Origin of the sequence: Enterobacter sp. GER_MD16_1505_Eko_090, assembly GCF_003331015.1 — a bacterium.
GTDB classification, from domain to species: Bacteria; Pseudomonadota; Gammaproteobacteria; order Enterobacterales; family Enterobacteriaceae; genus Enterobacter; species Enterobacter roggenkampii.
In genome coordinates, this window is the sequence record NZ_PUQF01000006.1 from 112,629 (window position 1) to 170,299 (window position 57,671).

The following is a 57,671-nucleotide window of genomic DNA, read 5'->3' on the forward strand; positions in this document are numbered from 1 at the left end:
GAAGCTGCGCTTCACGCGCGTCATCGCCCGCACGCACGTCGGCGCCGAAGCGGAAGACAGATTCCGTAATGCGGAATTTGCTGCTGTCGTGCCCCATAAACCAGACCATCCCCAGACGACGCAGACGGTTCAGGGAAGAGCGGACTTTTTCCTGTAATTTCTGACGATCGAGATCCGACCCCGTGGAGCGGTTGTTCACCAGCTTGAGCAGCTTGCTCTCATCTGCCAGCGTCAACAGCTCGTCGTAAAGTTCCTGCTGGGTGAAGATCCCTTCATTCGCCAGACGTTCCGGGCTGAGGTAGAGGTAGCAGAGAATTTTGCCGACCATCATATCCAGCTCGGAGAGCACGGAACGCGGAATCAGCGTCGTGGAGCGCGGGCGCAGGTAGAAAAACCCTTCCGGCGCGCGGATAAGCTCCACGTTGTAGCGGGCGTAAAACTCTTCCAGGTACTCCTGGAAGTCCATCAAAAAGGCGTGATTATCCAGCTCGTCTAAGCCAATGTGACGACCGGCACGCAGCTGGCTGTCCAGCGCCGGAAATAACGGATTCGCCAGCGCCTGTGCCAGCTTAACCGGCATCACTTGTTCAATATTTGTCAATGACATGCGCCTGTACCTTGGCTCCGTAATCGTTAATTGGCTGCCACTTCGGCGGCAGTCCGGTGAAATCGGCTTGCGCGATACCCAGGCGAACCGCCTGGTCTACCACAATGCGGGCAACGTCGAAGTGGCGCGCGCGAGGATATTGCGCCAGATAGTCGCGCACCACGAGCCCCAGATCCAGCGGAGCTTGTCTGGTTTTGTAGACCGCGAGCTGTTCTTCGATCATCGCCGCAAGCTGCTCGCGAATTTCGTTAAATTCTTCGTATTCCAGATCCGGCGGCAGTTCACCGGTTACCTCTTCATCACGCAATGCCATCTCTTCGTCGCGCATATCCAGCAGACGATCGGCATTGGCGTAGGTCAGCGCCCACGGCGCATCGAAATAGGTCTGCACCGACTGGCGCAGACGCTGGGCAAAGACGCGGTTTTTATCCATATCGATCGCGGTACGGATAAATTTATGCACGTGTCGGTCGTAGCCGATCCACAGGTCGATCGACTGCTGGCCCCAGCTGATGATGCGGTCCAGTTTACTCTGCAGGTCGAACACCAGACGGTCGATAAAGTGCAGATCGTCGTGTGCCAGCGTCGCGTCCTGGATGCGCAGCAGGTTCGCCTGCAGCTTATCCCCTGCGGCTTCCAGCGTATCCTGCAGCTCACGCAGCGTACCGGAGGTTTCTGACAGCAGAAGTTCACAGCTTGAGATGGCTGCACGCCAGTCTTTATTCAGCAGCTGTGCGATATCGTCTTTGACCTGCTGCTGCTGTTCGTCCATCAGGCGCTGGGTCAGATCGATACTGTCGAAGATTTCCGCCACCGAGTATTTCAGCGGTGCATAGACGTTTCGGTGCCAGTGGAATTCGTCACCGTCTTCATCTGCCGCATCGGCGGCGCGCTTAAGCTCACCGGCCACGATCGACAGCTGCATGGACAGACGCAGCGTGGAAAATTCGCGCTGGCGAATGTAGTAATCGGTGATGCCGATGCCCAGTGGCGTCAGGCGATAGATGGCGTTTCCTTCCGCCTGCTCGCTGGTAAAGCGGTTCAGCAGACGTTGACGCACCATATCGTTAATTGCGTTATTGGCACGCACGCTAATGGTTTCGCTGGTTTGCTCAAACGCATCACTGACATGGCGGAACGCGTCCACCAGTTCACCCTCGCTCATTTCCCCATCCAGCCGCTCGCCGTTCAGCGTGGCAACCGCCAGCAGGAAAGAGAGTCTGTCTACCGGCAGCGAGATGGAGAAATCGTTTTTCCTGGCCCAGGCAACCAGTTCGGGGACTGTCTGGGAAAATTCACTCATAGGTTATCCTTGCATCTGCGGCTTGTGCGCGGTGACGTGAATATAGCGGCCAAGGCTGACAAAAGGCTCCTGGCGGCAATACCGCGTTTCCAATTCTGTTAAGGTGTCAAAACAGTCACGCTGTTTGTGTTTTTCACGCAGATAATCATGAAACACCCTGACGCCCGTCTTCCCGACAATCTGCCAGCCAATCGCTTCCAGCCAGCCATAGACCTGCTGTGGATCGCGCGGATAGTCCGGGGAAAGCGTGCGTTTTTTCTTTTTGGGCATCCCGACCTGAACATAGTCGAAGTTTCCCGCAACCATATTGTGCATCAGGAAGCCGTTAGCATTGTAGAACATCAACGACAGCGTGCCGCCCGGGCGCAACATCGACCACAGGGTTTGTAACACGCTTAGCGGATCGGCAACCCACTCCAGCACCGCATGAAACAATATCAGATCAACCTGGGTTTCCAAATGCTGTGCGATGTCCTGAGCGGCGCATTGTATAAAATGCATGTTATCGCTCACACCTTTCTCTTCTGCCGCACGCGTCGCGCGGGCGACCATTTCAGCAGAAAGATCGCAAAGCGTGACGTGATGACCGCGTTCCGCCATTTTTATGGCCGTCTGCCCTTCACCGCCTCCGGCATCCAGTACGCGCAACGTTTGACCACCAAAGGTAGCCAGAATGGTGTCCAGATCCTGCCAGAGGATCGTCTGACGGAGCTGCCCTTTCGTGGTGCCATAAATGTTGCGCGAAAACTTTTCCGCGATGTCATCAAAATTGCGATCCCGCATTGGGAGAGTTCCACTCGCTAACTGCAAAACCGCTATTTTGTCACACCCGCGCGGAGAATGAACCTCTCTGGTGTAATATCACCGTCAATCACCTGCTATATGGTCAAAAAAGGAACCAAAAAGGATGCTTTTTACCCTTAAGAAATACATTGGAGGGATGATGCTTCCCCTTCCGCTGCTGCTCATCATCATCGCGCTGGGGCTGGCGCTGGTGTGGTTCAGTCGCTTTCAGAAGAGTGGCAAAACGCTGATCACGTTCGGCTGGTTGGTCCTGCTGCTGCTGAGCCTGCAGCCGGTCGCGGATGGTCTGTTACGCCCCATCGAAAACAGGTACCCGACATGGCAGGGAAATCAGAAAGTGGCGTACATTGTTGTGCTGGGCGGTGGATATACCTGGGATCCTGACTGGGCCCCCAGCTCAAACCTGATCAACAACAGCCTGCCGCGGCTAAACGAAGGCATTCGCCTCTGGCTGGCGAATCCGGGATCAAAAATGATCTTTACCGGCGCGGCGGCCAAAACGAACCCGGTGAGTACGGCGGAAGCGGGCGCCCGGGTCGCGGAATCACTCGGCGTACCGCGCTCCTCAATCATCACATTGGACAGCCCAAAAGATACTGAAGAAGAAGCTGCCGCAGTGAAGCAGGCGATTGGTGAAGCCCCGTTCTTACTGGTGACCTCCGCCTCGCACCTGCCACGCGCAATGATTTTCTTTGAAAAACAGGGCCTGCACCCGCTTCCCGCACCGGCGAACCAGATGGCCATCGACGCGCCGCTTAATCCGTGGGAGCGGGTAATCCCCTCCCCTATGTGGCTGATGCATAGCGATCGCGTCGGTTATGAGACGCTCGGACGCCTCTGGCAGTGGCTGAAAGGTTCCTCAGGCGAGCCAGGGCAAGAGTGATTTAGTCGCCAGATCGAAGTTTGCGCGATTAAAGCGTCCGGTGTTAACCAGCTGCGCAACTTCGTCCCAGAGCAGGTAGAGCCAGCGCCGCCAGAGAAACGCTTCCGCAACGGGGGCGCGTTGAAGGTAATGCCACAGTAAACCTTCCGCCGCCCCGCTGTCGCTGAGCCTGAACAGCTCATATTCGCGCGGAGCCCAGAGCATGATCCCCGGCCCCACCATCGCCAGAAGCTGATCGCTGCGGGGGTCTTTCAGCATACTGCGCAGGGTGAAGTTACCGTGGATCAGCACGCAGTTATCGTTAAAACCTTCGAACAGCGCCGGTAAACACTCCCGGGTGCGAAAGAGAATACGTTTGTCCTGCATGGTTAAACCGGTATTGTTGAACTGGTTAAGCGTTCCCCACAGCACTTCAACCCGCTGGCGATACCACAGCGGCCAGAGATTTTCCTGAGTGCTGTCGACCGGCCCGACAAGTCCGCGGCTATCCTGACGGTGCCACGCCAGCAGCGCCTCGACAATCTGGTCTTTTAGCTGTTCCCAGCGTTCCGGCGTTCGCGCGGGCGCTTCAACGGGTACACCACGTAAACGTTCAATCAGCAGTACGTCCGGGCCGGGGTGTTCCTCATGGGTCATCACGCCGTACACCGTTGGCATACGCACGGTTCCCTCCCGCGCCAGCATCGACATTTTCCATGCAAGCTGCCTGGCAACGCCGGGTGACGTGAAACTCCGTGCCATCAGCGGCATTGGGTTACCCTCACTGTCGTACAACGACCAGAGCGCGGTATCGGCTTTTTCACTCACGCATTCGACCCGGCTTAACTTTTCACCCAGCAGATGGCTAAGTTCGGCACGCAGCTGTTCCATATGAGATTACCCCCATTAAGACTACTGCTTTTATAATGAGCGTCCTTAATGAAGATGTCACCCGGAAGAGATCAATCAGGAAAAAGAAAGTGAAAAATAAACCGGAGAGTGCATCTCTCCCAACGGAGAGATGCCGGTAAGATTAACGCAATTCAGCGCGAACGCGCTCAAGATCTTCAGGGGTGTCTACGCCCGTGCCGGGGACTTCCTCAGCAACGGCAACGTGAATTTTCTCGCCGTACCAGAGCACGCGGAGCTGCTCCAGCATTTCGATATGCTCCAGCGGACTCGGGGCCCAGGCCACATAGCGGCGAATAAAGCCGGCGCGATAGCCGTAGATCCCAATATGACGCAGGAAGGTATCACCGATGGTCTCTTTAGAAAGCGCAAAGCGATCGCGATCCCACGGGATCGTGGCGCGGGAGAAATAGAGCGCATAGCCTTCCGCATCCATGACGACCTTCACCGCATTCGGGTTGAAAGCTTCTTCTGCATGATGAATGGGTACCGCCAGCGTGGCCATTCCGACCTGACGCTGCGCCAGGTTTTCGGCCACCTGACGGATAATGACAGCGGGGATCATCGGCTCGTCACCCTGCACGTTTACGATAACCGTATCATCACTGAAACCGCATTTCTCAACCACTTCCGCCAGACGCTCGGTGCCGGACTGGTGATCTGCGCGGGTCATGCATACCTCACCGCCTGCCGCCTCAACCGCACGAGCGACATCCGGATGATCGGTGGCAACAATCACGCGGTCAGCACCGGATTCACGCGCACGCTCAAGGACATGCACAATCATCGGCTTGCCATTGATATCCACCAGCGGCTTACCCGGCAGACGGGTTGAAGCGTAACGCGCAGGAATAATGACAACAAAACTCATGGTTTGCTCTCTTCTGCCACCAGGGAACGGGCTTCGTTTTCCAGCAATACCGGAATACCGTCGCGCAGCGGGAAAGCCAGGCTGTCCAGCTTGCAAATGAGCTCTTGTTTGTCCTGGCTGTAGTAGAGTTTGCCGTTGCATACCGGGCAGGCAATAATTTCAAGTAAACGGTGATCCATAGTTCCTCCGTATGGGTAATCGCTAAAGCTTAACACATTCCTTTTTCAGGGCGTGCCTGTTTCCCAGCCACTTCGACAGGATGTAAACAATCCATCAGGTACCCGGCCCAGCGTCACGTCGTCGGCCCCCTGCCAGCGCGCGAATTCGCTAATGGCGGACGTTAACCCTTTTTCCAGGCTCGCCGTCACCCTGACGCCCTCTTGCAAATAAAGCGCAATGATTTCAAGCGTGCCGGTCTTGCGGTGCATTTTGGCATCCATGCGCCCGACCAGCTGCCCCTTATGCAGGAGCGGTAAAACAAAGTAGCCATACTGGCGCTTTGGGGCCGGGGTATAACATTCCAGCCGGTAGCTGAAATCAAAGAGCTGTTCGGCGCGTTTTCTGTCCCAGACGACCGGGTCGAAAGGCGACAATACCGCGCTGTGGGTCGCCTGCAGTTTCCCCTCCAGGGCCTGAGGCAATAGCGGGAGGAGATCCGCATGTAGCCACATTTCGCCCAGCGTTTCCACGGTAACGGGAATGACGCGCTGTTCGCGTTGCCACATGTCCAGCAGCGGTTTCAGCGCGGGCTGGCGCAGGCGATAGTAATCTGCCAGCCATTGCGTGCGAAAAATCCCCAGACTACGGGCGCTGTTTTCTAACATAATGGCCTCGGCCGCCTCCTGGGTAAGCAGGTCGCGCTCGTCGTCCCAGTGGGGCATCACGCGATGCGTGAGGTCGTAGACACGCTGAAAATTACGCCGCTCAATCACCATGACTTTGCCTGAGGTAAACAGGCCTTCGAGATGACGCTTGTGCGGCTTCCACTCCCACCAGCCGCTTGTACCTTTGCGCGGGTGTTCAAAATCGGCGGAGCGTACAGGACCGTTTTCCTGAATATGCGCGATGAGCTGCTCTATTTCAGCCGCATGTTCCTGCATCAACGCCTGCCGGTATTTCCAGCCCATCTTTTCCGGCGCAAGCATACGGTGACGCACAAGGGCAAAATCGCTGCGGGGAAGGAAGCAGGCTTCGTGCGCCCAGTACTCCATCAAGTCCCCCTTGCTGAGCGCCTCATCCAGCCACTGAGAAGGATAGCTCCCCAGGCGGCTGAACAGCACCAGGTAAGGGCTACGTGCCACAATATTAATGGTGTCGATCTGGAGTAGCGACATGCGCTGTACGGTAGAGAGAATATCGGCAGGCTGCGCGCGGCGGCGGGGCTTTTTGAGCAGCCCCTGCGCGGCAAGGTGGAGATTACGTGCGGCTGAGAGCGAGAGTTGCGGTAAAGACATGCGTTTTCCTGTCAGTCAAAGCGCCACCAGAACCGCGTAAGCCTTTAGTGCACCAACGCAATCAGTTCCTTGAGCAAATGTTCCGGCTGCTCACCGCTGAGTTCGGCGTCAACCGGCAGATACCACCAGTTATCTTTCGCAAAGGCGCGGCATTTCACCGCATCTTTTTCGGTCATGATCAGCGACTGCCCGGGTACGGTCAGGGCAGCGACCTGCCCTTCCACCAGCGCCTGGTGGTCGGCCAGCGGAACGCGTTTTTCCAGCCGGGCACCACACTGTTCCAGCGTCGCGAAGAAGCGCGGCGGATGACCAATGCCCGCCATCGCTACCAGTGAAGGCAACTCTGAAACCGACCGGCGTTCACCCGTCACCAGGTTGATTGCCAGACCCGGCTGCAGGTGCATCGGGATTTCACCCGTTTTCGCCTCACCACCGTTCACGATCACCGCATCCACGGACGTCAGACGCGAAGCGCGTTCGCGCATGGGTCCGGCAGGTAACCACCAGCCGTTCCCAAAACGGCGAACCCCGTCGATGACCACAATCTCTTTATCTCGCGCCAGGGCATAATGCTGCAGACCATCGTCAGTGATAATGATCTGTACCGCATGTTCGGCAAGCAGGGCCCGGACGGCATCGCTGCGCACCGGGGAGACCGCAACAGGGGCGCCAGTACGCTGGAAAATCAATACCGGTTCATCACCCGCTTCAGCCGTCGTGGTTTCCGCCGTCAGCAACAGCGGGTAATGCGCCGCTTTACCACCATATCCCCGCGATACCACGCCCGGGCATATACCGCGCTTTTGCAACTGCTCCACCAGCCAGATCACCACCGGCGTTTTGCCGTTGCCGCCCGCAGTAAGATTACCGACAACCACAACGGGCACCGGCGCGCGCCAGGCCCGCTTCACCCCAAGACGATAAAGCAGGCGGATAATGCCGCTCACCAGGCCGTAGAGCCAGGAGAGCGGCAAAAGCAGCAGCCACAGCGGGGATTCACCGGACCAGATGCGTGCAATCATTCGCCGAACTGCATCTTATGAAGCTGAGCGTAAACGCCGCGGTGTTCCAGCAGATCAGCATGGCTTCCGCGTTCAACAATGACCCCATCCTCAACCACGACGATTTCATCAGCCTGCTCGATAGTCGACAGACGGTGCGCAATCACCAGCGAGGTGCGGTTCTTTTGCAGCTCATCCAGCGCCGACTGAATCGCGCGTTCAGATTCCGTATCCAGCGCAGAGGTCGCTTCGTCCAGGATCAGTATCGGGCTATCGCGCAGCAGCGCTCGGGCAATGGCGATACGCTGACGCTGCCCACCGGAGAGCAGTACACCGTTCTCGCCGATGATGGTATCCAGACCGTTATCCATCTTGTTGATAAAGTCCATCGCGTAGGCCATACGTGCGGCGTTCTCAATCTGCTCGCGGCTGTACTCTTCAGTGCGTGCATAAGCAATATTGTTTGCCACGGTATCGTTGAACAGGTGCACGTTCTGGGAGACCAGCGCCACCTGGTTACGGAGCGACTGCAGGGTATACTCCCGCAGATCGTGACCGTCTAACAGAATTTCACCTTCGTCAATGTCGTAGAAACGGGTGATCAGGCTGGCAATGGTCGATTTACCCGAGCCGGAACGGCCTACCAGCGCAACGGTTTTCCCCGCCGGAATGGTCAGGTTGATATTGCGCAGAGCCGGTGTTTCACGACCAGGATAGGTAAAGGTCACATTGCGGAACTCAACGTCACCGTTCGCGCGCTCAATGACGCGTTTGCCTTCATCTTTTTCCTGCTCGGAATCCAGAATGCTGAACAGGGTCTGACAGGCCGCCATCCCACGCTGGAACTGGGCGTTGACGTTTGTCAGTGATTTCAGAGGACGCATCAGGGCGATCATTGAGGAGAAGACCACGGTGATGGTACCCGCCGTCAGCGTCTCCATGACGCTCGGGAAGCTTGCCGCATACAGAACGAACGCCAGCGCCAGTGAGGCAATCAGCTGAATAATCGGGTCGGAGATAGAAGAGGCCGAGACCATTTTCATCCCCTGCAGACGCATTTTGTTGCTCACTTTATCAAAGCGTTTGGTTTCAACGTCCTGACCACCAAAAATCAGCACTTCTTTATGCCCTTTCAGCATCTGCTCTGCACTGGTAGTCACCTGCCCCATCGTATTCTGCATATTCTTGCTGATATTACGGAAGCGTTTTGAGACGACGCGGATAGCAATAGAAACCACCGGTGCCAGAACGATAAGGATGAGCGACAGCTGCCAGCTGTAGTAGAACATCATCACGAACAGGCCGATAATCGAGGCGCCCTCGCGCACAACGGTAATCAGCGCGCTGGAAGAGGAAGAGGCAACCTGCTCGGAGTCGTAGGTGATCCGCGACAGCAGCGTCCCGGTTGACTGCTTGTCAAAGAACGCAACCGGCATGCCCATCATGTGACTGAACAGCCGACGGCGCATGGTCATCACTACTTTCCCGGATACCCAGGAAATGCAGTAGCTGGAGATATAGCTGGTGATACCGCGTAAGATCATCAGTCCGATAACCACCAGAGGCATCCATAGCAGCACTGAGCGATCCGTTTTACCAAAACCGTCGTCCAGTAACGGTTTGAGAAGCGATAGCATAAAGGTATCGCTGGCTGCGTTGAGGATTAACGCTACACCCGCCACGATCAAGCCTGCTTTAAAAGGGGCAATCATCGGCCAGAGTCGGCGGAACGTTTGCCACGTGGAGAGATCTTTGTCGTTATGCATTCAAAAAACCAGCATTGTTGAAATAGCCGCATATTCTACCCGTTATCGACGGGCGCGCCAAACCACTGATGATACCAACGTGGTAAAATTTGCTCTCGCAAGCGCCGGATTTGCCAGTGATGTTGCGAGAATGTCACCGATATTTGTCCTGAATGAGGGGTATCGTGCCAGATATACCCCTCTTTTCGATAACGTCGAACGACTTTTGCCGACGGGAAGTGCCATGCGTTATAACGGGCCGCAGAATCCAGGGCGATTTGTCCTTCCACCCGCTGTACCAGCGGCAATGAAGACGAGGTATTGCTGCCATGATGGGGGACCTGTATGAGCGTGGCCCTCAGATGACGCCAGTAATGGCTAAGCATAGCCTGTTCCGCCTGCACTTCAATGTCCCCTGTTAGCAGAACGCTTTGCTCCCCGTCGTCCACCTTTACCACACAGGAATGGTTATTCCCCTGGGCCGGGTAATTTTCAGGAGGCCAGTGGACGGTAAAGGTTAATTCCTGCCATTCCCATTTCTGCCCACGAAAACAAGGGCGGTGCCCCGTCCTGCGTAACGGGCTTCTTATCCATATGTCCGGCCATGCTTTTTGCAACGACGCGAGGCCTCCTGCATGGTCGAGGTGTTCATGACTGAGAATCACTCCTTCTGGTCGTAGGTGATGCCAGCGAAGCCAGGGAATAATTAACCGCTGCGCGCTGTCTCCGTCCGGCCAGGCGAGCCCGGTATCAAAGAGAATGGCTTTTCCCTGCCTTTCAATGACCATGGACAGCCCCTGCCCCACGTCCAGCATATGCAGCGTCCAGCTCTCGCTTTTTGCCGCTCGCCAGAGGGGAAATGTCAGCAGGACACTGCCTGCAAGACAAACGGCAGGAACGGTTTTCCAGGCACGAAAACGCCAGGCAATAATACTCAACCACGGCAGTAATGCCAGGGCTTGCCAGCGCTGGTCGACATTCTGCCAGCCATCTGGCAGGCGCATCAGTAGCCAGAAGAGTCCCGCAAGCGACTTATCGGCGGCAAACCAGATGGCACTTTCTACCGCAGCCAGCGGTAGCAAATGGAGCAGCATACCGAGCAGGATCAGCGGGACGGAGACAAACGTTACCAGGGGAACGGCAAAGAGATTCGCGACAAGGGAGGAGAAGCTGAAGCCATGGAAAATCAGAACCTGTAACGGCATGAGCAGCAGCAACATCCCGACCTGCAGATAAATCAGGTTCAGTAGCGGCCGCATCCGTCGTGTCCAATTCCAGTCGGGAAGAGGCAGCCACTGAAACCAGAAAATCAGCGCGGCGACGGCAAAGGCTGACAGAACCAGACTCTGCGAAAGTACGGCCAGGGGATCGTTAATCAGTATCGCCGCGATGCAGCAGCTCCAAACCTGCCAGGGAGACCATTGACGGCCAGTAATCCGCAACAGAACAAGCACCGCAAGGGCGATGATCGTCCTCAGCGCAGGCGGTTGCAGACCGGTAAGCCAGGCGTAGAAAGCAGCAAAGAACAACCCGGCAAGGAGAGGCATTTGCCAGTGGACGCGGTGGCTGGGTAATAAGAACTGGAGTCCACGTGCAAGTAACCAGACGAGAGAGGCTGCCAGCGCGATATGCAGACCCGAAATCGCCATCAGATGCAGCGTGCCGGTTTCCCGCATGAGATCTTTTATTTCCCGGGGCACATCCAGACGTTCACCCATTCCCAGTCCCAGGATAACCGCCCCCCAGCGGTAAGCCGACAGTCGGTTTTGCAGCGACATCAGATATTGCGCTCGCAGGCTGCAGCGCCCGTCGACGAGTTCCGCACGGGTGAAGCGCCCGCTCAGCGTTTGATGTCGGGCAAAAGCGCTGCGCTGCGAATCATAACCGCCGTCGTTGAGTTCGCCGTGTGCAGGCCTGAGCCTGAGCGTCACGCTCCAGCGCTGCCCTGCACACGCCTTTTGCGGCAGATAATTGCCATACAGCGTTACGCCGGTAGAGGCCCACCAGCGCTTGCCATTGACGCTTAGAATGCTTCCCTGATGTTGAGTGGCGCCGTCGGTCGCGGTGAGCTCTATCTCAGCCTGCACGGCCCCCGTTGTTAAATGCTGCATCGGCCAGACGCTCTCCTGCGCGGCCAAAATGCCCCAGGCAAAAAATAACAGCGTCATACCCGCATACTTCAGTCGACTGTTTTGCCATGCAGCAAGCGCTAGCCCGCCAGCCATCATTACCCAAACGGTGTTGGGGGAAGGCAGTTCAGGTAACCAGAGTAACGGAACTATCGCCAGAATGGCGCAGATGCTAAGCGCGGGAATTCCCATTGCTACCTCCCTGTTTCAGGGTGGCAGTATGCGAGCAGGCTGAGCGGTCGTCAGGTGTGAAGAATACGATTTACGGCAAGCGCAGCAAGGTATTTAACGGGTTGCAGAAAACGAAACGGAAAATGCGGGGCACCTTCAGAAAGAAAGCGACGGGTACAAAAAAAGCACCCGCAGGTGCTTTCTTTCGAACCCAGTTTAACCGGCTGGCTAAACTCAGTTGCCGTAAATATTGGCGCGATCGCGCAGTTCTTTACCCGGCTTAAAGTGTGGAACGTACTTACCTTCCAGTTCGACTTTATCGCCAGTTTTCGGGTTACGCCCGGTACGTGGAGCACGATAGTGCAGAGAAAAACTACCGAAACCGCGGATTTCAATGCGCTCGCCCTGGGCAAGAGTGGAGGCCATATGCTCCAGCATCTCTTTTACGGCATCTTCCACTGCCTTGGCAGGGATATGCGGTTGCTGACTGGCAAGTCTTTCAATCAATTCTGACTTGGTCATGATTCCTCCGGTTCCTTTCAAACCAATTAGCTGAACAGCTCATTAAACAAGGGCGGCCGTAGCCGCCCTTTGTTATTGATTACAGGACGAATCCTGTAATCTGTCAAGTTTGCTCCTCATCCTGCGCGCTGTAAATGCGTTACAGCACAAATGATGCTGAGAACCTGATATTACTCGCCTTTAGCTGCTTTGAAAGCTTCAGCCATTGCGTTGTTAGAGAAGTTTGCATCTTCCTGTTTGTTAACAGTTGCGATCGCATCTTTCTCATCAGCTTCGTCTTTAGCACGAACAGACAGGCTGATTGCACGGTTCTTACGGTCAACACCGGTGAACTTAGCTTCAACGTCGTCGCCTACGTTCAGAACCAGAGTGGCATCTTCAACGCGGTCACGGGAAGCTTCAGAAGCGCGCAGGTAACCTTCAACGCCGTCAGCCAGTTCTACGGTTGCGCCTTTCGCGTCAACTGCAGTGACTTTACCGTTTACGATTGCGCCTTTCTTGTTCAGTGCAACCCAGTTGTTGAACGGATCTTCTGCGAGCTGTTTAACGCCCAGGGAGATACGCTCACGCTCTGCGTCAACCTGCAGAACAACTGCAGCGATTTCGTCGCCTTTTTTGTATTCACGAACTGCTTCTTCGCCTGCAACGTTCCAGGAGATGTCAGACAGGTGAACCAGGCCATCGATGCCGCCGTCCAGGCCAATGAAGATACCGAAGTCAGTGATAGACTTGATTTTACCTTCAACACGGTCGCCCTTGTTGTGGGTTTCCGCGAACTGCTGCCATGGGTTGTTTTTGCACTGCTTCAGGCCCAGGGAGATACGACGACGTTCTTCGTCGATATCCAGAACCATCACTTCCACTACATCACCAACGTTAACAACTTTGGATGGGTGGATGTTTTTGTTGGTCCAGTCCATTTCGGAAACGTGCACCAGACCTTCAACGCCTTCTTCGATTTCAACGAAGCAGCCGTAGTCAGTCAGGTTGGTTACGCGACCAGTCAGTTTAGTCCCTTCTGGGTAACGCTTAGCGATAGCTACCCATGGATCTTCGCCCAGCTGTTTCAGGCCGAGGGATACACGAGTACGCTCGCGGTCGAACTTCAGCACTTTAACAGTGATTTCGTCGCCCACGTTCACGATTTCGCTTGGGTGCTTAACGCGTTTCCACGCCATGTCGGTGATGTGCAGCAGGCCATCAACGCCGCCCAGGTCAACGAATGCGCCGTAGTCAGTGAGGTTCTTAACGATACCTTTGACTTCCATGCCTTCCTGCAGGTTTTCCAGCAGCTGATCGCGTTCTGCGCTGTTTTCGGATTCGATAACGGCACGACGGGAAACAACAACGTTGTTACGCTTCTGGTCCAGCTTGATTACTTTGAACTCAAGCTCTTTGCCTTCCAGGTGCAGGGTGTCACGAACTGGACGAACGTCTACCAGAGAACCTGGCAGGAACGCACGAATACCATTCAGCTCAACAGTGAAGCCACCTTTAACTTTGCCGTTGATAACACCGACCACAGTTTCAGCTTCTTCGTAAGCTTTTTCCAGCGTGATCCATGCTTCGTGACGTTTCGCTTTCTCACGAGAAAGCAGGGTTTCACCGAAGCCGTCTTCTACTGCGTCCAGAGCAACGTCAACTTCGTCGCCAACCTGGATTTCCAGCTCGCCCTGGGCGTTTTTGAACTGCTCTGCCGGAATGGCGGACTCAGATTTCAGACCGGCGTCAACCAGTACTACGTCTTTGTCGATAGCAACAACAACACCGCGAACGATGGAACCCGGGCGGGTTTCGATTTCTTTTAAGGATTCTTCAAACAGTTGAGCAAAAGATTCAGTCATGTTTAATCTTCAGGTTAATATTAACGTCCACCTGGCTCCATGCCGGATGGGGTTGTTTCACATACCCGCCGTCAATCCATTGCAGCGGGGGTACTGCTAAATCGGTCGCGATTACGCGAGTGCCAGTTTTTGGCGCGCATATTGTAGCGCTTTTTCAATCACTTGCTCAATAGTTAAACTGGTTGAATCCAGAACTAATGCATCTTCTGCTGGAACAAGTGGGGCGACGGCGCGGTTACGATCGCGGTCATCGCGCTCTTTTATCTCGGATAAAAGGCGATCAAAGTTAACACTAAACCCCTTTTCCTGCAACTGAAGCATGCGGCGTTGAGCGCGTTCTTCCGAAGAGGCGTCAAGGAAAATTTTCACAGGTGCATCAGGGAATACCACGGTTCCCATATCGCGTCCGTCCGCGATCAAACCCGGTGCTTCACGGAACGCGCGCTGACGACGTAACAGCGCCTCACGAACGCGCGGGAAGGCCGCTACCTGAGAGGCCGCATTTGCCACTTCCTGAGTACGGATTTCCCCGCTCACGTCTTCCCCTTCAAGGATGACTTCCAGGTTGCCATTGGTCGACACGAAACGCACATCAAGATGCGCAGCCAGCGGAACCAGCGCTTCTTCTGACGCCACGTCCACATGATGATGCAGCGCAGCCAAGGCCAGCACGCGATAGATTGCTCCCGAATCTAAAAGATGCCATTGCAATGCTTCCGCCATCGCTTTGCACAGAGTCCCTTTCCCTGCGCCACTCGGCCCGTCAATGGTGATTACCGGGGCAATTGCCGTCATCTTTTTCTCCTTAAATAAGGCATACCGTTTACATGAACGCCGCGCATTATACGCGTCAACGTGCGCAACTGTTACCTTTGCGTGCAAATTACGGATTGATTGAAGCAGAGTGTAGAAGAAATGAACGGAAGTGTTCGTCAGGAAGCGTAAGGAAATGCCGCATCAGGTGATGCGGCAAGCGTCATCAGGCCAGCGTGCTAATGCGTGCCAGCTGTTCAAAGTAGTCCGGGAACGTTTTCGCCGTACATTTCGGATCGAGAATGGTCACAGGCGTGTCGGACAGTGCCACCAGCGAGAAGCACATCGCCATACGGTGATCGTTGTAGGTGCCGATCTCGGCAACCTGCAGTTTTGCAGGAGGCGTGACGCGAATGTAGTCTTCGCCCTCTTCCACCTCAGCACCGACCTTACGCAGTTCGGTCGCCATCGCAAACAGACGGTCAGTCTCTTTTACGCGCCAGTTGTAGATGTTACGCAGCGTGGTGGTGCCTTTTGCAAACAGCGCCGCCGTGGCAATGGTCATCGCCGCATCCGGAATATGGTTCATGTCCATGTCGATGGCCTTCAGCTCGCCGTGAGTACAGGAAATGAAGTCATCACCCCAGGTCACAACCGCGCCCATTTTTTCCAGCACGTCCGCAAAACGAATGTCACCCTGCACGCTGTTGCGACCAATACCGGTCACCTTCACGGTACCGCCTTTGATCGCGCCTGCAGCCAGGAAGTAAGATGCCGACGAGGCGTCGCCTTCAACAAGATAGCTGCCCGGAGACTGGTACTGCTGCGCCCCACGCACGACAAAACGCTGATAAGACTGGTTTTCCACCTCAACGCCGAAGGTTTTCATCAGGTGCAGCGTGATATCAATATACGGTTTGGAGACCAGCTCGCCTTTAATCGTGATAACCGTATCCTGCGGCGCCAGCGGCGCGGTCATCAGCAGCGCGGTCAGGAACTGGCTGGAAACGCTGCCGTCCACCTCGACGTGACCGCCGGTAAAGCCCCCGCGCAGACGCAGTGGCGGATAATTTTCCTGCTCCAGATACTCGATCTGCGCGCCGCCCTGACGCAGGGCATCCACAAGATGGCCAATCGGACGCTCTTTCATGCGCGGCTCGCCGGTCAGCACAATGTTGTTGCTCCCCAGACACAGGGCCGCCGCCAGCGGACGCATCGCGGTACCCGCGTTGCCCAGAAACAGCTCAAGCTCTTCACCCGTCTGCAGCGCGCCGCCGTTGCCGGTCACTTCGCAGCGGGTACGATCGTCGGAGAGAGTGTAATGAACGCCCAACGCTTTCAGCGCATTGAGCATATGGCGCACGTCATCGCTGTCCAGCAGGTTTGTAAGGACGGTGATGCCGTTTGCCAGTGCTGCCAGCAGCAGAGCGCGGTTCGAGACACTTTTTGAACCAGGCAGATTAATGGTGCCATCTACCCGCGCGATAGGTTGTAACGTCAGGGATTCCATGAAAACTTAACTCTCAACTCAACATAATAAAAACCCCGCAGCAGGGCTACGGGGGTGAAAACAGCGCGATTAACCGTGGCGACGTTCGAAGTCGATCATGAAATCGGTCAGCGCTTTAACGCCTTCCAGCGGCATCGCGTTATAGATGGAGGCACGCATGCCGCCCACGACACGGTGACCTTTCAGCGCGTGCAGGCCGGCCGCGAAGGACGCTTCCAGGAACATTTTATCCAGGTTGCTGTCCGCCAGCTGGAACGGCACGTTCATGCGGGAACGGTTAGCTTTCGCCACGTCGTTGCGGTAGAAATCGCTCTTGTCGATCACGCCATACAGCAGTTCGGCTTTCTGCTGATTCACTTTGTCCATCTGCGCCACGCCGCCGTTTTGCTTCAGCCATTTGAAGACCAGGCCGGAGAGGTACCAGGCAAACGTCGGTGGGGTGTTGAACATAGAATCGTTGTCGTTCAGCACGGTGTAATCAAGAATGGACGGGCACGATGTATGCGCTTTACCCAGCAGATCTTCACGCACGATAACAATCGTCAGGCCTGCAGGGCCGATATTTTTCTGCGCGCCCGCGTAGATCACGCCATAACGGCTGACGTCAATTGGTGCAGACAGAATGGTGGAGGAGAAGTCAGCGGCAACCACGATGTCTTTACCGAAGTTCGGCGTCTCGTCGATGGCAATCCCGTCAATGGTTTCGTTCGGGCAGTAGTGCAAATACGCTGCGTTATCAGAAAGCTGCCATTCGCTCATTGGCTTCACGGCGCGCAGGCCGTCAACGGTCACTTTGGCGTCAATCACATTCGGCGTGCAGTATTTGTGCGCTTCTTTCACCGCACTGGCCGCCCAGTAGCCTGCGTCAACGTAGTCTGCCGTCGTTTTATCGCCCAGGATGTTTAGCGGTACGCCTGCAAACTGGCCGCGCCCGCCGCCGTGACAGAACAATACTTTGTAGTTCGAGGGAATATTCAGCAGATCGCGAAAATCCTTTTCTGCCTCTTCCGCCACCTGAATAAACTCTTTACCCCGGTGGCTGATTTCCATCACCGACGTTCCCAGACCGTTCCAGTCACAAAGTTCCTGTTGAGCCTGTTTAAGCACGTCTGCCGGTAACATTGCCGGACCTGAACTGAAATTAAAGACTTGAGCCATTTCCCCTCACCACGCTAAAAGCCATAAGTTATAACTGTGGATATCGGTTTTATCATTCAGTGACACGCGCCGCAATGTCTAAAACTTATGACCCGTGAAATGTGCCCCGCGTCACACAAAACAATCTGCCGCCTCGCCAGGACAAAACCGACAAAATGGCTGTCAGGTGATGCGTTTAGCCCGGCTAACCTTCGTCCATTCCGGATTTGCACAGCGGGGGCATAATTGACGATCCCCCGGCTGCATCGCGACGACATGGCTACATCTCACGCAGGCATACTCGCCTGACTCAGGTACGGTTCTGAAACGCTCGACCAGCATATCCGGCAGGATGCACAGTCCCGGCCTCACCTCATCGTCAGAATAGTAATAGACGCTGATCTGCCCGTTGGTCTCCATGATCGCCAGACGCACCTGCCCGAGCTGTTCCACGCTGTTGAGGCGTAGCTCCATAAAGAACTCAAACTCGGTCATATTGGCGCTCTGAACGTTTTCCCAGGCTAGCTGACCGTCCTCGACGATAACGACCGGCTTCCCTTCAAGCAGATCTTCCAGCTTTTCACTTTTCGACATCAGCCACATGACAAGGCGGTAAAGCAGCGCCAGTGTGACAAAAACGATAAATACCGGCACCATCGGCACATCATCATAGAAGGCGACATCCCCCGCCGCGGAACCCAGCGTCAGGATGATCAACACTTCAAAAAGCGACATCTGCCGCACGCCGCGACGACCGGTGATTTTAAGAAACAGGAAGACCAGAACGAAGGTATACAGACTACGCAGCGCCACTTCGCCTAAAAATTCAGGAGGGACTTTATCAAACGCCATCCGCTGGAGATCGAATGCTTTCATTTTTCTATGCCTTAACAGTGAGTTACTGACAATAAGAATAGCCCAGTCTTTTATTTTCGCCGGAGATAGCACCCGTCACACAAAACCCGTATCATTGCGCGCTTTACGTACGATAAAAGTGAACGCCATGACTCAAACGTTTATCCCCGGCAAAGACGCCGCTCTGGAAGATTCCATCGCTCGCTTCCAGCAGAAACTGACCGACCTGGGTTTTAACATCGAAGAAGCCTCCTGGCTCAATCCGGTGCCTCATGTCTGGTCTGTGCATATTCGCGATAAAGACTGTGCCCTGTGCTTTACCAACGGTAAAGGCGCGACAAAAAAAGCGGCACTGGCCTCCGCGCTGGGTGAGTATTTTGAGCGTCTGTCCACCAACTATTTCTTTGCTGACTTCTGGCTGGGCGAAACCATCGCCAACGGCCCGTTCGTTCACTATCCGAACGAAAAATGGTTCCCGCTGACCGAAGACGATGAACTGCCGGAAGGAATTCTCGACGCGCGCCTGCGTGCCTTCTACGATCCGGAAAACGAACTGACCGCCAGCATGCTGATCGAGCTGCAGTCTGGCAACGACGATCGCGGTATTTGCGCCCTGCCGTTTACCCGTCAGTCTGACGAGCAGACCGTCTATATCCCGATGAACATCGTCGGCAACCTGTATGTGTCTAACGGCATGTCCGCCGGTAACACCCGCAATGAAGCGCGCGTGCAGGGGCTGTCTGAAGTCTTCGAGCGTCATATCAAAAACCGCATTATTGCCGAATCCATCAGCCTGCCTGAAATTCCGGCAGAGGTGCTGGCGCGCTACCCGGGCGTGGTGGAATCCATCGCCAAGCTGGAAGCAGAAGGTTTCCCAATCTTTGCGTATGACGGCTCGCTGGGCGGCAAGTATCCAGTGATCTGCGTCGTGCTGTTTAACCCGACCAACGGCACCTGCTTCGCCTCCTTCGGTGCGCACCCGGACTTCGGCGTAGCGCTGGAGCGTACCGTCACCGAGCTGCTGCAGGGCCGTAGCCTGAAAGATCTCGACGTGTTTACGCCGCCAACGTTTGACGATGAAGAAGTGGCCGAGCATACCAACCTCGAAACCCACTTCATCGATTCCAGCGGCTTAATTTCCTGGGATATGTTCAAGCAGGACGCGGACTATCCGTTCGTGGACTGGAGCTTTGCCGGTACCACGGAAGAAGAGTTCGCGACGCTGATGGCGATCTTTAACGCGGAAGACCAGGAAGTGTACATTGCCGACTACGAGCATCTTGGCGTTTACGCGTGCCGCATCATCGTGCCTGGCATGTCTGATATCTATCCGGCGGAGGACCTGTGGCTGGCAAACAACAGCATGGGCGCGCATCTGCGCGAAACGCTGCTGGCTCTGCCGGGCAGCGAATGGGAGAAAGAAGATTATCTGAACCTGATCGCCCAGTTGGACGAAGAAGGCCACGATGATTTCACCCGCGTACGCGAACTCCTGGGCCTGGCGACCGGTAAAGACAACGGCTGGTACACCCTGCGCATCGGTGAGTTGAAAGCGATGCTGGCCCTGGCGGGCGGCGATCTGGATCAGGCCCTGGCCTGGACCGAGTGGACCATGGAGTTCAACCAGTCGGTCTTCTCTGCCGAGCGCACCAACTATTACCGCTGCCTGCAAACCCTGCTGCTGCTTGCACAGGAAGAGGATCGCGAACCGCTGCAATATCTGAATGCTTTCGTGCGTATGTACGGCGCTGAGGCCGTTGAAGCAGCCAGCGCAGCCCTGAGCGGCGAAGCGCCGTTCTATGGCCTGCAGGCTGTTGATAGCGATCTGAAAGCCTTCCCGGCGCATCAGTCACTGCTGAAGGCCTACGAAAAGCTGCAGAAAGCAAAAGCCGCTTACTGGTCAAAATAAGCGCACATAACATTACCAGCAGTAGGCGTATTCAATCGTCTGGGCTATATTACGGGGCAATTTCATTGCCCCTTTTTTTATTTCCTTCGGCAATGATTGTTGATTGTAATAATAAAGTTAAACACGGGTAAATATAATAATATTGATCTGGGCTTTACTGTTACTTTTTATGGTTAATACTCCATATTAATTAACTGATAAAGAGGTGGCTGAACGAAAAAATTCAACTCTTTTCATAACTTTTAAAATTTATTTTTATACGGATAATCAAATACTTACTCCGCATTTGCTGTAAATCCATACACACTGCGGGCCTATAAGCCAGGCGAGATATGATCTATATCAATTTCTCTTCTATAATGCTTTGTTAGTATCTCGTCGCCGACTTAATAAAGAGAGAGTTAGTGTGAAAGCTGACAACCCTTTTGATCTTTTACTCCCTGCTGCGATGGCCAAAGTTGCCGAAGAAGCAGGTGTCTATAAAGCAACGAAACACCCGATGAAGACGTTCTATCTGGCGATCACGGCTGGTGTGTTCATCTCTATCGCTTTCGTCTTCTACATCACCGCCACTACCGGTACTGCCGGAATGCCTTTCGGCATGGCCAAACTGATTGGCGGCATTTGTTTCTCACTGGGTCTGATTCTTTGCGTTATTTGCGGCGCCGACCTCTTCACCTCAACGGTGCTGATTGTCGTGGCAAAGGCGAGCGGAAGAATTACCTGGGGTCAGCTGGCACGTAACTGGCTTAATGTTTACGTGGGTAACCTGGTTGGCTGTCTGCTCTTTGTTTTGTTGATGTGGCTTTCTGGCGAGTACATGACCGCCAACGGTGGCTGGGGCCTTAACGTCCTGCAAACTGCCGACCACAAAATGCACCACACATTTATCGAAGCCGTTGCTCTCGGCATCCTCGCGAACCTGATGGTCTGCCTGGCTGTATGGATGAGCTACTCGGGTCGTAGCCTGATGGACAAAGCCTTAATTATGGTTCTGCCGGTTGCGATGTTCGTTGCCAGCGGCTTTGAGCACAGTATCGCGAATATGTTCATGATCCCAATGGGCATTGTTATCCGCGACTTTGCGAGCCCGGAGTTCTGGACCGCAGTTGGTTCATCCCCGGAAAGTTTCTCTCACCTGACTATTATGAATTTCATTACTGATAACCTGATCCCTGTCACTATCGGGAACATTATCGGTGGGGGTTTGTTAGTTGGGTTGACATACTGGGTCATTTACCTGCGTGGCGACGATCATCATTGATGGTTTTCTCAGGCAGTAAATAAAAAATCCACTTAAGAAGGTAGGTGTTACATGTCCGAGCTTAATGAAAAGTTAGCCACAGCCTGGGAAGGTTTTGCGAAAGGTGACTGGCAGAATGAAGTAAACGTACGTGACTTCATTCAGAAAAACTATACCCCGTATGAAGGTGACGAATCCTTCCTGGCTGGCGCAACTGACGCGACCACCAAGCTGTGGGACAGCGTAATGGAAGGCGTTAAACTGGAAAACCGCACTCACGCGCCAGTTGATTTTGACACCTCCGTTGCTTCCACCATCACTTCTCACGATGCTGGCTATATCAACAAAGCCCTTGAGAAAATCGTTGGTCTGCAGACTGAAGCACCACTGAAACGCGCAATCATCCCGTTCGGTGGTATTAAAATGGTTGAAGGTTCCTGCAAAGCGTATAACCGCGAGCTGGACCCAATGCTGAAAAAAATCTTCACCGAATACCGCAAAACCCACAACCAGGGCGTATTCGATGTTTACACCAAAGACATTCTGAACTGCCGTAAATCTGGCGTTCTGACGGGTCTGCCAGATGCATATGGCCGTGGCCGTATCATCGGTGACTACCGTCGCGTTGCGCTGTACGGTATCGACTTCCTGATGAAAGACAAGTACGCGCAGTTTGTTTCCCTGCAGTCCGATCTGGAAAACGGCGTAAACCTGGAAGCGACTATCCGTCTGCGTGAAGAAATCGCTGAACAGCACCGCGCGCTGGGTCAGATCAAAGAGATGGCTGCTAAATACGGCTGCGATATCTCTGGTCCTGCTACCAACGCTCAGGAAGCTATCCAGTGGACCTACTTCGGCTACCTGGCCGCAGTTAAATCTCAGAACGGCGCAGCAATGTCCTTCGGTCGTGTATCCACCTTCCTGGATGCCTATATCGAACGTGACCTGAAAGCAGGCAAAATCACCGAGCAAGACGCTCAGGAAATGATTGACCACCTGGTCATGAAACTGCGTATGGTTCGCTTCCTGCGTACCCCTGAATACGATGAGCTGTTCTCCGGTGACCCAATCTGGGCAACTGAATCCATCGGCGGTATGGGCGTTGACGGCCGTACTCTGGTGACCAAAAACAGCTTCCGCTTCCTGAACACCCTGTACACCATGGGTCCTTCTCCGGAGCCGAACATCACCGTTCTGTGGTCTGAAAAACTGCCTCTGAACTTCAAGAAATTCGCCGCTAAAGTGTCCATCGACACCTCTTCTCTGCAGTACGAGAACGATGACCTGATGCGTCCGGACTTCAACAACGACGATTACGCTATCGCTTGCTGCGTAAGCCCAATGGTTGTTGGTAAGCAAATGCAGTTCTTCGGTGCGCGTGCAAACCTGGCGAAAACCATGCTGTACGCAATCAACGGCGGCGTTGATGAAAAACTGAAAATGCAGGTTGGTCCTAAGTCTGAGCCGATCAAAGGCGATGTGCTGAACTATGACGAAGTCATGGAGCGCATGGATCACTTCATGGACTGGCTGGCGAAACAGTACGTCACTGCGCTGAACGTTATCCACTACATGCACGACAAGTACAGCTACGAAGCTTCTCTGATGGCGCTGCACGACCGTGACGTTATCCGCACCATGGCGTGTGGTATCGCAGGTCTGTCCGTTGCTGCTGACTCCCTGTCTGCAATCAAATATGCGAAAGTTAAACCAATTCGTGACGAAGACGGTCTGGCTATCGACTTCGAAATCGAAGGCGAATATCCGCAGTTTGGTAACAACGATTCTCGCGTTGATGACATGGCGGTTGACCTGGTAGAACGTTTCATGAAGAAAATTCAGAAACTGACTACCTACCGTAACGCTATCCCGACTCAGTCTGTTCTGACCATCACCTCTAACGTTGTGTATGGTAAGAAAACCGGTAACACCCCAGACGGTCGTCGTGCTGGCGCGCCATTCGGCCCAGGTGCAAACCCAATGCACGGTCGTGACCAGAAAGGTGCGGTTGCCTCTCTGACTTCTGTCGCTAAACTGCCGTTTGCTTACGCGAAAGATGGTATCTCTTACACCTTCTCTATCGTGCCAAATGCGCTGGGTAAAGACGACGAAGTGCGTAAAACTAACCTCGCGGGTCTGATGGATGGTTACTTCCACCACGAAGCGTCCATCGAAGGTGGTCAGCACCTGAACGTGAACGTCATGAACCGTGAAATGCTGCTCGACGCGATGGAACATCCTGAGAAATATCCTCAGCTGACCATCCGCGTATCTGGCTACGCAGTACGTTTTAACTCCCTGACGAAAGAACAGCAGCAGGACGTTATCACCCGTACTTTCACTCAGTCCATGTAAGTGGAATTGACTGAAATCACGCGTTAACAAGCGTACAATAAAGGCTCCACGTCAGTGGGGCCTTTTTAGCACCCTCTCCACCTCAGTCTCTTTTGTCCGCTATCTATACTGAATGGATAACAGCCAAAACAGACTTAACACAGCCGGCTTTGAGCTGTGCATACACAGGCCCCGGACGGGCCGATGATGGAGATATCACCGCAATGTCAACTATTGGTCGTATTCACTCCTTTGAATCCTGTGGCACCGTCGATGGCCCGGGTATCCGCTTTATCACCTTTTTCCAGGGCTGCCTGATGCGCTGCCTGTACTGCCATAACCGCGACACCTGGGATACGCACGGCGGTAAAGAAGTCACCGTCGACGATCTGATGAAAGAGGTGGTGACCTATCGCCACTTTATGAACGCCTCCGGCGGCGGTGTGACCGCGTCCGGCGGTGAAGCCATTCTTCAGGCTGAGTTTGTCCGCGACTGGTTCCGCGCCTGCCATAAAGAAGGCATTCATACCTGCCTCGACACCAACGGCTTTGTACGTCGCTACGATCCGGTGATTGATGAACTGCTCGACGTGACCGATCTGGTGATGCTCGATCTCAAACAGATGAATGATGAGATCCACCAGAATCTGGTGGGCGTCTCCAACCACCGCACGCTGGAGTTTGCCAAATATATTGCCGACAAGGGCATCAAAACCTGGATCCGCTACGTGGTTGTTCCTGGCTGGTCAGATGACGACGACTCCGCGCACCGCCTGGGAGAATTTACCCGCGACATGGGCAACGTCGAGAAAATCGAGCTTCTGCCCTATCACGAGCTGGGTAAACATAAATGGGTGGCCATGGGTGAAGAGTACAAGCTTGATGGCGTGAAGCCGCCGAAAAAAGAGACGATGGAACGCGTCAAAGGTATTCTTGAACAGTACGGTCACAAAGTGATGTATTAAAGAAAAGGCCCGGTGAGAACCGGGCCTTTTTTATTCTATTTAAAGACGCCGTTAATAACGGAAGTCACAATCGCAGTACTCAGCGCAATTAAGACCAGGTCGTCACCCACTACGCGCCATTCATAGCCGGGATAGGAAGGAAGCTGGTCCAGCATTGAGGCCGGAACGGCCTTCTTCGCAATACCCGGAGGCAGTGGTTTGCCGCGCGCCAGGTTTTTTGCGATCCCCGGGGGCAGAGACTTATAGCCCGTTAAGCCGTAATTCACGGCCAGATGACGGACATGATCGAAGCTCACGCGAGCATCAACGTCATTACCGACATCTTTGCTGTTTTTGAAGTTCTTATCCGATTTTCCAGGGTTATCCTGTCCGCTATTTTGCTTATTACCATGGTTACCGGAGTTACCAGAATTCCCGTTACCATGATTGCCGCCATTACCTTGTCCGCCACCGTTTCCGTGACCACCGCCGTTCCCGTTGCCAGGATTAGCCATGACCGGAGCCGTTGCAAACGTTAAAGACAACACTACGGCAAGTGCGGTAGTGGAAAAACGACGTATAGACATGATTGTTGCCTTTTAGTGGTAGAACTCATTTGAATTATCGCCAGGGGGGAAAAACAAACAATACGTAAAAGTCTTATATGTGACAGGGACAAAAAAGCCTGTCGATGACAGGCTTTTATTTAATCAGGCGTGTGCCACAGGCGTTGGATGTTCGCCCGCTTTACGCAGAAGCATTAAGAGATAAATAAACGACACGCTGGCGATCATGATAAACAGTAAATTGTCGGAATAATTTTGCATCAGCATCGCGGTAAACGTCGGCCCTAATAAGCTGCCGATGGTATAGCTCAGTAACAGCGCCTGGTTCATTGCCACGAGCTGGTGATGCTCAACTTTCTCACAGGCCCACGCCATCGCGACCGGATAAAGCGTAAAACCTGCCGCTCCAAGAATAAACAGCGCGGGTGCCATCGCGGCATTGCTGAGCATGGCGAGGCATCCCATGATCACCACGAAGACCTGAACGCGCAGCACCAGCAAACGGCCAAAGCGATCAGCCAGACGGCCAATTGGCCATTGTCCAACAATACCCGCACTCACCATCACCGCCATCCAGAAGCCAATTCCGGAGTCGCTGACGCCCTGATGGTTCAGATAAAGCGGCATCAGGCCATAGAGCGAGCCCAGTACAATCCCCGAGATAATGCAGCCGTTAACGCCCAGACGCGCCTGACGGAGCCTCAGCATGGGCCAGACGTGGGTTGCTTCCTGGTGTTCACTGTTCTGGTTCACAATGCGCGTGAAGAGCAGCGGCAGGATTGCGGCCAGCACCATGCCCGTTACCCACGGCAGAACGCTCATCAGGTCGGTTGGCAGCTTGCTCACCATCAGTTGTCCCAGCACGGTGCCGACATAGTAAACCATCATGTAGGCAGCCAGCAGGCGTCCGCGGTTGCGGGAGGTGCCGCTGCACATCAGCGCACTTTCAACGACCACCCAAATCATCGCGCAGCCAACACCGGCGATAAAGCGCCATGCCATCCAGCTCCAGAAGCCGACCATCAGGCCCAGCCCCGCACATCCGACGGCGAAAATCAGCGAGGCCAGATAATAGCTGCGGTTAAAGCCAAAGCGCTTGATCAGGCTCCCGGTCACCAGCGTACCCAGCAGGTTCCCGGTAAAAAAGGATGAGCTGACCATACCCACCTGCCAGGTCGGTAAGTTTTCATGGGCGAGCCACAGCGGGACGAGCGTATTTAACACTGCGATCGCCAGGGTCAACAAAAGCAGGCCACAGAGCAACAGCAGCACTGGCCGGGTATAGGTGGTCATGGATTAAAAACCGCGAGGAAGTTCAGATTTCGTGCGCATCATGCCACTGGCAAAAACAAAGTCAATCCACTGATTTAGCCGCCTCGCACAATATGTTCCCTGTCGATTTAAAAAACTTATCCTGCTAATGCCACGCCTGCTATAGATATTAATTATGTCTCTGTTTTCATTTATTAATGGGGAAAATTAAAACAAAACGACAGTCGAAAAATTTCATGATCGAAAAAAGAAAAAGCCGGGCACTCTGGCCCGGCTTGATATAACCAAATGAAACGTTAACTGGCGACAGCCATACCAACGGTCATATGCAACCCGTAGAACACGCCGCGACCAATCAGTTCACCCGCCAGTACCAGCACAAAAGCCAGTGACAGCAGCGGCAGTGCCGGCTGATAACCTTTGAGCTGAGGGGCAATCCAGAATACCAGCGCGGCGACCAGCAGAACGATACGCCAGGCCATCAGCGCACCGTAGTCCGGCACCAGGGCAGAGGCCTGCTGAATAGAGCTGTGAATGGTTGCCAGTTCAGAACCCTGCATCAGGGCGACTATCGCACTCACTACCAGCGCCAGCAGCGAAACAGCGGGCAGCAGACGCATTGCCCATCCGTCGACACCCGCCACGCGCAGCAGCAGGTAGCCCAGCAGCGGCCCGCCGATAAACATCGTCAGGAAGAAGCTCATTGGCGTCCAGACGCTGTACCAGGTGGGGACGGTATCGATGGTGTTATAGACACGTATCATCATCCACACGAACACCACGCCCAGCACCATGGTCACAATCAGCCACAGGCTGCGCAGACCCGCAGGCAACTTCTTCATAGCGGCCAGCAGCCAGCCCAGCCCACCGACGGCAAAGAAAATAGCGCCACTGGCAATCTCGTTACTCAGTGATGAGGCCCCCACGCGGTTCAGAGAGTTAAACGCGCGCATCGGCGAGCCCAGGTGCAGCATTGAGGCGATAAAGCCGATCCCCATTAGCACCCACAGGCCAAACATGCTCAACACTAAACGCTGCTGCTGTTCAGCATTGAGCTGACCTTTCAATAACGCCAGCGCGAGCACAATGAAGCCGCCCGCTACGCACTGACCAAAGACCGTGAAGATCATCAGCGGCCATTCATGCCATCCACTTCCCATCTCACACCTCCTTCGGATTTGCCAGGTAGCCGGTGGTGTCACCTGTAGGACGGCTGTTGGCGTTAGGTTTAATCACAATACTCGGCTTCGTGAAGTGCGCAGACGGCAGCGGTGCCACGGCGGCAAGCTGACCGTGTTTTTGACGCAGCTCTTCAATCGGGCCGAAGTCCAGCGCGCGCAGCGGACAGGACTCGACGCAAATCGGCTTTTTGCCATCCGCTACGCGGGTGTGGCAGCCGTCGCATTTGGTCATGTGTCCTTTAGCGGCGTTGTACTGCGGCGCGCCGTACGGACAGGCCATATGGCAGTAACGACAGCCAATGCAGACATCTTCATCCACCACCACAAAACCGTCTTCGCGCTTGTGCATCGCCCCGCTCGGGCAGACTTTTGTACAAGCGGGATCTTCACAGTGGTTACAGGCAATTGACAGGTAATACGCAAAGACGTTCTGATGCCAGACGCCGTTATCTTCCTGCCAGTCGCCCCCAGCGTATTCGTAGATGCGACGGAAGCTCACGTCCGGCGTCAGGTCTTTGTAATCTTTGCAGGCCAGCTCGCAGGTTTTGCACCCGGTACAACGGCTGGAATCAATAAAAAATCCATACTGAGTTGTCATCGGTTACTCCTTAAACCTTTTCAACCTGGACAAGGTTAGTGTGGGATGGGTTACCCTTCGCCAGCGGCGACGGACGCTGTGTGGTCAGTACGTTAATACTGCCTGCCTGGTCGATGCGGTTGGCATCCGGGCTGTACCAGGCCCCTTCCCTTAACGCCACCACGCCGGGCATCATGCGCGGGGTGACTTTGGCTTCAATATGCACCTCGCCGCGACCGTTGAAGATGCGCACGCGATCGCCATTGCTGATGCCGCGCGCTTTCGCGTCCATCGGGTTGATCCACATCTCCTGGCGGCAGGCGGCTTTCAGCACGTCGACGTTACCGTAGGTGGAGTGAACACGCGCTTTGTAGTGGAAACCGGTCAATTGCAGCGGGAATTTCGCCGTCAGCGGATCGTTATAGTTTTCAAAGCCCGGCGTGTAGATCGGCAGCGGATCGATAACATCCCCTTCCGGCAGCTCCCAGGTTGACGCAATGTTTGCCAGCGCTTCGGAGTAGATTTCGATTTTGCCCGACGGCGTGGTCAGCGGGTTCGCCTGCGGATCTTCACGGAACGCTTTGTACGCCACGTGGTGTCCTTCCGGATCGCGCTGTTTGTACATCCCCTGCTTGCGGAAGGTATCAAAGTCAGGGAGGTCAGGAATCGCCTTACGGGAGAGTTCATGCAGATGGCGCATCCACCCTTCCTGAGTACGCCCCTCGGTGAACTGCTGCTCAACGCCTAGACGTTTCGCCAGTTCAGAGGTCATCTCATAAATGGTTTTGCACTCGAAGCGCGGTTTAATCGCCTGGTCGGTAAAGATCACGTAGGACATGTTGCCGCAGGAGGCGTCCAGCGCGAAATCCATCTGCTCAGAGGCGGTGCAGTCCGGCAGCAGGATATCGGCATATTTTGCCGAGGAGGTCATGTGGCAGTCGATCACCACAATCATCTCGCACTTCTTGTCGTCCTGCAGGATTTCATGGGTGCGGTTGATTTCAGAGTGCTGGTTGATGAGACAGTTACCGGCATAGTTCCAGATCATCTTGATCGGCACGTCCAGCTTGTCCTTGCCGCGCACGCCGTCGCGCAGGGCGGTCATTTCGGGGCCGCGTTCAATCGCATCGGTCCACATAAACATGGAGATGCTGGTCTGAACCGGGTTATCCAGCGTTGGCATACGTTCAAACGGCACTTCATATGAGCCTTCACGCGCGCCGGTGTTACCGCCGTGAATACCGACGTTGCCGGTCAGAATGGAGAGCATGGAAATGGCACGGGTCGCAATTTCACCGTTCGCATGACGCTGCGGACCCCAGCCCTGGCTAATGTAGGCTGGTTTGGCTGAGCCAATCTCACGCGCCAGCTGGATGATACGCTCTGCCGGGATGCCGGTGATGGTGGAGGCCCACTCCGGCGTTTTCGCCACGCCGTCGCTGCCCTGTCCTAGAATATACGCCTTGTAATGACCGTTAGCAGGTGCGCTGGCGGGCAGGGTTTTCTCGTCATAGCCGACGCAGTATTTATCCAGGAAAGGCTGATCGACGAGGTTCTCGGTGATCATCACCCACGCCAGCGCTGAGACCAGGGCCGCATCGGTACCCGGACGTATTGGGATCCACTCGTCTTCACGTCCGGCACCGGTGTCGGTATAGCGCGGATCGATGATGATCATGCGGGCATTGGATTTGGCGCGCGCCTGTTCGAGGTAGTAGGTTACCCCGCCACCGCTCATGCGGGTTTCCCCCGGGTTGTTACCAAACAGCACGACCAGCTTGCTGTTTTCGATATCGGACGGACTGTTGCCGTCCGCCCAACCGCCATAGGTGTAGTTCAGGCCAGCCGCGATCTGCGCTGAGGAGTAGTCACCATAGTGATTGAGATAACCGCCGCAGCAGTTCATCAGGCGCGCCACCAGCGTTTTTCCCGGCGGCCAGGAACGGGTCAGCGTGCCGCCGAGCGTCCCGGTACCGTAGTTCAGGTAGATGGATTCGTTGCCGTACTCTTTAATAAGGCGCTGCATATTGGTGGCGATGATATCGTAGGCTTCATCCCAGCTAATCCGCTCGAACTTCCCTTCCCCACGCTTACCGACACGCTTCATCGGATATTTCAGGCGGTCCGGATTATAGACGCGGCGACGCATGGAGCGACCACGCAGGCAGGCACGCACCTGATGTAACCCTTCGTAGTTATCGTCCCCGGTATTGTCGGTTTCGACATATTTAATTTCGCCATCCACCACATGCATACGCAGCGGACAACGGCTACCGCAGTTAACGGTACAGGCACTCCACACCACTTTTTCCGGCGAAGTGGCCGGAGACAGAGCATCTGCCGCCGACGCCAGTCGGGTAAAAGGGAGCGTGAAGGCACTACTGGCTACAGCCAGGCCGCCTATTGCCGTGGTTTTCATCAACCCACGGCGAGTGACCTCGGCAGCCATTAATGCTTCAGGCGCGTTGATTTTCATAGAGACTCACTTTGGTTGCTCACAAAGAAAAGAGAGGCGGCGCAAACCGCTATGTAGTTTTATATATAACGAATATTATCGTTATCAGCTTTTTATGCTGGCTTTCATTCGAAGGAGTATTACTACTTTAGAGGGAGAGGTTATTGCGTCGTATCAAACCAAAGGCATAAAAAAAGCGCCCTGAGGCGCTTTTTTGTTTTAAGACAAATTATTAGCCGATGTACTGCTGGCCTTTCATGTATGGACGCAGCACTTCAGGGATCTCGATACGACCGTCTGCCTGCTGATAGTTTTCCAGCACGGCAACCAGGGTACGGCCCACAGCCAGGCCAGAACCGTTCAGGGTATGCACCAGACGGGTTTTCTTATCAGATTTGCTGCGGCAACGTGCCTGCATGCGGCGCGCCTGGAAATCCCAGACGTTAGAGCAGGAGGAGATTTCACGGTAAGTATTCTGCGCAGGTACCCACACTTCCAGATCGAAGGTTTTGCAAGCACCAAAGCCCATATCACCGGTGCACAGCGCCATACGACGGTATGGCAGACCCAGCAGCTCCAGCACTTTCTCCGCGTGGCCGGTCATCTCTTCCAGCGCGTCCATGGATTCTTCAGGACGGACGATCTGCACCATCTCAACTTTGTCGAACTGGTGCATACGGATCAGACCGCGCGTGTCGCGACCGTAAGATCCTGCTTCAGAACGGAAGCACGGAGAGTGCGCCGTCAGTTTGATTGGCAGGTCGTCTTCGTCGATGATCTCATCACGCACGAGGTTAGTCAGCGGCACTTCCGCGGTTGGGATCAGCGCATAGTTGCTGCTGTCTGCTTCCTCGTCCAGCGGACGGGTATGGAACAGGTCGCCGGCAAATTTCGGCAGCTGGCCCGTACCGTACAGCGTATCGTGGTTGACCAGATACGGCACATAGGTTTCGCTGTAGCCATGCTGCTCGGTGTGCAGATCCAGCATGAACTGCGCCAGCGCGCGGTGCAGATGGGCAATCTGGCCTTTCATCACCACGAAGCGAGAGCCGGTCAGCTTAACCGCTGCCGCAAAATCCAGGCCCGCGTGCATTTCGCCCAGCGTCACGTGGTCGCGCACCTCGAAGTCAAACTCACGAGGCGTACCCCAGCGTTTCACTTCAACGTTGTCGTTTTCATCTTTGCCCACAGGCACGCTGTCGTCAGGAATATTCGGGATAGCCAGGGCAATATCACGAATTTCGGCCTGAAGAACATCCAGTTCAGCTTTCGCCTGATCCAGTTCTTCACCCAGCTTGTTCACTTCCAGGCGTAATGGCTCAATATCTTCCCCGCGCGCTTTCGCCTGGCCGATGGATTTCGATCGAGAGTTACGCTCTGCCTGCAGATTTTCAGTTTGTACCTGCAGTACTTTACGACGCTCTTCAAGAGCGCGCAGCTTATCTACATCCAGCTTAAAGCCCCGGCGTGCCAGTTTTTCAGCGACTGCGTCTGGCTCATTACGCAGCAGATTGGGATCGAGCATGCTTATCCTGTGCTTATCGAATTAAAATAGGAAATGTGACCACAGCCTGCGGTCACAAGGATACAATTGCCAACATTACCGCAACGATTGAACTAACGGTAGCGTTTTATAGGGCTATTTTGATCCTGTCCGGCGAGCCAGGTGAGCTTTTCACCAATCTTGCCTTCAAGACCTCTGTTTGTGGGGTGATAATAGCGCGTTTGTGCCATCTCCTGCGGGAAATATTCCTCCCCGGCAGCGTAGGCATTGGGTTCATCATGAGCGTAGCGGTATTCCTGCCCATACCCCATCTCTTTCATCAGTTTGGTCGGCGCATTACGCAGATGAACCGGCACATCGTAGTCCGGGCGTTCGCGTGCGTCAGACATCGCTGCCTTGAAGGCGGTATAAACCGCATTGCTTTTCGGCGCACAGGCCAGATAGACAATCGCCTGCGCAATGGCGCGCTCACCTTCTGCGGGTCCAACCCGGGTGAAACAGTCCCAGGCCGACAGTGCGACCTGCATGGCGCGAGGATCGGCATTGCCGACATCTTCTGAGGCAATCGCCAGACAGCGGCGCGCGACGTATAGCGGATCGCCACCCGCAGTAATAATACGCGCATACCAGTACAGCGCCGCATCCGGCGCGCTGCCGCGCACGGACTTATGCAGCGCCGAAATTAAATCGTAAAAACGGTCACCTTTATTATCGAAACGCGCGCTACGTTCCCCGGCAATTTCGGTGAGCAGTTCCGGCTTCAGCACCCGCTTCCCGGCGTCGTCGACCTCGGCCATGTCGGCCATCATCTCCAGCGTGTTCAGCGCCCGACGCGCATCGCCGTTGACCAGCTCTGCAATCGCACGACGCGTCTCGTCAGGCAGAACGATATCCTGTCCTCCGTAGCCGCGCGATTTGTCGTCCATCGCCTGAGTGAGAACCTTTTCGATATCCTCGGTCGTCAGCGATTTGAGCAGATAAACGCGCGCACGGGAAAGCAGCGCCGAGTTCAGCTCAAACGACGGGTTTTCGGTGGTCGCCCCAATGAAGAAGATCGTGCCGTCTTCAATATGCGGCAGGAAGGCATCCTGCTGGCTCTTGTTGAAGCGATGGACTTCGTCGACAAAAAGTATGGTGCGGCGTCCGGCGTTGCGGTTCTGACGCGCACGCTCGATAGCCTCACGGATCTCCTTCACGCCGGACGTCACCGCTGAGATACGCTCAACGTCCGCGTTGGCATATCGGGCAATCACTTCTGCAAGCGTAGTCTTGCCGGTGCCTGGGGGGCCCCAGAGGATCATGGAGTGCAAATGCCCCGCCTCAATGGCGCGCGGCAAGGGCTTCCCGGCAGCCAGCAGGTGCTGCTGACCGATGTACTGCGCTAAATTTTCTGGCCGCATACGGGCGGCCAGAGGTTGAAACGCGTTATCTGAAAAATCGAGCGACAGATTGCCCACTCACGCCTCTTACTTATTGCGTTGGTCGTCCACCGTTACGCCCTTCGGCGGGGTAAAGGTGAACTTCGATGCATCAACGGCGCCGTTCTGCTGAGATTTGAGCTGATAGCTGCTGCGCTGATCGTCCTGCTCAACCGCGCCGAACTGATTAATGGTACCGTTGGTGCTGACATTGATGGTGAACTGCTTCAGGTTGCCGTTGCTGCCTTTCGGCGTCAGGACAAACTCGTCACCCGTCTGTTTAATATTGTACTGCTGCCAGTCGCTGGCCTGGTTACGGGCAATCAGCATAAATGGCGTATTGCTGGTGGCATCTTTCAGCCAGGTCGCAGTAGCCTGCTCAACAAACGGGTTGTAGAACCATAAAGTTTTACCGTCAGACACCAGGATGCTTTCATCCGGCTGGGTCATGTGCCAGTTAAACAGATTTGGCCGTTTTACCCACAAGTCCCCCTGACCTTCCTGCACCGCGTTGCCGCTGCCGTCCGTCACTTTCTGCGTAAAGCTGGCGTGGAAGCTGCTTACTTTATCCAGTCGGCTTTTAAGGTCGCTGGCTGCATCAGCCCAGACGCTGCTGGCGAAAAAACTGGTGAGTAATGCACAGGCGATGGCGATTTTTTTCATTGTTATTCCTTAAAATACGTCTTCCCGATATGGGGTTTCCGACTTCTATTCTGGACCTGCCCGGAGGCAGGCGACAGAAGAAAATGCTTAATTTTGGCTGATTTACCCTTCTTTGCAATCGCAGAAGGTTAATCAAACGGTGGCGGAGCCAGCACCTCGCGGTTACCGTTATGCCCCTGCTCGCTCACAATGCCCTGCGCTTCCATCTGCTCGATGATGCGCGCAGCGCGGTTATAGCCGATGCGGAACTGACGCTGTACGCCAGAGATAGACGCTTTACGTTTTTCGGTAACGAAATTCACCGCCTGATCGAATAACGGATCCAGCTCTTCACCGCCGTCAAAGCCACCGCCGCCGCCTTCGCTTTCCGTATCGCTGGTGATGCCATCAACGTATTGCGGACGACCGCGCGCTTTCCAGTCCTGCACGACCGCGTGCACTTCCTGGTCGCGCACGAACGCGCCGTGAACACGCACCGGAGAGGTGGAGTTCGGCCCGGAATAGAGCATGTCACCCATTCCCAGCAGCGACTCTGCACCGCCCTGGTCAAGAATGGTACGGGAGTCAATTTTACTGGATACGGTAAAGGCGATACGCGTCGGAATGTTCGCTTTAATCAGACCGGTAATAACGTCCACGGAAGGACGCTGGGTCGCCAGCACAAGGTGAATACCGGCCGCACGCGCTTTCTGCGCCAGACGGGCAATCAGCTCTTCCACTTTCTTACCGACGGTCATCATCAGGTCAGCGAATTCGTCGACCAGCACCACGATATAAGGCAGTTTTTCCAGCACCGGATGCTGGGCATCCATGCTGTCACCCGGCTTCCAGTACGGATCCGGAATCGGACGGCCCATGCGCGCCGCTTCGGCGATTTTCTCGTTATAGCCGGCCAGGTTACGCACGCCCAGCGCAGACATCAGCTTGTAGCGGCGTTCCATCTCATTCACGCTCCAGCGCAGGGCGTTGGCGGCGTCTTTCATGTCGGTGACCACTTCAGTCAGCAGATGTGGAATACCTTCATAGACCGACAGTTCGAGCATTTTCGGGTCGATCATGATGAAACGCACATCTTCCGGCTGCGCTTTATAGAGCATGCTGAGGATCATGGCGTTCACACCGACGGACTTACCGGAACCGGTGGTACCCGCGACCAGCAGGTGAGGCATTTTTGCGAGGTCTGCCACCACCGGATCGCCAGCGATATCTTTACCCAGCACCACGGTCAGTGGAGATGGGTTATCACGGAACTTGGTGTTATCCAGCACTTCACGCAGGTAGACGGTCTGACGTTTCTTGTTCGGCAGCTCAAGACCAACGTACGGTTTGCCCGGTATCACTTCCACCACGCGCACCGCCACGGTCGACAGCGAACGCGCCAGGTCGCGGGACAGGTTGGAAATACGCGCGGCTTTTACGCCCGGCGCCAGGTTCAGTTCAAAACGGGTGATCACAGGACCCGGCGAGTAGTTCACCACGTCCGCCTTGATACGGAAGTCAGCCAGACGGGCTTCAACCAGACGCGCCATCTGCTCCAGCGCAAACGTATCAACCGGCTCGACTTCTGCTGGCGGCGGCGTCAGCAGGTCCAGCGACGGCAGCGGCGTGCTTGGACGCTGCAGCGGACGGCTGTCACCGTTACGCATCAGCAGCGGGTGAATCAGGCTCTCCTGCGGCTGTGGCGCAGGCTGCTGGAACTGCTGTTGCTGCGGCTGCTGTGGTTGCACATACGGCTGTTGAACAGGTTGCTGTGCGTAGGTCGATGGTGTCTGCTGGCGCACAGGCTCAGCTTCCGGCATCACGCTCGGGGTAAATAAAGGCTCGCTTGGGCCATCATCCACCAGATCTTTCATCGGCGAGAATTCAAAGTCCGACAGCGAGAACGGATTTGCCCCTGCTGGCTGTTCACCGGAGTAACGCTGCTGCTGCGTTGCCGCAAACTGGCGCGCTAATTCGGCTTCTGCCGCATCATCTTCGTCTTCCAGCGCAGGTTCGTCGTGCTGATAGTCTTGACCGTAGCGCTGATTCTGCTGCGCAGCGAACTGGCGGGCCAGCTCGTCCTGCTGCATTTCATCAGCATCATCGTCGTACTCAGACTCGCGCGCTTTTTCTTCAGCCATGCGCTGGGAAGGCAGCTTGATGCCATAAGAAGCAAGCTCACGGCGGGTTGGCACGCGGACGCGGTTAGGACGAGGCAGTTGCGGACCAATCCCCTCTTTCACCTGAGGACGCGGTGCGCCCCCTGTTGCCAGGCTAAAGACCGGTGCCGCCGCTGCTGCGGCCGCAGTAGCCTGCTTAACGCCTTCCGCTACGGGTGCTACAGCAGGCGTCGGGTCGACCGGCGGAACAGAAACAGAAGGCGCCTTCGTAACCGGCTCCTGCACCGGTTCAGGCACAGGCTGATACCAGGCGGCCAGCTGTTCGCGTTCACGCGCACGACGCTCTTCGACTTCTTCGAAATAGTACAGCGGTGGACGCGCAGGCTTCACCTCTTCCACGATTTCAGGCTCAGGTTCAGGCTGCGGTGCAACGTAAGGCTGCACAGGTTCAACGGGTTCAGGCACGTACTCCTGATAAGGCTGGGACACTGGCTGCTGATATTGCTGCGGTGCATACTCAGGCTGCGGCGGCTGATAAGGCTGCTGCCACTGTTCCTGCTGCACGGGGATGTAGCTTTCAGGTTCAGGCGCAATAACGGGCTCCGGCGTGTGAACACCCGGCGCAGTCTGCCAGTCAACCTGAGGCTGCTGAATAACGGATTCCGGCGGGGGGACCGGCGCGGATGGCATCACGGCGTCGACAGGCGCGGCATACGCCTGCGCAGAGGTCGTCGCGGCGGCGGCAGCCGCAACCGGCTCGGTAACCGAGTGGCCGTTCAACAGTGGATCGTATTCGTCGAAGTCACCCGGCGTGGCACGGCTACCGGAAAAAAGCACATCATCAGGATCGACGGCGGTACCTGCTGCACGGTACTCAACCTGCTCGTCTTCATCCATGCGTTTACCGGAGAAGAGCGCCGCATCGGTTTTACGGCCCAGCGGGTTGGCAAATTTCTCAGCAACACGCTGGCGACGCGCCAGCGCACCGCGCAGAATTCGGGCACGACGAGACTCGCGACGCTGCACAGGCGCATCGTCTTCCTCTTCATCTTCGTATTCGTCTTCATCCACCCACGTATCGTCACGACGGGTACGGTTACTGGCGAAGGTCAGAATGGTGAGGATAAAGCTGCCAATTTTCTCGGCAATGCTCACCCAGGACCAGCCGGTAAACAGCGTCAGCCCGGCGGCCCAGATGCACAGCAGCGCCAGCGTGCCGCCGCTGCTGTGCAGCATCGGCTGAAGCGCGGAACTTAATAAGCTGCCGATTACCCCGCCAGAGGCGAAGTACCAGATATCATCCGCATTGATCGCTGCCAGCCCGCAGGAGGTGAGGATCAGCGCCAGCGCGCCAATCAGGCGCAGCGAGACGGCGAAATAGTCGATGTAATCATCGTTCTGACGATGACGCCACGCAAACCAGCATCCGCCAATGATAATGACGGGAAGGGTGTAGGCCATCACACCGAAAATGAAAAACAGCGTGTCCGCAAGCCAGGCTCCGGGGACACCGCCTAAATTATGGATAGGCTCATGCCATGCAGTTTGTGACCAGCTGGGATCAGAGGGGTTGAAACTGAGTAAGGCTGCCATCAGCCAGACGGCAAAAAGGGCAATAACAATCAGCAAAGCCTCGAGGAGACGACGTCCGCTGCTTAGCTTCGATAGTGTGACTTCTTTGTCTTCAGTGTATTCCTGGCTCAAGAAAGGCTCTCCAGGTATCAGGCATATCCTGCCTGTTTGCTAAAACGGACAACAGCGCCGGGACTCCCCGGCACTGTTGCTGTATGGATTAACAGGAGTGTAATCAAACTACGCTGATTTTGCACCTGTTCCGTGTTAGCGCGTCTTAATAACCAGACGATTGCTCTGTTTGACCTCTTCCATTACCACATAAGTACGGGTGTCGTTCACGCCCGGCAGACGCAACAGGGTTTCCCCCAGCAGCTTACGGTAGGCGGACATATCAGGCACACGGGTTTTCAACAGGTAGTCGAAATCACCGGACACCAGATGGCACTCTTGAATTTCTTCAAGTTTTTGTACAGCGGCGTTAAATTGCTCAAACACATCCGGCGCACCACGATTCAGAGTAATCTCAACAAATACCAGAAGTGAGGCATCCAGATAATGCGGGTTCAGCAGAGCCGTATAGCCCTGAATAAAACCCTGTCTTTCCAGTCGGCGCACACGCTCAAGGCACGGCGTCGGGGAAAGTCCCACACGTTTTGAAAGCTCGACGTTGGAAATACGCCCATCCTTTTGCAATTCATTCAGAATGTTACGATCGATACGGTCGAGATCTTTGCCAGGGCGCTTCTTGCTATCTACCATTATTATTGTCTCTCTGTATTCCTTCCCTACTCCTGCCTGGACCCTGTGCACATCACTGTTCAGAGCCTGTACCCGTTAGTCATCACATCGCCTGGTTTTGTATTAGACGCGATGCGGATTCGGGTTCTGTTGGTAAGAAGACCGTTGCCCGAAGGCTGTCACCGACATCACGTATGGCGTCTGTCCACGCCATGCGTAGATTTCACTGACCCGGTAAAAATGGCATTTACGTGCATGCCTATGCGGCATACGGTTAACGCGGTTTTTTTTCTTCCTTGAATGTTTTCGCAAAAGCGCAGGGGATTGTCAAAGCAAAACATCGTTTTTTAGTACAACATGCCGGATATTCATTACGACAGGGTATTAATCCTCATTTTATTGCCTTATAAACGACCGGTTTTCTTAAGAAAGCGTGATGTTATCGCGCGCGATTCATCGTCCACGGCTATTACACAGATTGATATCAAAATTGCTGCGCTCTTTTTTTACGGCAACAAATTCCCTACAATCCAGCCAAATGTCTGCCAACAACAATGGGGATCTCATGGGCACGGCCAAACACAGTAAGCTGCTAATCCTTGGTTCTGGACCTGCGGGATATACCGCGGCGGTCTACGCTGCACGCGCTAACCTGCACCCGGTACTCATCACCGGTATGGAAAAAGGCGGTCAGCTGACCACCACCACCGAAGTGGAAAACTGGCCAGGGGACCCGAACGACCTGACCGGGCCGCTGCTGATGGAGCGCATGCACGAGCATGCCGCTAAATTCGAAACCGAAATTCTGTTCGATCACATCAACAAGGTCGACCTGCAGAACCGTCCGTTCCGCCTGACGGGCGACAGCGGTGAATACACCTGTGACGCGCTGATCATCGCTACCGGCGCCTCTGCCCGTTATCTCGGTCTGCCATCCGAAGAAGCGTTCAAAGGCCGCGGGGTTTCTGCCTGCGCCACCTGCGACGGTTTCTTCTATCGCAACCAGAAAGTCGCGGTTATCGGCGGCGGCAACACCGCGGTGGAAGAAGCGCTTTATCTGGCCAACATTGCCTCTGAAGTGCACCTGATCCACCGTCGCGAGACCTTCCGCGCGGAGAAGATCCTGATCAAACGTCTGATGGATAAAGTGGCAAGCGGCAACATCGTGCTGCACACCAACCGCACCCTGGAAGAGGTGACGGGCGACCAGATGGGCGTTGCCGGTCTGCGTATCCGTGATACCCAGAACACCGATAACGTCGAAACGCTGGAAGTGGCGGGTCTGTTCGTGGCTATCGGCCACAGCCCGAACACCGCGATCTTCGAAGGCCAGCTGGAGCTGGAAAACGGCTACATCAAAGTGCAGTCCGGCATTCACGGTAATGCGACTCAAACCAGCATCCCGGGCGTATTCGCGGCCGGCGACGTAATGGACCACATTTACCGTCAGGCGATCACCTCTGCGGGCACCGGCTGTATGGCCGCGCTGGACGCTGAACGCTACCTCGATGGACTGGCTGAACAAGGTAAATAATCTTTACAAGTCAGTAACAAACGTAAATAAAGGCGGCGATAAGTCGCCTTTATTGTCTCCCCGTTGTAACATTGCGCTGCCCAACTTCTAATAACGTCACCTGCAAAGTACGCAATGGAAAAAACCCGTCAACAAGAGTTAACTCGCTGGCTGAAACAGCAAAGCGTTCTTTCCCGCCGCTGGCTTACGATTTCCCGTATTTTGGGTTTCATCAGCGGTCTGTTGATTGTTGCCCAGGCATGGCTGCTGGCCCGCATTCTTAATCACATGATCATGGAGAACATTCCCCGCGAAGCGCTCCTGCTGCCCTTTATTGTCCTGATCCTGATTTTTATCCTGCGCGCCTGGGTGGTGTGGCTGCGTGAGCGCGTCGGTTTTCACGCCGGACAGCACATCCGCTACGAGATCCGCCGTCAGGTGCTCGACAGGCTTCAGGAAGCCGGGCCCGCGTGGATCCAGGGTAAACCGGCCGGTAGCTGGGCGACGCTGATCCTTGAGCAGATTGACGATATGCATGACTACTACGCGCGCTATCTGCCGCAGATGGCCCTTGCCGTCTTCGTTCCGCTGCTGATCGTGATCGCCATTTTCCCGGTGAACTGGATGGCAGCGCTGATTCTGCTGGGCACCGCCCCGCTGATCCCGCTGTTTATGGCGCTGGTCGGGATGGGGGCAGCGGATGCCAACCGCAGAAACTTCCTGGCTCTGGGTCGACTGAGCGGTCATTTCCTCGATCGCCTTCGCGGCATGGAGACGTTGCGCATTTTTGGCCGCGGTGAAGCGGAAACCGAAAATATTCGCCTGGCGTCGCAGGACTTTCGTCAGCGCACCATGGAAGTGTTACGCCTCGCCTTCCTGTCCTCCGGCGTACTGGAATTCTTCACCTCACTGTCGATTGCCCTCGTGGCGGTCTACTTCGGCTTCTCCTACCTCGGGGCGCTGGATTTCGGCCATTACGGCACGGCGGTGACCCTTTCAGCCGGGTTCCTGGCGCTGATCCTGGCGCCGGAGTTTTTCCAGCCGCTTCGCGATCTGGGGACCTTTTATCACGCCAAAGCCCAGGCGGTTGGCGCCGCCGATAGCCTGAAAACGTTCCTGGAAACGCCGCTGGCCCACCCGGAGCGCGGTGATGTAACGCTGAATGCTAAAGACTCCGTGACCATTGAAGCGCAGGACTTTTCCATTATGTCGCCCGAAGGCAAAGTGCTCGCCGGTCCGCTGAACTTTACCTTACCTGCCGGACAACGCGTGGTGCTTGTCGGCATCAGCGGTTCCGGGAAAAGTTCTCTGCTGAACGCGTTGTCCGGTTTTATGGCCTACACGGGTTCACTGCGGATCAACAAAACTGAACTGCGCAACCTCGATCCTGACGCCTGGCGTAAACAGCTCAGCTGGGTAGGCCAAAACCCGCAGCTCCCGGCATCTACGCTCCGTGAAAACGTGCTTCTGGCGCGCCCGGACGCGCGTGAAGATGAGCTGCAATCGGTTCTCGACCGCGCCTGGGTCAGCGAATTTCTGCCGCTGCTGCCGCAAGGGGTGGATACCGTAGTCGGCGACCAGTCCGCCGGGCTGTCGGTCGGGCAGGCGCAGCGTGTGGCCGTTGCCCGCGCGCTGCTTAACCCATGCCAGCTTATGCTGCTGGACGAGCCCGCAGCCAGCCTTGACGCACACAGCGAGCAGCGCGTAATGGAAGCGCTTAACGCCGCCTCGCTGCAGCAAACCACCCTGATGGTCACCCACCAGCTGGAAGGGATTGCCGACTGGGACCAGATCTGGGTCATGGAAAACGGCCGTATTGTTGAGCAAGGCGACTACGCCTCTCTCGTTGCCGCCCAGGGGCCATTTGCGACCCTGCTGGCAAACCGTCAGGAGGATATCTGATGCGCGCTCTGCTGCCTTATCTTGCGCTCTATAAACGCCACAAATGGATGCTGACGCTGGGGATTGTGCTGGCGATTGTCACGCTGCTCGCCAGCATCGGCCTGCTCACGCTTTCCGGCTGGTTCCTGTCGGCCTCGGCCGTCGCGGGGTTCGCCGGATTATACAGCTTCAACTATATGCTTCCGGCCGCCGGGGTTCGCGGTACCGCCATCACCCGTACTGCCGGACGCTATTTCGAACGGCTGGTCAGCCACGACGCCACTTTCCGCGTGCTGCAGCACCTGCGTATCTATACCTTCAGCAAACTGCTGCCCCTCTCCCCTGCCGGGCTGGCGCGTTTTCGTCAGGGCGAGTTGCTTAACCGCGTGGTGGCGGACGTTGACACGCTGGATCACCTTTACCTGCGCGTGATTTCCCCTATCGTGGGCGCGTTTGTGGTGATTGTGGTGGTCACGCTGGGGCTGTCTGTTCTGGATGTTCCCGTTGCGCTGACGCTGGGCGGGATCATGCTGCTGACGCTTATCGTTCTGCCGCCGCTGTTTTACCGCGCCGGGAAATCCACCGGGGAAAACCTGACGCGCCTGCGCGGGGACTACCGCCAGCAGTTGACCGCCTGGCTTCAGGGGCAGGCAGAGCTGACCATTTTTGGTGCCAGCAAGCGCTACCGCGCGCGGATGGAAAGTACGGAGCTGAACTGGCATGAGGCCCAGCGCCGTCAGTCGGAACTGACGGCCTTCTCTCAGGCGCTGATGATGCTGATCGGCGGCGTGGCGGTGATTGCCATGCTGTGGCTGGCTTCCGGCGATATTGGGGGAAACACACAGCCGGGTCCGCTTATTGCCCTTTTCGTTTTCTGTGCGCTGGCCGCGTTTGAAGCGCTGGCTCCGGTGACGGGCGCCTTCCAGCATCTGGGACAGGTCATCGCCTCTGCCCTGCGCATCACCCAGATTGCCGAGCAGGAGCCTGAAGTCACGTTCAGTGCCGGGCAGACCGCTGTCCCTGAGCAGGTTGCGCTGACGCTTGAAGATGTTACCTTCAGCTATGACAAACAGGCGCAGAACGCGCTGGACGGTATCACCCTTTCTGTGAATGCCGGTCAGCGGATTGCGATCCTCGGCCGTACCGGCTGCGGTAAATCGACGCTGCTGCAGCTGTTGACCCGCGCCTGGGACCCGCAGCGCGGTCAGATTCGTTTTAATAATACGTTGCTGACCGATTTCAGCGAGCAGGCCCTGCGCAAAACCGTCAGCGTCGTTCCGCAGCGCGTGCATCTGTTTAGCGCCACCCTGCGTGATAACCTGCTGCTGGCTGCGCCAGAGGCCTCTGATGATGCGCTTCGCGCCGTGCTGGAACAGGTCGGTCTGCATAAGCTGCTTGAGGGCGATGGACTGAACAGCTGGCTCGGTGAAGGCGGTCGTCAGCTTTCCGGCGGAGAGCTGCGCCGTCTGGCGATTGCGCGCGCGCTGCTGCACGATGCGCCGCTGATGCTGCTTGACGAACCCACCGAAGGGCTGGATGCCACGACCGAGAGCCAAATCCTTGATTTGCTGGCCAATGTCATGACCGGTAAAACCGTCCTGATGGTCACGCACCGCCTGCGCGGACTGGCGAGTTTTGATCGGATAATTGTGATGGACAACGGACACATTATTGAGCAAGGTAGTCACGCAGAGCTGTTGGCGAAACAGGGTCGCTACTTCCAGTTTAAACAGCGTCTGTAGACTATATTTGTAGCGTCCTCACTCGCGTACTGGAGTTTTGCTGTCATGCGCCTGGTCCAGCTTTCTCGTCATAACATCGCGTTCCCTTCTCCTGAAGGGGCGCTGCGTGAGCCCAATGGGCTGCTGGCCCTTGGTGGTGACCTCAGCCCTGCGCGGCTGTTGATGGCGTATCAGCGCGGCATCTTCCCCTGGTTTTCTCCCGGCGACCCGATTTTATGGTGGTCTCCCGATCCGCGTGCCGTGCTGTGGCCAGAGCAGTTTCACCTGAGCCGCAGCATGAAGCGTTTCCATGCAAAATCACCGTACCGCGTCACCCTGAACCACGCCTTTGGTCAGGTCATTGAAGGCTGTGCCGAAGACCGGTTTGAGGGAACATGGATAACCCGCGATATCATTACCGCTTACCACCAGCTTCACGAGCTTGGCTACGCGCACTCCATTGAGGTGTGGGACGGCGGAGCACTGGTCGGCGGCATGTATGGCGTGGCGCAGGGGACGCTGTTTTGTGGTGAGTCGATGTTCTCCCGCGCGGTTAACGCCTCGAAAACGGCGCTGCTGGTCTTCTGCCAGGCGTTTGCCCAGCGCGGCGGACGCCTGATCGATTGTCAGGTGCTCAATGAGCACACGGCTTCCCTCGGCGCCGTTGAGATACCGCGACGCCAGTACATCGAGCATCTGGATGCCAGCCGTCAGGAAAAGCTCCCGCGCGACTTCTGGATACCGAGAACGCTCTTTATGCCCAATGCCTAAATGTTTTCCGCATATTTTTTGTGAGGGTGTTATAATTACGCCGCAGAGTAGCTTCTGCCTGTTGCCCCGCCGCCGTTTGGGACCTTCGCTTCAGATAACGTCCTGACGTTTATCCTGTTGTATCCCCTTTACGAATGCGCTTTCCGTTCGGTTGTACCGTGACGCTTGGGCAATGCGCCGAAACTGTTTTGCTGCGTTTCAAACGCGCAATTCTTTACTTAATTGATGAATTTCGGCATTATCTTGCCGGTTCAAAACTTGGTAGTGATACCCCAGAGGATTAGATGGCCAAAGAAGACAATATTGAAATGCAGGGTACCGTACTTGATACGTTGCCTAATACCATGTTTCGCGTAGAGCTGGAAAACGGTCACGTGGTAACTGCGCACATCTCCGGTAAAATGCGCAAAAACTACATCCGCATTTTGACGGGCGACAAAGTGACTGTTGAACTGACCCCGTACGACCTGAGCAAAGGCCGCATTGTCTTCCGTAGTCGCTAATTGTTTTCGCCTGTAATGGCAGATGAATATTAAATAAGGCCGGGATATTCCCGGCCTTATTTTTTTGTGTCGCAGTTGATTATTTGAACAATTAATTAGCCGTTCGTTCCAGCTTCAGGGCTGTCTGTTCGACAGTGCACGGTCCGAGGACTGTTAGGCCTTATTTTCTATTTTGCTGAGCTGCGTGTGCGGCAGTGCATCCTTATACTCACTCCATCACTTTGATTCCAGCTTTCTAAGCTGCCTGTACGGCAGAGCACGCGGTTTCTGCTGACATATTCTGTCCGCGCATTTTCTAAGCTGCCTGTACGGCAGAGCACGTGTCTTTCCATACTCTGCTTCGTACTTCTCATTTCTAAGCTGCCTGTACGGCAGAGCACACCGCTTGCCTGGCAAATGGGGGATTCATATACTTTCTAAGCTGCCTGTACGGCAGAGCACGTTTCTGGTTCCGATTCTTCGCATTCTGCGAATTTCTAAGCTGCCTGTACGGCAGAGCACACACCGCTTGTTCACCAAGGTGCGCAAGGGTTTTTCTAAGATGCCTGTACGGCAGAGCACTGAAATAATATCTCCACACCCTTATGATTTGCATACAAAAAAAGCTAAAAATCCTTCTCTCACCCTCTTTTTCATCCACCAGAAATAATCATTTAAAATCAATCTATTACACAAACGCTAAAAATTAGGGTCAAAACACCTTTCTTCGCATTAATCCCCCACACAAAAACACCCATTCCACCCACCCTGACAAATGGCTATACTTAACCATGACAAATGACATCACTCAGGAGGTTACATGAGAACATGGATCCCCGCACAGAAACCTGCTGATAACGCACTTTGGCGTTACGCCGGTTTACCCGCCAACCGAGGTATGCGGTTGATTGAATTTCTCAATCAGGGATTACCCGTCAGCGTGCTCGACAACATCCACGAGTGGACGTCCATGTCGAAAGCGGACATTTTGCGTGTCACGGGTATCAACGAACGTAACGTGGCCCGCCGCAAAAGCGCGGGACGGACGTTAACGCCCGACGAGAGCGAACGCGTGGCCCGTTTCGTTCGGGTGCTGGACGCTGCCGTTGACTATTTTGGCAGTAAAGAAGAAGCATGGACCTGGCTGCAGGCACCGGTGCGCGGACTCGGGAACGTGGCGCCTGTCGACTTAATAGCGACGGAAACCGGTGCGCTGGAAGTCACCGATTTAATTGGCCGCCTGGAACACGGCGTGTTCGCATGATTTTTTATCGTCTGGTGACAGGACGCTATGCCAGCGAGGCGTGGAGTGGGAGTGGTGCAAATCAGTATGGCGGACGTTGGAATCATAAAGGCCATCCAGCTGTGTATGTCTCCACCTCCATCTCGCTGGCCTCACTGGAGATTTTGGTACATGTCAGAAAAGATACCGTGCTGAATCAGTACCAGCTTTTCAGCATTGATATCCCGGATGACCAGATAGATTACCTGGATAAAGCGTGGCTCCCCGAGGACTGGCAGGAAAATCCGGCGCCGGTATCGACAATGGATCTGGGAACCGGTTGGTTGCAGGCTAACAGTGCCCTCGCGCTTATCTTACCTTCCTGTATCATTCCTTATGAAAACAATGCCATCCTTAACCCCTTACATCCGGCGTTCCACTCGGCGCTCAATTCAGTTCAGCAACTCCCCTTTATTTTTGATACCCGCCTGGCTGAAAAAACCGCACCCTGAACGCGGATGCGGTTATGCGTATCAGAACCAGGGAACCGTCGCCGTCGCGCTGAGTCCGTAGGTCGTAAACATCCCGGAGACAGGCGTAGAGAGCAAATCACCATGGCGAATGAAGAGCTTAAAAGACTGGCCGGTAGAGAGACTGCGCAGGTTAAGCCAGGGTAAATCCGTCCTCGCTTCCTGCATCGTCAGAAGACGTTGTTGCGCCTCCTCCTCTGTTAACCATCCTTTTTTCACCGAGCGTCGCATGAGCCTCTGCGCACTGCTTTTCACCTGGACGCGGCTCACGCAGCGCCACTGGTTGACGACAGGAACGGGCTGGATGTCTGAGGACATGCAGTAGTCACTCAACCCTTTCCGCCAGGACAATGCTTCAAGTTCGCTTAGTGCCTGATGATGACCGTGCACGCGTAAGACGGGGCCAGGCTTAAGGCCATATGCCGGGAAGCTGATCCCTATATCCCCCTGCCCTCGTTGTCCCAGCGCGCGGTGCAGCTTGGCCACCAGCGCAGCCATCAGCATCTCCTCGCTGAACTCCGGATCGGGCAGAACGCGGATCTCAAGATAGTGATCCATAGCCACTCCTTAATCGCCCTTTTCACCGAAAACGCCACCGCGGATCAGCACAGCCATGACATAATGCTGCTGCTCAACCTCGGGTTTCAGTCCTTTCGTCACCCAGTTATCCAGCAAGGTGTAGAAGTCCATTTTTTCCTTCGGCTGACGACAAGCCACGCCGCGACTGGTGACTGAGCCGTACGGCTCAACGGCGATAGCGCCCAGCGCATCTACCTGAGGATGCCAGGTATCGATAGTTCGAATGGCATTCCCGATTTTCTGCGAGTGCATGCCCGCAACGCTGTCTACCTGATACAACAGACGGCTCTTGCTGCTGTTGCTGTCCAGAACCAGTTCCTGCGACGGGAAGATCTCCTGTCCGGCACCGAGGAGCACCTGCGCTTCGACGTTCAGGAGAACAAATCCTTCACCGCTAAGCCCTTTTTCGATTTCCTGCGCCAGTGCGTTTAGGCTCTCGTCGCTGGCTGTAAAATCTCGCAGCGCATAATTGTATGCATCAAACGTCCACGACTTACTGCCCGTCACGTTCACGATGATTTTTTCAGCACCGACGCGGTTGCGCCATAAAAAACGCCCGTTCGCCAGGTTAGTTGCGTAGCGGCGCGCCAGTTCGGCAAAACCGTGTTCAGTGATATAGCCATCGATAACCTGCTGAAGTTCATCCTGATACGCGCGATCGTTACACACGGAAGGCGTCGACAGGTTTCCCAGCACCCGCAGGGTAAATTTCACCTTCAGGGTGTCTGCATCGGCAGGTAGCGACGCCACATCCACACGCTGCAGGTTGGCTTTCTGGATCTCAGCATCCAGTTTAGACGGATCGTTGGTCAGGGCATTTTTCAGGCGGTTAGAGATGGTGCCACGCACCGCTTTTTCCTGGATGCGGATCGGTTGCCACTGATTGCCCTGCCAGCTTCCGGAATACATCACTGCATCCGAGGTTGCCAGCTTACGTTCAAATGCCAGTACAGATGCCGTTTTAACGGCCGTTGGAGCCTTTGCCATAGATAAGTCCTTTTTAATTAATAAGTTCTGATGTCACCGGCGCGCCCGCGCCCTGACAGTAGTAGCCTGTTTCCGTTGTCCGATAACGCCAGAAAATCTCGTCCAGTGACCGAATCCGGTGCAGACCGCACCACTCGCCCACGCCATACACCGCTTCGGTAAACGCAAAGGGCGTTTCTGCATCACGCGCGTTGGCCACGACGCCCGGTGCGTAGAGTTCAGAGATGCGCTGATAACCCGTCATCAACGGCACCAGATAACCGGGGTTGGGTTTCGGAACAACGTGCCAGTTGGCCGGTTCGCCTTCCTGGATATCGCTATCCTCTGGCGTTTCTGCCTGTATTTTTAGCGCGGCAAAATCCAGCCAGGCGTCGAGAAGCGTTGCATCCGGGTTATGTTCAAGCAGAGTCGTATGATGCTCGCCCAGCCAGCTGCTGCGATCCCGCAAGGTAAAGCCCGGCATCAGTTGCCACTTTAATCGCCCCATCTCCTGAGCGCTAGCAGGCATCGCCATAACCGAAATGTCCTGGATATCGACGATGATTCCTCCCGCAAGTCGGAGCGTCGGACACACCTGCCTGAGATGCTCGGCAAGATCGCGCTGACCGTATTCGCCATTTGGAATTTCCCCGTGACACTCCAGCAGCAGCGAAACCGTCATGTGCATGCGCCCCTCTTCGTTAAAGGAGGCCGTTTTCGCGTCCCGTGTAAGCGGATTGCGGGTCAGGGCAAACTGATAATCGCGGCCAGACGTGTGCGCGTGGATCTGGTGCTCGTGACTGACGACAGCACAGCCATCAATGCGCAGCCCGTGCGTTTCCTTCAACCTGCGGGACAGCACATGGGTAAATCCCAGGAAATGGGTAATGGCGGGAAAACCGTAAGTCATACCAGCAATCGCGTTGGCGTTTTCAACTCTCACACGGCGAAGCAGGATCAGTGAACTCATTTCAGCGCCTCCCGGATAATTTTTTCCATCTCACGCAGGTTGCTGCGTAAACGTTCACGGGTTTGCCATTCACGCTGTTCCACATACCCCACATCCTTCAATGCCTTGCTCAGGCGCGCGTTAAGCCACAGGGCAAAATCTGTCGCGACGCTTACCTGCCAGTCGTCTTTATCCCGCTCGAGACGAAAAGCCTCATCGGTTTTAGTGCGCCAGGGATCGAGCCAGAGTTGTTGATGAGTGACTAATCGTTCGCACGAGAGCGTCCAGTTTTGCCATGTATCACGCTGTAGTTCCGACGCCACCACAAACAGCAGGTCGATAAGCGCATCAATGTATTCATCACGCGCTTCGCGAATACGGACATTGGTATAATCACCGGTTCTGGCCAATAAAGACACAAGCAGTTGAACAGTGCTGTTTGCACGTCGATCAAACTGACCACCTAAAGTGAAAATAGAACGTAACGTCGTCGGCGGCTTGTCTGCTTTTTTCCACTGCGGCGGCTGACAGGATAGAAGCCAGCTACGCCCGCCGCGGACGCTGTTGAGATAGGAAATGTTTTGCGGTTTGGTGCCACCAAAGTGTATTTCCGCTGAATCCGGGAAAAGCGTCAGCGGAGTGGGATGCCAGGTTTTCTCCCGGCGCGCTTTCCAGATGGCTTTAATATCGTCGCCAAAACGGAAGGCAATCATTTTCTGATGCATGGCGTGAACAAGCGAGGTGGCAAATAACGGGCTTAGCAGATGGTAACTTTCACCTACCGGGAAATAGCCCTGCTTAGCCAATTTGTGCGAAGCGGGTTCTCCGGGCGTTAACGCACAGGAAAATCCCGCAATCCATTCATCCAGTTGGTTTGCGTCATCGGTAAAAGCGGCCAGCGCAGCGCGATCTCCGCGTTTCAGGCTTGCCAGTAGAGAATCACCACCGTCAACCCGTGTTTGCAGCAATTTCGCGACGTCCAGCGCCGCGGCGTTTCCCACGGCATCCGGTTCCAGACCTGACAACGCAGCGGTGCTGAGATACCCTTCGTGCGCCACTGCCTCGCTGTAAATACTGCTACTTTTTGAATCCCCGTGGGTAAATTTCGCCGCATGGGTCACGAGGTTAATTTGTCCGGCTCGCTTCGCGGCATCCGTCAGCCAGGCTTTCGGTTCATAGCGAAGCTCCAGATCCCGGCGTTCTGCCGCAATCGTCGCGCTCTCTTCAGCGCTACGCTTTGCGGCCTCTTTATCAAATGCTTCCAGCTTTGTTTGCCGTCGTCCGGCAATATACTCAGCGATGAAAGCGCTTAGTGCTTCAACTGACATACTCGCTCCTGGCTCCTTATCGATATTCCCTGAACACACCCAACACTGGGTGATACAGCCATTGTTCCGTCTCCTCCTCCCTGCTGACTCTTAACGTAATTTCGCCATACCGTCGCGACACCGTGTCCAGCTCCATCTGCTTCGCCTCGGCCAGCGCCTGTAATACCTCGCCATAATCAATCGCCATCCACGGCTCTACCCCCTCGGCCATCGATAAGGACTTCTCGCAAAACCGTCCCGCAGGTTTTAACACCCCGTTCTCCTGCATCAGGCAAAACTCAGGTTCATCGCCTTCGTCTTCCATACTCAAAAAGAAAGTGTCCTGCGGTGAAGCGCGGCGAAACGGCGTTCGCCGCTGCAACTCACCGTTCCACGTCAGCGGCAGTCGCCACCACGACGCCGCTACAGCATCTGATTTATCGCCGCCGTCCAACAGCGCGGCGCGCAAACGGGCATGCTCCAGCGCCGCCAGCGCATTGCCGGGCAGGTTTTCCACGATGCGCGGGATCGCATTCAGCGTGCGATAGCCCTCTTCGCTGAGCAGTTCATGGAGATCGTGGTGAGGCAGCAGATGCTGCTCGGTTTCAAAACCGGGCCGACAGTAGGCGATCTCTTCTCCGCGAAGCGCACGCACGTTGCGTTCCAGAATCACCAGGTTTTCGCTCTCAGGCACGATCTGACGATGGCGTTGAATACGGCCCGCAAACTGAATAAGTGAACGCATCGAGCTCGGCTCGATAATCCCCCAGTCGGCATCAAAATCGCGCCCGACTTCGAGAACGGATGTGCCAAGCACGACAAAGAGATGATGCTGTTCCGGTAACATCAGCGCCTGCTTAACGTCAGGCAACTGCCAGACCCGCTCCGGTTCGTGCCGCGTGAACGCGGCGTCGAGCCGTTTTTCAATCGCCGCACGCACAGCCAGCGGGTGCTGGCTGTGGTACACGCAATAATGAATGCGGTAATTGTCCGGAGAAGGCAATGCCATCAGCGCCTGCGCGACGGCAACCAGCGGGTTGATATTCGCCATCCGCACCAGACCAAACGACACGGTTTTGCCGCTTTTATGGGTGCTACGGTGATAACCGTGCAGTGCGAACATTTGCTGGTGCAGCGTCTGCGCCAGCGCAAAGACAACATCAGCATTACAGGACGAATGCGGCTCCACGGCGGCCAGTTTACCCAGGCGAAGCCGGGGCTGGTCTGGCAGACGTTTAATCCGCTGCGTGACAAAATCGCCATGCGCCTGACGAAATTGAGCATCGTCGGCCACATCCTGCGACTGCGCGCCATACTCATCAAACCAGGCGCAGCAGATACTCATCGGTCTGTCCGACTGACCGCACGCGGCCTGCCAGGCTCTGCGCCCTTCCCGATAGGCTTCAAACAGCGCTTCCGTTAACGCGGGGGGGAGCGTTGCAGAGGAAAGTAGCACGCGAGAACCGAGCATTCCCGCCCAGTTCACCAGCCGACACAGGGCGTGCAAATCATCAACGTCAAAATCGTCAGGTTCATCAAGCACCAGATCGCTGGTCATCAGGCGCAGCATGGCGGGGATCTGCCTGCCGCCGCGTACGCCTTCCGTTGCAGGCATCAGGTGATCGATAGTTGTCACCAGCACCGGGGCACTCACCAGGCGATTGAGCGCCGGTTCTTTCGCCAGCCACTGCTGCGCGATGCCGCTACTGGTCGCCCCTTCGTAATGCACGTAATGGTGGCTGGCGAAAAACGTTTCGTCGCTGGCGCTGCTGGTGTCTTCAGCATCGTTGCCCTGATACAGTTCCTTCACTGCCGCAGCACCGGTAACGACGGCCAGCGTGTCGTCATCCAGCCCCAGGCGCGACTGCAGAGCCTGCCCCGTTTGCAGCGTCAGCGTGCGTAACCCCAGCGCCACGCTGAAGCGGCACCCCTCATGCTCATCCGAAAGAGCATACATAATCCGGGCATTAGCAAAGGTTTTCCCGCATCCGGTCGAGGCCATATTAATGCCGAAGAAGCCCTGCCCGGCACTCTTCTCGCGCAGAGAAGACGCTACGTCCCACGCCTTGTTTTGCCAGTGAAAACGCGATTCTTTCGCCCTTTCCCGGAACGTTTTATGCCGGGCGATGGCGGGCAATGAACGGCGCAACGCCGGAAGAGAACGTCCCATCAACAGCGCCTGATGGGCGACACCGACATTGTGCTCATCCAGTTTTTGCTTAAGCAGCCCGGACTGGCGGTCGCTGTTGGCCCAGCACGGGACGGCATCATCCTGCCAGGCTAAATATGCAGGTTGTGAGGAGTAAACGTGATCGGCCAGCATCAGCGACAGGCGGGCGAGATGGAGGGTGAAAAGATTATCCAGCGATCCCGCCTGAAGTAGCGCGGGCAGGTTCCGGATGCGTTTACCGATCTGTCGGGCCTTCTCGCGCCAGGTTTGACTTTTTAGCGGCGTGCCGTGCGGGAATGTCCAGACATTTTTAAAATCACGCGCTTTCCACTGATGTTTTTCATTGGATTTATGATTAAGCGCGTTCCAGTCTGCGTTCAGCTGTTTCTCAATCCAGCCTTCGCTGTACAGTAATGAGGTCTTTGCCGGATGCGGTTGAGGTAAACGGTGGTGCGATAGCATTAGCCACGCCACCACCCTGGCGACAGGGGGCAATTTTTCGAGCGGGCTATTGCTCCACTCTGCCCTGTCCATCTTCAGCGCTTTCAGCATGGCTTTTTCGTCAGCGGCCTTAAGCTGCGTTAACGATGCCAGCCACTGCGCATCCGTTTGCTCTCCCACAAACGCCTCGAACAGACGCACCGAGATCCACTCGTGGCGATACGGCTGACAAACGTGCTGACTTTCCCCCTTAAGCGTCTGCTGGAAGCACATCCCCGCTTTGCCAAAATCATGAAACAGCCCGGCGATCGCCGCCAGCAAGGCGATGCTTTCCGCACTTTGCCAGCGGTGTTCACCATCGTTCCGGATAATTTGCAGCGTCGTGCGATTCGTTGGCACGCGCCCTTGCGCGTTAAAGCGACGCAAATTACCGACTATCCACAACAGCTCGCTTTGACCGTTTTTTTTCAGCCAGTGGCAGGCCACGGCGGTATTACGGCGTGCCGTTTTACGCAGCAGCTTGCGCAGCGCGTTAACGCCTTCCATCGTTATCGTCGTCTGCCACGCGGCATCACCCGTACGTTCAGCAAACTGATCGATAATCTGGCAGCTTTGCTCGCGCGCACGTTTGGTACACCGAGAGATAATCAGCACATTCATTGTGCCACTCCCGCCAGCGATTGAGAGGTGTCCTGCAACGTGGTGATCATCACATCCAGCGCATCAGACTGTTGAAACGCGTTGATGCAGCGCTGACGAAACTGTTGATTATCCTCACCCTCCATAGCCGCAATAAACGCCTGCGGCATAACGAGGGCGTCTTTGATTAGATCGGCAATATCAAAAACCAGCCCGCCGCGTCGGGTTTTACCGTGCATAACCGCCAGACCGTGAGGAATGCCCGTTACCCAGGCCGCGACAGCCGCCAGCCCGTAGGCCAGATAGTTGCCCTGATCGAGGAAACGGTTCGCCATATCCGCCCCACCACCGCGTTTGGCGCGGGTAAAGCTGCCATAGCCCACCGTTTGACTGGTCAGTTTGTAGAGCGATTTCGTGAGCTGCGCTTCCTGGAGCATCAGCGAGGTGTGGTCCTGTGCGTTTTCCATGCCCGTTCTGGCCCGATCCAGAATAGTCTCCAGCGCGACCTTATCAGGCTGAAAAGGCGTTTCCCGCTGAATCCTCAGCCTCTCCCACTGTTTTTCAATTTGCAGTAAACGGACAAGCTGAAAATGCTTTGCCGCCTGCAGACGTTTTTCTTCATCAAACCAGAATGAGACCCAGTTTTGTAAATATGCGGTCGGGCGGTATTCGCTTTGCGGGCTGAGCCATGAGACGTCAATGTCCACCTCGTTCGCAGAATAAAGCGGCGTGCCATCCGTTCCACAGAAACCGACCATCACGCCCGCCCGGGCAAACTCCCGCATTGCCATTTGTGTAACGGATGTTCCCATTCCCAGCATCACTGCCGTGGTATTCGCGATGGGAATATTCCAGTAAAACGACTCCTTGCCTTCCTGGGTGACATATTCAACGCGCCCACCATTCACCTGGATGCGACATTTTTCCAGGTAATAAATATTGGCGCGCTTTGAATGCAGGATAGTTTTTAAGTCTGTTGGAGTGATGCTGTTTACGGACATAGCAAGGGCTTTTATTTCAAGGTGTTGAATGCGCGGTATGTTATCGAAGATAAGATGAAAACAAATGTGACGGGTATCAAATGAAGAGTAATTACCGCGATAATAAAGTGAAAAATCACTTTTCCATTTAATGCATTATTTTTACGAACAATATATTCATTAGAATATAATTGGTATGTGAATGAATTTTTTATTTATTGCGAAAAATAAAGAATGTGGGTTTGATAGTATTAAATTTTAAATAGGTAAGCTGAATGTTATAGAGAGTTGTTTTTAGTTGTGCTACCTGTGCGGCAGTGAACACTGTTCGTCCGAGACGGGCGGCAATCTGCGCTTTCTAAGCTGCCTGTACGGCAGTGAACATGATGTGAAGCCACTAATCTCACCTGAGTACGTTTCTAAGCTGCCTGTACGGCAGTGAACTTCAGATGCTTCGCCGTGACCGCACGGCCACGTTTCTAAGCTGCCTGTACGGCAGTGAACCCACAGTCGCTTGATATCTGGCACTTGTCGCATTTCTAAGCTGCCTGTACGGCAGTGAACGGCGGGGATCATTTTCTAACTTCTGCAGTAAGCTTTCTAAGCTGCCTGTACGGCAGTGAACAGGTGTCTGTTGCTGTGGCACCTGAGCAGCCTTTTCTAAGCTGCCTGTACGGCAGTGAACCCAGCCCCCTAACTGCCTGGCGTACACATTCTTTTCTAAGCTGCCTGTACGGCAGTGAACGCCTGGGTTAGTTTGTTCACCCATGAATTTCTTTTCTAAGCTGCCTGTACGGCAGTGAACGAATCAGCCCCGCCTGGCCGGGGTTAGCAAGCTTTCTAAGCTGCCTGTACGGCAGTGAACGCGGTGCCAGCACCGGGATCGAAATGGCGATTTTTCTAAGCTGCCTGTACGGCAGTGAACTGAAAGGAAACAACGCCATCCTATTGTTAGCAAACAAAATAATCAACTTTTTCGCATAAAACCCTTTTTCTGGGACGTAAATTATAACCATATAAATCAATATTTTACGTAAGCATCAGAAAAAAGGGTTTAAACCAATGGCGTTAGAGGAACACCCCCGACGCCTCAGATAGCACTCAGGAAATAATGTGAATTACCGTTTCTGCACTTTGAGGTGCAACGACATCCGCGGCCATTGAATGCGTAATGTCATGCAGCAACCCCGTCAGGTGCGGCAACATATCTCGGTCAAAATGCGACACCAGCAGCACATGGTTTAACGCCCGGCAGTAGTCGCATTTCGTTTCTGTATCTTCCAGCAACCACTCTTTTTGTCGCGGTTTTTCCGCTTCGTCCTCAAATTCCAACACTTGAAAATCACGCATTGATTCTGTGAGGCCGGATTTCACCTCTTCCAGCCAGGCTCCGAGACAGCGGCAAACGGGCTGCGTTTGCGGGAGTGATTTGCAATCGAGAAGGATTTCGGTGAGCAGTTTGCAGCGTTCGGCCAGGGTGGGGAGATCGGGGTTGAGGGAGAGTTCGCTGTAAAGTTGGGCGAAATTATTAATATCAGTCATATGTAATCCTTTATGCACGTAAGATTGTTTGTGCACACTTTCAGGACGCCAATCCCGGCACCTGATTTTGCAGGTGCGCCGCCATTTTATTACTGTGGATTTATCCAGCAACTGACTTCGAACAAAACTGGAAAGCGCCTCGCAAAATTCCTCTGCGGTCTGTTGCCCTCACCCCAACCCTCTCCCACAGGGAGAGGGAGAAAAGCAGGCATAAAAAAACCGGGCATTCGCCCGGTTTTTAACATTAACGTTCAACTCACTCAGTGAGCCGCTTCCGGCTTGTGCTTCGCTGCACTCTGGAAATCGTACGTCAGTTCGTTCTTCGCCTGATCCAGCGCCACGGTCACCTGGCCGCCGTCCACCAGCGAGCCAAACAGCAGCTCGTTCGCCAGCGGTTTCTTCAGGTTGTCCTGAATCACACGCGCCATCGGACGGGCCCCCATCGCACGGTCGTAGCCTTTCTCGGCCAGCCAGTTGCGGGCCTCCTGGCTTACTTCCAGCGACACGCCTTTCTGATCCAGCTGAACCTGCAGCTCGACGATGAACTTGTCCACGACCTGATGGATCACCTCGGTAGAGAGGTGATCGAACCAGATAATGTTGTCCAGACGGTTACGGAACTCCGGCGTGAAGATCTTCTTGATCTCCTCCATCGCATCGGTGCTGTTGTCCTGGTGGATCAGGCCGATGGATTTACGCTCGGTTTCACGTACCCCGGCGTTGGTGGTCATCACCAGCACCACGTTACGGAAGTCCGCCTTGCGCCCGTTGTTGTCGGTCAGCGTCCCGTTGTCCATCACCTGCAGCAGGATGTTGAACACGTCCGGGTGCGCTTTCTCGATTTCATCGAGCAGCAGTACCGCATGCGGATGCTTGATCACCGCGTCGGTGAGCAGGCCGCCCTGGTCAAAGCCCACGTAGCCCGGAGGCGCACCAATCAAACGGCTGACGGTGTGACGCTCCATATACTCGGACATATCAAAGCGCAGCAGCTCAATGCCCAGTGCTTTAGAGAGCTGAACC

The 57,671-nt window shown here is 55.1% G+C and carries 46 protein-coding genes and 2 CRISPR repeat arrays (2 of these 48 cut by a window edge); of the genes, 12 read left to right on the forward strand and 34 right to left on the reverse strand.

Features of this window, described 5'->3' with window-relative positions; all coding sequences use genetic code 11:
* The 3 genes in view from mukE to cmoM are tightly spaced (at most 3 nt apart) and all read right to left on the reverse strand, a layout consistent with a single transcriptional unit that may run on beyond the window.
* A protein-coding gene (gene mukE / locus C6A40_RS08755) for a chromosome partition protein MukE (protein ID WP_008499954.1) crosses the window boundary here: on the reverse strand, window positions 1–607 show its 5' portion. 98 nt of this gene lie to the left of the window's left edge; 607 of the gene's 705 nt are visible here — the first part of the coding sequence; it begins with the start codon at window positions 605–607; the stop codon falls past the left edge of the window.
* Window positions 588–1,910: a chromosome partition protein MukF gene (mukF, locus tag C6A40_RS08760; protein WP_008499955.1), complete on the reverse strand. Its 1,323-nt coding sequence runs from the start codon at window positions 1,908–1,910 to the stop codon at window positions 588–590. Before mukF ends, mukE begins: the two co-directional genes overlap by 20 nt.
* Before the next feature lie 3 nt (window positions 1,911–1,913).
* Window positions 1,914–2,693: a tRNA uridine 5-oxyacetic acid(34) methyltransferase CmoM gene (cmoM, locus tag C6A40_RS08765; protein WP_008499956.1), complete on the reverse strand. Its 780-nt coding sequence runs from the start codon at window positions 2,691–2,693 to the stop codon at window positions 1,914–1,916.
* Window positions 2,694–2,817: 124 nt separating this feature from the next.
* Between cmoM and elyC the strand changes: the two genes are divergently transcribed.
* On the forward strand, window positions 2,818–3,597 hold the full coding sequence (gene elyC, locus C6A40_RS08770) for an envelope biogenesis factor ElyC (protein ID WP_008499957.1): 780 nt from the start codon (window positions 2,818–2,820) through the stop codon (window positions 3,595–3,597).
* Here the strand turns inward: elyC and C6A40_RS08775 are convergent.
* From C6A40_RS08775 to C6A40_RS08835, 13 genes are all read right to left on the reverse strand, one after another.
* On the reverse strand, window positions 3,574–4,467 hold the full coding sequence (locus tag C6A40_RS08775) for a YcbJ family phosphotransferase (RefSeq protein WP_008499958.1): 894 nt from the start codon (window positions 4,465–4,467) through the stop codon (window positions 3,574–3,576). The genes elyC and C6A40_RS08775 overlap by 24 nt on opposite strands.
* Before the next feature lie 142 nt (window positions 4,468–4,609).
* Window positions 4,610–5,356, reverse strand: a complete 747-nt coding sequence (gene kdsB / locus C6A40_RS08780) for a 3-deoxy-manno-octulosonate cytidylyltransferase (protein WP_008499959.1) — start codon at window positions 5,354–5,356, stop codon at window positions 4,610–4,612.
* Window positions 5,353–5,535, reverse strand: coding sequence for a protein YcaR (gene ycaR, locus C6A40_RS08785; RefSeq protein ID WP_006174474.1), 183 nt, complete (start codon window positions 5,533–5,535; stop codon window positions 5,353–5,355). Before ycaR ends, kdsB begins: the two co-directional genes overlap by 4 nt.
* Window positions 5,536–5,580: 45 nt before the next feature.
* A complete protein-coding gene (locus C6A40_RS08790) occupies window positions 5,581–6,810 on the reverse strand; it encodes a winged helix-turn-helix domain-containing protein (RefSeq protein WP_114191261.1) in 1,230 nt (409 codons plus the stop codon).
* A 44-nt stretch (window positions 6,811–6,854) separates the two neighbouring features.
* Window positions 6,855–7,832: a tetraacyldisaccharide 4'-kinase gene (lpxK, locus tag C6A40_RS08795; RefSeq protein ID WP_023327025.1), complete on the reverse strand. Its 978-nt coding sequence runs from the start codon at window positions 7,830–7,832 to the stop codon at window positions 6,855–6,857.
* Window positions 7,829–9,577 (reverse strand): lipid A ABC transporter ATP-binding protein/permease MsbA, encoded by a 1,749-nt coding sequence (gene msbA, locus C6A40_RS08800; RefSeq protein WP_008499963.1) that lies wholly within the window; start codon window positions 9,575–9,577, stop codon window positions 7,829–7,831. Before msbA ends, lpxK begins: the two co-directional genes overlap by 4 nt.
* Before the next feature lie 35 nt (window positions 9,578–9,612).
* On the reverse strand, window positions 9,613–11,877 hold the full coding sequence (locus C6A40_RS08805) for a ComEC family protein (protein WP_045334142.1): 2,265 nt from the start codon (window positions 11,875–11,877) through the stop codon (window positions 9,613–9,615).
* Window positions 11,878–12,090: 213 nt separating this feature from the next.
* The gene (gene ihfB, locus C6A40_RS08810; RefSeq protein ID WP_008499965.1) at window positions 12,091–12,378 is read right to left on the reverse strand and encodes an integration host factor subunit beta; all 288 of its coding nucleotides are present in this window, start codon (window positions 12,376–12,378) and stop codon (window positions 12,091–12,093) included.
* A 170-nt stretch (window positions 12,379–12,548) separates the two neighbouring features.
* On the reverse strand, window positions 12,549–14,222 hold the full coding sequence (gene rpsA, locus C6A40_RS08815) for a 30S ribosomal protein S1 (RefSeq protein WP_008499966.1): 1,674 nt from the start codon (window positions 14,220–14,222) through the stop codon (window positions 12,549–12,551).
* 111 nt (window positions 14,223–14,333) lie between these two features.
* The gene (gene cmk / locus C6A40_RS08820) at window positions 14,334–15,017 is read right to left on the reverse strand and encodes a (d)CMP kinase (RefSeq protein ID WP_008499967.1); all 684 of its coding nucleotides are present in this window, start codon (window positions 15,015–15,017) and stop codon (window positions 14,334–14,336) included.
* Window positions 15,018–15,201: 184 nt separating this feature from the next.
* The gene (gene aroA / locus C6A40_RS08825; RefSeq protein WP_045334141.1) at window positions 15,202–16,485 is read right to left on the reverse strand and encodes a 3-phosphoshikimate 1-carboxyvinyltransferase; all 1,284 of its coding nucleotides are present in this window, start codon (window positions 16,483–16,485) and stop codon (window positions 15,202–15,204) included.
* Window positions 16,486–16,554: 69 nt separating this feature from the next.
* Window positions 16,555–17,643, reverse strand: a complete 1,089-nt coding sequence (gene serC, locus C6A40_RS08830) for a 3-phosphoserine/phosphohydroxythreonine transaminase (protein ID WP_045334140.1) — start codon at window positions 17,641–17,643, stop codon at window positions 16,555–16,557.
* 162 nt (window positions 17,644–17,805) lie between these two features.
* Entirely contained in the window at window positions 17,806–18,498 is a 693-nt protein-coding gene (locus C6A40_RS08835; RefSeq protein ID WP_023343682.1) for a DUF421 domain-containing protein, read from the reverse strand.
* Between the two features lie 127 nt (window positions 18,499–18,625).
* Between C6A40_RS08835 and ycaO the strand changes: the two genes are divergently transcribed.
* From ycaO to pflA, 4 genes are all read left to right on the forward strand, one after another.
* Window positions 18,626–20,386, forward strand: a complete 1,761-nt coding sequence (gene ycaO / locus C6A40_RS08840; RefSeq protein WP_045334184.1) for a 30S ribosomal protein S12 methylthiotransferase accessory factor YcaO — start codon at window positions 18,626–18,628, stop codon at window positions 20,384–20,386.
* Between the two features lie 406 nt (window positions 20,387–20,792).
* Window positions 20,793–21,650 (forward strand): formate transporter FocA, encoded by an 858-nt coding sequence (gene focA, locus C6A40_RS08845; protein ID WP_008499974.1) that lies wholly within the window; start codon window positions 20,793–20,795, stop codon window positions 21,648–21,650.
* 51 nt (window positions 21,651–21,701) lie between these two features.
* Window positions 21,702–23,984 (forward strand): formate C-acetyltransferase, encoded by a 2,283-nt coding sequence (pflB, locus tag C6A40_RS08850; protein ID WP_008499975.1) that lies wholly within the window; start codon window positions 21,702–21,704, stop codon window positions 23,982–23,984.
* A 203-nt stretch (window positions 23,985–24,187) separates the two neighbouring features.
* Window positions 24,188–24,928, forward strand: coding sequence for a pyruvate formate lyase 1-activating protein (gene pflA, locus C6A40_RS08855; protein WP_025912934.1), 741 nt, complete (start codon window positions 24,188–24,190; stop codon window positions 24,926–24,928).
* Window positions 24,929–24,963: 35 nt separating this feature from the next.
* Here the strand turns inward: pflA and C6A40_RS08860 are convergent, their stop codons facing one another.
* The 10 genes from C6A40_RS08860 to lrp all read right to left on the reverse strand — a co-directional run bounded on the left by C6A40_RS08860 (window position 24,964) and on the right by lrp (window position 38,976).
* Window positions 24,964–25,494, reverse strand: coding sequence for an anti-virulence regulator CigR family protein (locus tag C6A40_RS08860; protein WP_023292887.1), 531 nt, complete (start codon window positions 25,492–25,494; stop codon window positions 24,964–24,966).
* Window positions 25,495–25,617: 123 nt separating this feature from the next.
* Window positions 25,618–26,766 carry an MFS transporter gene (locus tag C6A40_RS08865; protein WP_045334139.1) on the reverse strand — a complete coding sequence of 383 codons (1,149 nt, stop codon included), beginning with the start codon at window positions 26,764–26,766 and terminating at the stop codon, window positions 25,618–25,620.
* 275 nt (window positions 26,767–27,041) lie between these two features.
* A complete protein-coding gene (locus C6A40_RS08870; protein ID WP_045334137.1) occupies window positions 27,042–27,905 on the reverse strand; it encodes a dimethyl sulfoxide reductase anchor subunit family protein in 864 nt (287 codons plus the stop codon).
* 1 nt (window position 27,906) lies between these two features.
* Window positions 27,907–28,524 (reverse strand): DMSO/selenate family reductase complex B subunit, encoded by a 618-nt coding sequence (locus C6A40_RS08875; RefSeq protein ID WP_021240882.1) that lies wholly within the window; start codon window positions 28,522–28,524, stop codon window positions 27,907–27,909.
* Between the two features lie 10 nt (window positions 28,525–28,534).
* On the reverse strand, window positions 28,535–30,979 hold the full coding sequence (gene dmsA, locus C6A40_RS08880; RefSeq protein ID WP_114191262.1) for a dimethylsulfoxide reductase subunit A: 2,445 nt from the start codon (window positions 30,977–30,979) through the stop codon (window positions 28,535–28,537).
* Between the two features lie 211 nt (window positions 30,980–31,190).
* On the reverse strand, window positions 31,191–32,483 hold the full coding sequence (gene serS / locus C6A40_RS08885) for a serine--tRNA ligase (RefSeq protein WP_008499983.1): 1,293 nt from the start codon (window positions 32,481–32,483) through the stop codon (window positions 31,191–31,193).
* 92 nt (window positions 32,484–32,575) lie between these two features.
* Window positions 32,576–33,919: a replication-associated recombination protein RarA gene (gene rarA, locus C6A40_RS08890; RefSeq protein ID WP_008499984.1), complete on the reverse strand. Its 1,344-nt coding sequence runs from the start codon at window positions 33,917–33,919 to the stop codon at window positions 32,576–32,578.
* 9 nt (window positions 33,920–33,928) lie between these two features.
* Window positions 33,929–34,543 (reverse strand): outer membrane lipoprotein chaperone LolA, encoded by a 615-nt coding sequence (lolA, locus tag C6A40_RS08895; protein ID WP_045334135.1) that lies wholly within the window; start codon window positions 34,541–34,543, stop codon window positions 33,929–33,931.
* Between the two features lie 128 nt (window positions 34,544–34,671).
* On the reverse strand, window positions 34,672–38,346 hold the full coding sequence (locus C6A40_RS08900; RefSeq protein WP_045334133.1) for a DNA translocase FtsK 4TM domain-containing protein: 3,675 nt from the start codon (window positions 38,344–38,346) through the stop codon (window positions 34,672–34,674).
* 135 nt (window positions 38,347–38,481) lie between these two features.
* Complete coding sequence (lrp, locus tag C6A40_RS08905; RefSeq protein WP_000228469.1) at window positions 38,482–38,976, reverse strand: leucine-responsive transcriptional regulator Lrp; 495 nt, start codon at window positions 38,974–38,976, stop codon at window positions 38,482–38,484.
* Between the two features lie 544 nt (window positions 38,977–39,520).
* On the opposite strand from lrp, the gene trxB reads away from it, so the two are divergent.
* From trxB to C6A40_RS08945, 7 genes are all read left to right on the forward strand, one after another.
* Window positions 39,521–40,489: a thioredoxin-disulfide reductase gene (gene trxB / locus C6A40_RS08915; RefSeq protein ID WP_021240886.1), complete on the forward strand. Its 969-nt coding sequence runs from the start codon at window positions 39,521–39,523 to the stop codon at window positions 40,487–40,489.
* A gap of 114 nt (window positions 40,490–40,603) precedes the next feature.
* Complete coding sequence (gene cydD, locus C6A40_RS08920) at window positions 40,604–42,370, forward strand: heme ABC transporter permease/ATP-binding protein CydD (RefSeq protein ID WP_045334131.1); 1,767 nt, start codon at window positions 40,604–40,606, stop codon at window positions 42,368–42,370.
* Window positions 42,370–44,091 (forward strand): heme ABC transporter ATP-binding protein/permease CydC, encoded by a 1,722-nt coding sequence (cydC, locus tag C6A40_RS08925; RefSeq protein WP_021240888.1) that lies wholly within the window; start codon window positions 42,370–42,372, stop codon window positions 44,089–44,091. The genes cydD and cydC overlap by 1 nt, the downstream gene beginning before the upstream one ends.
* 45 nt (window positions 44,092–44,136) lie before the next feature.
* Complete coding sequence (gene aat / locus C6A40_RS08930) at window positions 44,137–44,841, forward strand: leucyl/phenylalanyl-tRNA--protein transferase (RefSeq protein WP_008499991.1); 705 nt, start codon at window positions 44,137–44,139, stop codon at window positions 44,839–44,841.
* A gap of 284 nt (window positions 44,842–45,125) precedes the next feature.
* On the forward strand, window positions 45,126–45,344 hold the full coding sequence (infA, locus tag C6A40_RS08935) for a translation initiation factor IF-1 (RefSeq protein WP_002211347.1): 219 nt from the start codon (window positions 45,126–45,128) through the stop codon (window positions 45,342–45,344).
* Between the two features lie 232 nt (window positions 45,345–45,576).
* Window positions 45,577–45,905: a CRISPR direct-repeat array (repeat unit 28 nt; unit sequence TTTCTAAGCTGCCTGTACGGCAGAGCAC).
* Between the two features lie 238 nt (window positions 45,906–46,143).
* A complete protein-coding gene (gene parS, locus C6A40_RS08940) occupies window positions 46,144–46,587 on the forward strand; it encodes a type II RES/Xre toxin-antitoxin system antitoxin (RefSeq protein WP_023327017.1) in 444 nt (147 codons plus the stop codon).
* Window positions 46,584–47,057: an RES family NAD+ phosphorylase gene (locus C6A40_RS08945; RefSeq protein ID WP_045334129.1), complete on the forward strand. Its 474-nt coding sequence runs from the start codon at window positions 46,584–46,586 to the stop codon at window positions 47,055–47,057. The genes parS and C6A40_RS08945 overlap by 4 nt, the downstream gene beginning before the upstream one ends.
* Window positions 47,058–47,078: 21 nt before the next feature.
* On the opposite strand, the gene cas6f is transcribed toward C6A40_RS08945, so the two are convergent.
* The 8 genes from cas6f to clpA form a co-directional block, all read right to left on the reverse strand.
* A complete protein-coding gene (gene cas6f / locus C6A40_RS08950) occupies window positions 47,079–47,633 on the reverse strand; it encodes a type I-F CRISPR-associated endoribonuclease Cas6/Csy4 (RefSeq protein ID WP_023327015.1) in 555 nt (184 codons plus the stop codon).
* Between the two features lie 9 nt (window positions 47,634–47,642).
* On the reverse strand, window positions 47,643–48,641 hold the full coding sequence (csy3, locus tag C6A40_RS08955) for a type I-F CRISPR-associated protein Csy3 (RefSeq protein ID WP_045334127.1): 999 nt from the start codon (window positions 48,639–48,641) through the stop codon (window positions 47,643–47,645).
* Window positions 48,642–48,654: 13 nt separating this feature from the next.
* Window positions 48,655–49,590 (reverse strand): type I-F CRISPR-associated protein Csy2, encoded by a 936-nt coding sequence (gene csy2, locus C6A40_RS08960; protein WP_045334125.1) that lies wholly within the window; start codon window positions 49,588–49,590, stop codon window positions 48,655–48,657.
* Window positions 49,587–50,897, reverse strand: coding sequence for a type I-F CRISPR-associated protein Csy1 (gene csy1 / locus C6A40_RS08965; RefSeq protein WP_046092263.1), 1,311 nt, complete (start codon window positions 50,895–50,897; stop codon window positions 49,587–49,589). Before csy1 ends, csy2 begins: the two co-directional genes overlap by 4 nt.
* A gap of 16 nt (window positions 50,898–50,913) precedes the next feature.
* Window positions 50,914–54,147: a type I-F CRISPR-associated helicase Cas3f gene (gene cas3f / locus C6A40_RS08970; RefSeq protein ID WP_045334122.1), complete on the reverse strand. Its 3,234-nt coding sequence runs from the start codon at window positions 54,145–54,147 to the stop codon at window positions 50,914–50,916.
* Window positions 54,144–55,127 (reverse strand): type I-F CRISPR-associated endonuclease Cas1f, encoded by a 984-nt coding sequence (gene cas1f / locus C6A40_RS08975; RefSeq protein ID WP_045334120.1) that lies wholly within the window; start codon window positions 55,125–55,127, stop codon window positions 54,144–54,146. Before cas1f ends, cas3f begins: the two co-directional genes overlap by 4 nt.
* A gap of 334 nt (window positions 55,128–55,461) precedes the next feature.
* Window positions 55,462–56,031: a CRISPR direct-repeat array (repeat unit 28 nt; unit sequence TTTCTAAGCTGCCTGTACGGCAGTGAAC).
* A gap of 176 nt (window positions 56,032–56,207) precedes the next feature.
* Window positions 56,208–56,648 (reverse strand): hypothetical protein, encoded by a 441-nt coding sequence (locus tag C6A40_RS08980; protein ID WP_045334118.1) that lies wholly within the window; start codon window positions 56,646–56,648, stop codon window positions 56,208–56,210.
* 260 nt (window positions 56,649–56,908) lie between these two features.
* Window positions 56,909–57,671 carry the 3' portion of an ATP-dependent Clp protease ATP-binding subunit ClpA gene (clpA, locus tag C6A40_RS08985; RefSeq protein WP_014831269.1) on the reverse strand. Its footprint extends 1,517 nt past the window's final position, so 763 of the gene's 2,280 nt are visible here — the last part of the coding sequence; the start codon falls outside the window, past its right edge; its stop codon occupies window positions 56,909–56,911.

Excerpts from the sequence above, each read along its gene's own strand:
- mukF (WP_008499955.1), bottom strand. The coding sequence starts at position 1,910 with ATGAGTGAATTTTCCCAGACAGTCCCCGAACTGGTTGCCTGGGCCAGG.
- cmoM (WP_008499956.1), bottom strand. The coding sequence starts at position 2,693 with ATGCGGGATCGCAATTTTGATGACATCGCGGAAAAGTTTTCGCGCAAC.
- elyC (WP_008499957.1), top strand. The coding sequence starts at position 2,818 with ATGCTTTTTACCCTTAAGAAATACATTGGAGGGATGATGCTTCCCCTT.
- C6A40_RS08775 (WP_008499958.1), bottom strand. The coding sequence starts at position 4,467 with ATGGAACAGCTGCGTGCCGAACTTAGCCATCTGCTGGGTGAAAAGTTA.
- kdsB (WP_008499959.1), bottom strand. The coding sequence starts at position 5,356 with ATGAGTTTTGTTGTCATTATTCCTGCGCGTTACGCTTCAACCCGTCTG.
- ycaR (WP_006174474.1), bottom strand. The coding sequence starts at position 5,535 with ATGGATCACCGTTTACTTGAAATTATTGCCTGCCCGGTATGCAACGGC.
- C6A40_RS08790 (WP_114191261.1), bottom strand. The coding sequence starts at position 6,810 with ATGTCTTTACCGCAACTCTCGCTCTCAGCCGCACGTAATCTCCACCTT.
- lpxK (WP_023327025.1), bottom strand. The coding sequence starts at position 7,832 with ATGATTGCACGCATCTGGTCCGGTGAATCCCCGCTGTGGCTGCTGCTT.
- msbA (WP_008499963.1), bottom strand. The coding sequence starts at position 9,577 with ATGCATAACGACAAAGATCTCTCCACGTGGCAAACGTTCCGCCGACTC.
- C6A40_RS08805 (WP_045334142.1), bottom strand. The coding sequence starts at position 11,877 with ATGGGAATTCCCGCGCTTAGCATCTGCGCCATTCTGGCGATAGTTCCG.
- ihfB (WP_008499965.1), bottom strand. The coding sequence starts at position 12,378 with ATGACCAAGTCAGAATTGATTGAAAGACTTGCCAGTCAGCAACCGCAT.
- rpsA (WP_008499966.1), bottom strand. The coding sequence starts at position 14,222 with ATGACTGAATCTTTTGCTCAACTGTTTGAAGAATCCTTAAAAGAAATC.
- cmk (WP_008499967.1), bottom strand. The coding sequence starts at position 15,017 with ATGACGGCAATTGCCCCGGTAATCACCATTGACGGGCCGAGTGGCGCA.
- aroA (WP_045334141.1), bottom strand. The coding sequence starts at position 16,485 with ATGGAATCCCTGACGTTACAACCTATCGCGCGGGTAGATGGCACCATT.
- serC (WP_045334140.1), bottom strand. The coding sequence starts at position 17,643 with ATGGCTCAAGTCTTTAATTTCAGTTCAGGTCCGGCAATGTTACCGGCA.
- C6A40_RS08835 (WP_023343682.1), bottom strand. The coding sequence starts at position 18,498 with ATGAAAGCATTCGATCTCCAGCGGATGGCGTTTGATAAAGTCCCTCCT.
- ycaO (WP_045334184.1), top strand. The coding sequence starts at position 18,626 with ATGACTCAAACGTTTATCCCCGGCAAAGACGCCGCTCTGGAAGATTCC.
- pflB (WP_008499975.1), top strand. The coding sequence starts at position 21,702 with ATGTCCGAGCTTAATGAAAAGTTAGCCACAGCCTGGGAAGGTTTTGCG.
- pflA (WP_025912934.1), top strand. The coding sequence starts at position 24,188 with ATGTCAACTATTGGTCGTATTCACTCCTTTGAATCCTGTGGCACCGTC.
- C6A40_RS08860 (WP_023292887.1), bottom strand. The coding sequence starts at position 25,494 with ATGTCTATACGTCGTTTTTCCACTACCGCACTTGCCGTAGTGTTGTCT.
- C6A40_RS08865 (WP_045334139.1), bottom strand. The coding sequence starts at position 26,766 with ATGACCACCTATACCCGGCCAGTGCTGCTGTTGCTCTGTGGCCTGCTT.
- C6A40_RS08870 (WP_045334137.1), bottom strand. The coding sequence starts at position 27,905 with ATGGGAAGTGGATGGCATGAATGGCCGCTGATGATCTTCACGGTCTTT.
- C6A40_RS08875 (WP_021240882.1), bottom strand. The coding sequence starts at position 28,524 with ATGACAACTCAGTATGGATTTTTTATTGATTCCAGCCGTTGTACCGGG.
- dmsA (WP_114191262.1), bottom strand. The coding sequence starts at position 30,979 with ATGAAAATCAACGCGCCTGAAGCATTAATGGCTGCCGAGGTCACTCGC.
- serS (WP_008499983.1), bottom strand. The coding sequence starts at position 32,483 with ATGCTCGATCCCAATCTGCTGCGTAATGAGCCAGACGCAGTCGCTGAA.
- lolA (WP_045334135.1), bottom strand. The coding sequence starts at position 34,543 with ATGAAAAAAATCGCCATCGCCTGTGCATTACTCACCAGTTTTTTCGCC.
- lrp (WP_000228469.1), bottom strand. The coding sequence starts at position 38,976 with ATGGTAGATAGCAAGAAGCGCCCTGGCAAAGATCTCGACCGTATCGAT.
- trxB (WP_021240886.1), top strand. The coding sequence starts at position 39,521 with ATGGGCACGGCCAAACACAGTAAGCTGCTAATCCTTGGTTCTGGACCT.
- cydD (WP_045334131.1), top strand. The coding sequence starts at position 40,604 with ATGGAAAAAACCCGTCAACAAGAGTTAACTCGCTGGCTGAAACAGCAA.
- cydC (WP_021240888.1), top strand. The coding sequence starts at position 42,370 with ATGCGCGCTCTGCTGCCTTATCTTGCGCTCTATAAACGCCACAAATGG.
- aat (WP_008499991.1), top strand. The coding sequence starts at position 44,137 with ATGCGCCTGGTCCAGCTTTCTCGTCATAACATCGCGTTCCCTTCTCCT.
- infA (WP_002211347.1), top strand. The coding sequence starts at position 45,126 with ATGGCCAAAGAAGACAATATTGAAATGCAGGGTACCGTACTTGATACG.
- parS (WP_023327017.1), top strand. The coding sequence starts at position 46,144 with ATGAGAACATGGATCCCCGCACAGAAACCTGCTGATAACGCACTTTGG.
- C6A40_RS08945 (WP_045334129.1), top strand. The coding sequence starts at position 46,584 with ATGATTTTTTATCGTCTGGTGACAGGACGCTATGCCAGCGAGGCGTGG.
- cas6f (WP_023327015.1), bottom strand. The coding sequence starts at position 47,633 with ATGGATCACTATCTTGAGATCCGCGTTCTGCCCGATCCGGAGTTCAGC.
- csy3 (WP_045334127.1), bottom strand. The coding sequence starts at position 48,641 with ATGGCAAAGGCTCCAACGGCCGTTAAAACGGCATCTGTACTGGCATTT.
- csy2 (WP_045334125.1), bottom strand. The coding sequence starts at position 49,590 with ATGAGTTCACTGATCCTGCTTCGCCGTGTGAGAGTTGAAAACGCCAAC.
- csy1 (WP_046092263.1), bottom strand. The coding sequence starts at position 50,897 with ATGTCAGTTGAAGCACTAAGCGCTTTCATCGCTGAGTATATTGCCGGA.
- cas3f (WP_045334122.1), bottom strand. The coding sequence starts at position 54,147 with ATGAATGTGCTGATTATCTCTCGGTGTACCAAACGTGCGCGCGAGCAA.
- cas1f (WP_045334120.1), bottom strand. The coding sequence starts at position 55,127 with ATGTCCGTAAACAGCATCACTCCAACAGACTTAAAAACTATCCTGCAT.
- C6A40_RS08980 (WP_045334118.1), bottom strand. The coding sequence starts at position 56,648 with ATGACTGATATTAATAATTTCGCCCAACTTTACAGCGAACTCTCCCTC.